Source organism: Pseudomonas sp. RIT-PI-r (assembly GCF_001297015.1).
Lineage (GTDB): Bacteria > Pseudomonadota > Gammaproteobacteria > Pseudomonadales > Pseudomonadaceae > Aquipseudomonas.
The window spans coordinates 1-47,236 of record NZ_LIGE01000026.1 but is presented as its reverse complement, the minus strand read 5'-3'; the positions used below and the strand labels follow the sequence as shown (position 1 = coordinate 47,236).

At 60.5% G+C, this 47,236-nt stretch carries 46 protein-coding genes and 1 pseudogene; 27 read left to right on the top strand and 20 right to left on the bottom strand.

The features are described from left to right. Positions 1-314 precede the first annotated feature (314 nt). The 3 genes and pseudogenes from mpl (at position 315) to AK821_RS16975 (ending at position 2,584) form a co-directional block, all read left to right on the top strand. A pseudogene (mpl, locus tag AK821_RS16985) lies at positions 315-1,663 on the top strand (UDP-N-acetylmuramate:L-alanyl-gamma-D-glutamyl-meso-diaminopimelate ligase). Then, positions 1,660-2,307: a flavin prenyltransferase UbiX gene (ubiX, locus tag AK821_RS16980; protein WP_007909567.1), complete on the top strand. Its 648-nt coding sequence runs from the start codon at positions 1,660-1,662 to the stop codon at positions 2,305-2,307. The pseudogene mpl and the gene ubiX overlap by 4 nt, the downstream one beginning before the upstream one ends. Further along, positions 2,300-2,584 carry a YceK/YidQ family lipoprotein gene (locus tag AK821_RS16975; protein ID WP_064390757.1) on the top strand — a complete coding sequence of 95 codons (285 nt, stop codon included), beginning with the start codon at positions 2,300-2,302 and terminating at the stop codon, positions 2,582-2,584. The genes ubiX and AK821_RS16975 overlap by 8 nt, the downstream gene beginning before the upstream one ends. Positions 2,585-2,711: 127 nt before the next feature. On the opposite strand, the gene AK821_RS16970 is transcribed toward AK821_RS16975, so the two are convergent. The 3 genes from AK821_RS16970 to AK821_RS16960 all read right to left on the bottom strand — a co-directional run bounded on the left by AK821_RS16970 (position 2,712) and on the right by AK821_RS16960 (position 5,666). Further along, positions 2,712-3,353 carry an oxidoreductase gene (locus AK821_RS16970; RefSeq protein WP_053124198.1) on the bottom strand — a complete coding sequence of 214 codons (642 nt, stop codon included), beginning with the start codon at positions 3,351-3,353 and terminating at the stop codon, positions 2,712-2,714. Between the two features lie 27 nt (positions 3,354-3,380). After that, positions 3,381-5,108: a C13 family peptidase gene (locus tag AK821_RS16965; RefSeq protein ID WP_064390756.1), complete on the bottom strand. Its 1,728-nt coding sequence runs from the start codon at positions 5,106-5,108 to the stop codon at positions 3,381-3,383. Between the two features lie 102 nt (positions 5,109-5,210). Next, positions 5,211-5,666 (bottom strand): MaoC family dehydratase, encoded by a 456-nt coding sequence (locus tag AK821_RS16960; RefSeq protein WP_064390755.1) that lies wholly within the window; start codon positions 5,664-5,666, stop codon positions 5,211-5,213. Positions 5,667-5,857: 191 nt separating this feature from the next. Between AK821_RS16960 and AK821_RS16955 the strand changes: the two genes are divergently transcribed. Genes AK821_RS16955 through AK821_RS16945 form a run of 3 tightly spaced genes read left to right on the top strand, consistent with a single transcriptional unit; the run spans position 5,858 to position 7,537 of the window. Beyond that, positions 5,858-6,220: a CidA/LrgA family protein gene (locus AK821_RS16955; RefSeq protein WP_064390754.1), complete on the top strand. Its 363-nt coding sequence runs from the start codon at positions 5,858-5,860 to the stop codon at positions 6,218-6,220. Then, entirely contained in the window at positions 6,220-6,936 is a 717-nt protein-coding gene (locus AK821_RS16950; protein WP_064390753.1) for an LrgB family protein, read from the top strand. Before AK821_RS16955 ends, AK821_RS16950 begins: the two co-directional genes overlap by 1 nt. 10 nt (positions 6,937-6,946) lie before the next feature. After that, positions 6,947-7,537: an LON peptidase substrate-binding domain-containing protein gene (locus AK821_RS16945; protein ID WP_064390752.1), complete on the top strand. Its 591-nt coding sequence runs from the start codon at positions 6,947-6,949 to the stop codon at positions 7,535-7,537. Between the two features lie 92 nt (positions 7,538-7,629). On the opposite strand, the gene AK821_RS16940 is transcribed toward AK821_RS16945, so the two are convergent. Both AK821_RS16940 and AK821_RS16935 read right to left on the bottom strand, forming a co-directional pair. Next, positions 7,630-8,946, bottom strand: a complete 1,317-nt coding sequence (locus tag AK821_RS16940) for a bifunctional DedA family/phosphatase PAP2 family protein (protein WP_064390751.1) — start codon at positions 8,944-8,946, stop codon at positions 7,630-7,632. Between the two features lie 117 nt (positions 8,947-9,063). After that, entirely contained in the window at positions 9,064-9,759 is a 696-nt protein-coding gene (locus AK821_RS16935) for a DNA-3-methyladenine glycosylase (RefSeq protein ID WP_064390750.1), read from the bottom strand. Positions 9,760-9,936: 177 nt separating this feature from the next. On the opposite strand from AK821_RS16935, the gene AK821_RS16930 reads away from it, so the two are divergent. From AK821_RS16930 to AK821_RS16870, 13 genes are all read left to right on the top strand, one after another. Then, the gene (locus tag AK821_RS16930) at positions 9,937-11,208 is read left to right on the top strand and encodes a glutamate-5-semialdehyde dehydrogenase (protein WP_064390749.1); all 1,272 of its coding nucleotides are present in this window, start codon (positions 9,937-9,939) and stop codon (positions 11,206-11,208) included. Beyond that, the gene (nadD, locus tag AK821_RS16925) at positions 11,177-11,899 is read left to right on the top strand and encodes a nicotinate-nucleotide adenylyltransferase (RefSeq protein ID WP_064390748.1); all 723 of its coding nucleotides are present in this window, start codon (positions 11,177-11,179) and stop codon (positions 11,897-11,899) included. Before AK821_RS16930 ends, nadD begins: the two co-directional genes overlap by 32 nt. 72 nt (positions 11,900-11,971) lie before the next feature. Further along, positions 11,972-12,466, top strand: a complete 495-nt coding sequence (gene rsfS / locus AK821_RS16920; protein ID WP_016986117.1) for a ribosome silencing factor — start codon at positions 11,972-11,974, stop codon at positions 12,464-12,466. A gap of 9 nt (positions 12,467-12,475) precedes the next feature. After that, positions 12,476-12,943, top strand: a complete 468-nt coding sequence (gene rlmH / locus AK821_RS16915) for a 23S rRNA (pseudouridine(1915)-N(3))-methyltransferase RlmH (RefSeq protein WP_003185785.1) — start codon at positions 12,476-12,478, stop codon at positions 12,941-12,943. A gap of 10 nt (positions 12,944-12,953) precedes the next feature. Continuing rightward, a complete protein-coding gene (mrdA, locus tag AK821_RS16910; protein ID WP_064390747.1) occupies positions 12,954-14,849 on the top strand; it encodes a penicillin-binding protein 2 in 1,896 nt (631 codons plus the stop codon). 31 nt (positions 14,850-14,880) lie between these two features. Beyond that, a complete protein-coding gene (gene rodA / locus AK821_RS16905) occupies positions 14,881-15,984 on the top strand; it encodes a rod shape-determining protein RodA (protein ID WP_064390758.1) in 1,104 nt (367 codons plus the stop codon). 17 nt (positions 15,985-16,001) lie between these two features. After that, the gene (gene mltB / locus AK821_RS16900; protein WP_064390746.1) at positions 16,002-17,012 is read left to right on the top strand and encodes a lytic murein transglycosylase B; all 1,011 of its coding nucleotides are present in this window, start codon (positions 16,002-16,004) and stop codon (positions 17,010-17,012) included. Beyond that, positions 17,012-18,022, top strand: coding sequence for a septal ring lytic transglycosylase RlpA family protein (locus AK821_RS16895; RefSeq protein ID WP_064390745.1), 1,011 nt, complete (start codon positions 17,012-17,014; stop codon positions 18,020-18,022). The genes mltB and AK821_RS16895 overlap by 1 nt, the downstream gene beginning before the upstream one ends. 185 nt (positions 18,023-18,207) lie before the next feature. Continuing rightward, the gene (locus AK821_RS16890) at positions 18,208-19,365 is read left to right on the top strand and encodes a D-alanyl-D-alanine carboxypeptidase family protein (protein ID WP_064390744.1); all 1,158 of its coding nucleotides are present in this window, start codon (positions 18,208-18,210) and stop codon (positions 19,363-19,365) included. 85 nt (positions 19,366-19,450) lie between these two features. Further along, entirely contained in the window at positions 19,451-19,726 is a 276-nt protein-coding gene (locus AK821_RS16885; protein ID WP_008087908.1) for a DUF493 domain-containing protein, read from the top strand. Further along, positions 19,726-20,373, top strand: a complete 648-nt coding sequence (lipB, locus tag AK821_RS16880; protein WP_064390743.1) for a lipoyl(octanoyl) transferase LipB — start codon at positions 19,726-19,728, stop codon at positions 20,371-20,373. Before AK821_RS16885 ends, lipB begins: the two co-directional genes overlap by 1 nt. Before the next feature lie 25 nt (positions 20,374-20,398). Then, positions 20,399-21,397 (top strand): lipoyl synthase, encoded by a 999-nt coding sequence (lipA, locus tag AK821_RS16875; RefSeq protein WP_161806657.1) that lies wholly within the window; start codon positions 20,399-20,401, stop codon positions 21,395-21,397. Between the two features lie 174 nt (positions 21,398-21,571). Next, the gene (locus tag AK821_RS16870) at positions 21,572-22,519 is read left to right on the top strand and encodes a S66 peptidase family protein (RefSeq protein WP_064390742.1); all 948 of its coding nucleotides are present in this window, start codon (positions 21,572-21,574) and stop codon (positions 22,517-22,519) included. 87 nt (positions 22,520-22,606) lie between these two features. On the opposite strand, the gene AK821_RS16865 is transcribed toward AK821_RS16870, so the two are convergent. The 5 genes from AK821_RS16865 to leuS form a co-directional block, all read right to left on the bottom strand. Beyond that, positions 22,607-23,929, bottom strand: a complete 1,323-nt coding sequence (locus tag AK821_RS16865; RefSeq protein ID WP_064390741.1) for a lytic murein transglycosylase — start codon at positions 23,927-23,929, stop codon at positions 22,607-22,609. Between the two features lie 60 nt (positions 23,930-23,989). Then, positions 23,990-24,154, bottom strand: coding sequence for an alternative ribosome rescue factor ArfA (arfA, locus tag AK821_RS16860; protein WP_064390740.1), 165 nt, complete (start codon positions 24,152-24,154; stop codon positions 23,990-23,992). A gap of 175 nt (positions 24,155-24,329) precedes the next feature. Next, entirely contained in the window at positions 24,330-25,367 is a 1,038-nt protein-coding gene (gene holA / locus AK821_RS16855; RefSeq protein WP_064390739.1) for a DNA polymerase III subunit delta, read from the bottom strand. Between the two features lie 39 nt (positions 25,368-25,406). Beyond that, positions 25,407-26,012, bottom strand: a complete 606-nt coding sequence (locus AK821_RS16850) for an LPS-assembly lipoprotein LptE (RefSeq protein WP_064390738.1) — start codon at positions 26,010-26,012, stop codon at positions 25,407-25,409. Between the two features lie 88 nt (positions 26,013-26,100). After that, the gene (leuS, locus tag AK821_RS16845; protein ID WP_064390737.1) at positions 26,101-28,707 is read right to left on the bottom strand and encodes a leucine--tRNA ligase; all 2,607 of its coding nucleotides are present in this window, start codon (positions 28,705-28,707) and stop codon (positions 26,101-26,103) included. Between the two features lie 255 nt (positions 28,708-28,962). Between leuS and AK821_RS16840 the strand changes: the two genes are divergently transcribed. Both AK821_RS16840 and AK821_RS16835 read left to right on the top strand, forming a co-directional pair. Next, a complete protein-coding gene (locus AK821_RS16840) occupies positions 28,963-29,286 on the top strand; it encodes a hypothetical protein (protein ID WP_064390736.1) in 324 nt (107 codons plus the stop codon). Between the two features lie 104 nt (positions 29,287-29,390). Then, the gene (locus AK821_RS16835) at positions 29,391-30,158 is read left to right on the top strand and encodes a YdcF family protein (RefSeq protein ID WP_064390735.1); all 768 of its coding nucleotides are present in this window, start codon (positions 29,391-29,393) and stop codon (positions 30,156-30,158) included. Positions 30,159-30,284: 126 nt separating this feature from the next. On the opposite strand, the gene lnt is transcribed toward AK821_RS16835, so the two are convergent. The 5 genes from lnt to miaB form a co-directional block, all read right to left on the bottom strand. Next, positions 30,285-31,808: an apolipoprotein N-acyltransferase gene (gene lnt, locus AK821_RS16830; protein ID WP_064390734.1), complete on the bottom strand. Its 1,524-nt coding sequence runs from the start codon at positions 31,806-31,808 to the stop codon at positions 30,285-30,287. Positions 31,809-31,825: 17 nt separating this feature from the next. Continuing rightward, positions 31,826-32,665 (bottom strand): HlyC/CorC family transporter, encoded by an 840-nt coding sequence (locus AK821_RS16825; protein ID WP_007909641.1) that lies wholly within the window; start codon positions 32,663-32,665, stop codon positions 31,826-31,828. Positions 32,666-32,670: 5 nt separating this feature from the next. After that, complete coding sequence (ybeY, locus tag AK821_RS16820) at positions 32,671-33,165, bottom strand: rRNA maturation RNase YbeY (RefSeq protein WP_064390733.1); 495 nt, start codon at positions 33,163-33,165, stop codon at positions 32,671-32,673. Then, on the bottom strand, positions 33,158-34,156 hold the full coding sequence (locus tag AK821_RS16815; protein WP_038361873.1) for a PhoH family protein: 999 nt from the start codon (positions 34,154-34,156) through the stop codon (positions 33,158-33,160). Before AK821_RS16815 ends, ybeY begins: the two co-directional genes overlap by 8 nt. 228 nt (positions 34,157-34,384) lie before the next feature. Further along, positions 34,385-35,713 (bottom strand): tRNA (N6-isopentenyl adenosine(37)-C2)-methylthiotransferase MiaB, encoded by a 1,329-nt coding sequence (miaB, locus tag AK821_RS16810; protein ID WP_008081077.1) that lies wholly within the window; start codon positions 35,711-35,713, stop codon positions 34,385-34,387. 133 nt (positions 35,714-35,846) lie between these two features. Here miaB and AK821_RS16805 point away from each other — a divergent pair, with 133 nt between their 5' ends. Beyond that, positions 35,847-36,176, top strand: coding sequence for a DUF1820 family protein (locus AK821_RS16805; RefSeq protein WP_003185742.1), 330 nt, complete (start codon positions 35,847-35,849; stop codon positions 36,174-36,176). A gap of 124 nt (positions 36,177-36,300) precedes the next feature. On the opposite strand, the gene AK821_RS16800 is transcribed toward AK821_RS16805, so the two are convergent. The 4 genes from AK821_RS16800 to AK821_RS16785 form a co-directional block, all read right to left on the bottom strand. Further along, positions 36,301-36,855 (bottom strand): tetratricopeptide repeat protein, encoded by a 555-nt coding sequence (locus AK821_RS16800; RefSeq protein WP_003228518.1) that lies wholly within the window; start codon positions 36,853-36,855, stop codon positions 36,301-36,303. Between the two features lie 225 nt (positions 36,856-37,080). Continuing rightward, complete coding sequence (gene hemL / locus AK821_RS16795; RefSeq protein WP_064390732.1) at positions 37,081-38,364, bottom strand: glutamate-1-semialdehyde 2,1-aminomutase; 1,284 nt, start codon at positions 38,362-38,364, stop codon at positions 37,081-37,083. Between the two features lie 17 nt (positions 38,365-38,381). Next, positions 38,382-39,005 carry a thiamine phosphate synthase gene (gene thiE, locus AK821_RS16790; RefSeq protein WP_064390731.1) on the bottom strand — a complete coding sequence of 208 codons (624 nt, stop codon included), beginning with the start codon at positions 39,003-39,005 and terminating at the stop codon, positions 38,382-38,384. 18 nt (positions 39,006-39,023) lie between these two features. Then, positions 39,024-39,821, bottom strand: a complete 798-nt coding sequence (locus AK821_RS16785; RefSeq protein ID WP_039761788.1) for a hydroxymethylpyrimidine/phosphomethylpyrimidine kinase — start codon at positions 39,819-39,821, stop codon at positions 39,024-39,026. Between AK821_RS16785 and AK821_RS16780 the strand changes: the two genes are divergently transcribed. The 5 genes from AK821_RS16780 (at position 39,820) to AK821_RS16760 (ending at position 46,649) form a co-directional block, all read left to right on the top strand. After that, positions 39,820-40,014 (top strand): hypothetical protein, encoded by a 195-nt coding sequence (locus tag AK821_RS16780; protein WP_064390730.1) that lies wholly within the window; start codon positions 39,820-39,822, stop codon positions 40,012-40,014. The two genes, AK821_RS16785 and AK821_RS16780, sit on opposite strands and share 2 nt — an antisense overlap. A gap of 154 nt (positions 40,015-40,168) precedes the next feature. Then, entirely contained in the window at positions 40,169-42,523 is a 2,355-nt protein-coding gene (locus AK821_RS16775) for a hybrid sensor histidine kinase/response regulator (RefSeq protein WP_064390729.1), read from the top strand. A gap of 97 nt (positions 42,524-42,620) precedes the next feature. Next, complete coding sequence (locus tag AK821_RS16770; RefSeq protein ID WP_064390728.1) at positions 42,621-44,270, top strand: acyl-CoA dehydrogenase family protein; 1,650 nt, start codon at positions 42,621-42,623, stop codon at positions 44,268-44,270. 170 nt (positions 44,271-44,440) lie between these two features. After that, positions 44,441-45,940, top strand: a complete 1,500-nt coding sequence (amn, locus tag AK821_RS16765; protein WP_161806656.1) for an AMP nucleosidase — start codon at positions 44,441-44,443, stop codon at positions 45,938-45,940. A 73-nt stretch (positions 45,941-46,013) separates the two neighbouring features. Continuing rightward, complete coding sequence (locus AK821_RS16760) at positions 46,014-46,649, top strand: pseudouridine synthase (RefSeq protein ID WP_064390726.1); 636 nt, start codon at positions 46,014-46,016, stop codon at positions 46,647-46,649. Here the strand turns inward: AK821_RS16760 and AK821_RS16755 are convergent. Next, complete coding sequence (locus AK821_RS16755) at positions 46,644-46,853, bottom strand: DUF2788 domain-containing protein (RefSeq protein ID WP_007909655.1); 210 nt, start codon at positions 46,851-46,853, stop codon at positions 46,644-46,646. The genes AK821_RS16760 and AK821_RS16755 overlap by 6 nt on opposite strands. Positions 46,854-47,236: the final 383 nt, after the last annotated feature.

Here is a 47,236-nt window from a genome sequence, read left to right as displayed (position 1 = left end):
GCGAACGGAGGCCGAGTGCAAAGCGCAGCGAGAGGCGGGTGGGTAGCAGCGACGCAGACCCGACGCAACGCACGACGAGATTGGGCTAGGCCCGTGGAGTTCTGACAACTACCGCGGACCTGAAAGATCGCGCCGAACTCAGGCTTGGAAAGGGACGGAGGAGGGCTCCCTCGCCCTCGGGGAGAGGGCGGGGGTGAGGGCGGTAGTCTGCAGTCGAGTCGAGATGTTACGGCCCAGCCACCCCGCCCCTCACCTAAAGAGTGCGATTTCCCCCTCCCTACGCTAACCTGCGGCCATGTTTTACGAGGTCGACTATGCACATTCATATTCTGGGTATCTGCGGGACTTTCATGGGCTCGATGGCGGTGCTGGCCAAAGAGCTGGGCCATCACGTGACCGGCTCCGACGCCAACGTCTATCCACCGATGAGCACGCAGCTTGAAGCCCAAGGCATTCAACTGACGCAAGGTTACGACCCGGCGCAGCTCGATCCGGCACCGGATCTGGTGGTGATCGGCAACGCCATGTCCCGCGGCAACCCGGCGGTGGAGTATGTGCTGAACAAAGGCCTGCCGTACGTTTCCGGCCCGCAGTGGCTGGCCGATCACGTGCTGCAAGGTCGCTGGGTGCTGGCCGTCGCCGGCACCCACGGCAAAACCACCACCAGCAGCATGCTCGCCTGGGTGCTGGAACACGCCGGCATGAGCCCGGGTTTCCTGATCGGCGGTGTACCGCAGAACTTCTCGGTGTCCGCACGTCTGGGCGGTACGCCGTTCTTCGTGATCGAGGCCGACGAATACGACAGCGCGTTTTTCGACAAGCGCTCGAAATTCGTTCACTACCGCCCACGCACTGCGATCCTCAACAACCTTGAGTTTGATCATGCTGACATCTTCCCGGATCTGCCGGCAATCGAGCGGCAATTCCATCACTTGGTGCGGACCATCCCGAGTGAAGGCCTGGTTATCCACCCGACTACCGAGCCGGCGTTGCAGCGAGTGATTGAAATGGGCTGCTGGACCCCGGTGCAGACCGCCGGTGCCGGCGGTCAGTGGCAGGACAAACTGCTCAGCGAAGACGGTCGGCCTTCGAAGGGATGTTCGAAGGCGTGTCGCTAGGCACCGTCGTATGGGAGGTGACCGGTCAGCACAACGTTGCCAACGCCTTGGCGGCTCTGGCGGCTGCGCGTCACGTGGGTGTAGTGCCATCGATGGGCATCGCAGGCTTGAGCGCATTCAAGAACGTCAAACGGCGCATGGAGAAAGTCGCTGAAGTACGCGGCATCACCATCTACGCCGACTTCGCCCCCCACCCGACCGCTATTGCCCCCACCCTCGATGGTTTGCGCAAACGCATCGGCGACGCTCCGCTGATCGCCATCATCGAACCGCGCTCCAACTCGATGAAACTCGGCGCCCACCGTGACGGTTTGCCGGACAGCGTGGTCGATGCCGACCAGGTGATCTGGTACGCCCCGGCCAACCTCGGCTGGGACCTGGCCGGCACCGCCGCGTTGTGCACCGGGCCATCGATTGTCAGCGATTCGCTGGAAGGCATCATCGAACGCGTGAAGAGTCAGGCTCAGCCCGGCACACACGTGGTGATCATGAGCAACGGCGGCTTCGGCGGCCTGCACGGCAAACTCGCCGAGGCGCTGCAATGAACACTCGTTTTGAGAGCAATGGCCCCGAACGCATCACACTGGCGATGACCGGCGCGTCCGGCGCACAGTACGGTCTGCGCCTGCTCGATTGCCTGGTGCGTGAAGATCGCGAAGTGCACTTTCTGATCTCCAAGGCTGCACAACTGGTGATGGCCACCGAGACCGATGTCACGCTGCCGCCCAAGCCGCAGATGATGCAGGCGTTCCTCACCGAATACACCGGGGCGGCCGCCGGGCAGATCCGCGTGTACGGCAAGGAAGACTGGATGTCGCCGGTGGCCTCGGGCAGCGGCGCGCCGGCAGCGATGGTGGTGGTGCCATGTTCGACGGGCACGTTGTCGGCCATTGCCACCGGCGCCTGCAACAACCTGATCGAGCGCGCCGCAGATGTCACTTTGAAGGAGCGTCGCCAGTTGATTCTGGTGCCGCGCGAGGCGCCGTATTCGAGCATTCATCTGGAGCACATGCTCAAGCTGTCGAACATGGGCGTGACCATTCTGCCGGCCTCGCCGGGTTTCTATCACCAGCCGCAGACCATCGATGACCTGATCGATTTCGTCGTGGCGCGGATTCTCAATCTGCTGGGCATTCCCCAAGACATGCTGCCGCGTTGGGGTGAGCATCATCTGAGCAGTGATGAATAAGCTGCTGGTGATCGGGCTGGCGTTATTGATGAGCGGGTGCGCCACCGCGCGCACGCTGGATGCAGCCAAACCGGGAGCGCCGGTGGTGTATTCCGGGACGCGGCTGGATTTGTATGCAATGAATGGCGGGTGTTGCGCGATGGATCGGTTTGGGGCTGAAGCGCCGAGCAATCCGGGTGTGGATCTGCCGGGGAGTGCGTTGCTCGATACGCTGTTGTTGCCGTTGTCATTGCTGACGGTGATCGGCGTTAGTTTTCAGGCAACAGGCGGATTGTAGTTAGACAGATCGTTCCCACGCTCCGCGTGGTAACGCCTCCGGTGACGCTCTGCGTCACGCTTTGGGACGCAGAGCGTCCGTGGCTGCATTCCCACGCAGAGCGTGGGAACGATCATGCGGCGGAAGATTATTTGCCGAGCTTGCGCAAATCATCCGACTCAATCACCCGAACCCCGTCCTGCTCTTCCAGCGCCAACCGCCACATCGCCCGTGCCAATTGGCAGGCCTCGATGCCACGGTATTTACCCGGAATCAGCTTCGACAGCGGCCCGGCCAGTTGCTCGGCCAGACGCGGCTCCGTGCGTTCACCCAATAACAGCGATGGCCGGCAAATGGTCAGTTGCGGCCAGTCCTGCGCACGCAAGGCCTGCTCCATTTCGCCTTTGACCCGATTGTAGAAAACCGATGATTTTGGATCCGCGCCAATCGCACTGATCACAATCAGATGCCGTGCGCCCATTTCCCGCGCGCGCTTGGCAAACGCCACGACCATGTCCAGATCCACCGCGCGAAACGCCGCTTCCGAGCCGGCCTGTTTGATCGTGGTACCGAGGCAGCAGTAGGCGATATCGACACGGCCACTGAGTTGCGGCAGAAACGCCTGCGGATCGCCGACCGGGTTTTCCAGGTGCGGATGTTCGGCCAATGGTCGACGCGAAGGGGCGAGCACGCGAGAAATCGTTGGCTCGTTGAGCAAACGGTCGAGTAGATGTTCACCGGTCAAACCGGTGGCTCCGGCAAGCAATACGTGCTGAGGCGTCAAGTACATAGTGTCTCTCCCTTGATACTGTTCAGCTTAGTTGCTCTTTATCGCTCCGTCGTTCAATGCAGCACTTTGCAAAGCTTTTCTTGCTTGCTGTTTACGCAGCAGTTGCCAGTGCGACAGCACGGTTTTCGGCGCCCAGATCTGCGGCTCCGAGGCTTCGAAATTGTCCGCCAGCTCGCGCTCGGCAACGGTGGCCTTGGCCAGTTTGAAGGCTTGCTCCAGATCATCGGTCTGGTTCAGCGCCTGGGCGAACAGCGCGTCGCCGAAGTAGGTGAAGTTGGCTTCTTCCGAACAGCCGAAGGACACCCGGTCGGCGCGCGAGGCGGTCATGATCAACGTGCGTTCGTCTTTCAGTGCCGGGATGAAACCGCCGGAGTAGCAGGATGAAATGACGATGATCTTGTCACGGTTTTTCAGCGGTGCCAGCACGGCGGCGAGTTCGTCGGCGGGCAGGTCGGCCAGTTCCATGCGCGGCTGGTCGAGGACCAGTTCATGTTCGGCGGTGCCGTGGCTGGTCAGGTAGATGAACAACAAATCTTCCGGGCCACTGCGCTCGGCGAGGGTTTGTGCGGCGCGGCGCAGGTTCTCGCGGGTGGCCATCGGCCGGTCGCCGAGGTGATCGCGGTGGTTGACCAGCCGGATCTGGCCGTAAGCGCCGAAGCGTGTGTTGAGCATGTTGGCGACGTAGTCGGATTCACGCAGGAATACGCTTTGCTTGCCGTCGCCGCCAAGGGTCAGGGTGTACAACTCGACCGCCGGGGTCGAAGCCGGGATCGCCGCGAGTGCATCGTCAAGCAAGCGGCCTTGGGCGAGCAGACCGAGTTCCAGCGTGTCGGGCAGCAACTTGCCATCGGCATCGCGTACACGCTGGCCGTTGATCCAGCTGCCGCTCATGACGCTGCCATCGGTCAGCACCAATGTGCCGCGCCCGGAATAACTGTCGTTGTCGAAACCGCCGATGTAGAAACTGCCGTCAGACAGGTTCAAACGGCCCGGGCCGCTGAAGCGCCAGTCGCTGAACGAGCCGATGTAATGGCTGCCGTCGGCGCCGATCAATTCGCCCTTGCCGGTCAGCGCGCCTTCTTTGAACTGGCCAAGCCAGACATCGCCGTCAGCGTTTTCGTAGCGACCCTTGCCGTGCAACTGGTTGTTCTTGAAGCCACCGACATAGATGTCGCCGTCGGCGCTGTTGAAGGTGCCGTTGCCCTCCAGCTGACCGTTGACGAAATGCCCGGTGAACGAGTTGCCGCTGGAATCGCCGCGTTGGCCTTCGCCGTTGGGTTTGCCGTGGGCGAACTGGCCTTGGTAGGAGCTGCCGTCGTCCATCTCCAGGCGACCGAGCCCGGAATACTGATCAGCCTTGAACTCGCCCCGGTAGGTCATGGCGTTTTCTTTCAGGGTGCCTTCGCCGTCACGCCGGCCCTGCTTGAAACCGCCGGTGTAACTGCTGGCGTTGGTGGTCAGGCTGCCCTGACCGTCGAACAGACCTTGCTGGAACTGGCCGCGATAGACCTCGCCATTGCTGCCGTGCCATTCGCCCTGACCATGCCATTGGCCCTTGTCGAACTGACCGGCGTACCAACTGCCATTGGGGTAGTCGACGCGCCCCTGACCTTGCAGCAAGCCATCGACCAGTTCACCGCGATAGCGTCCGCCGTCGGGCAGGCGCGCATCCGGTGGCAACAGCGATTCGCCGTCGCCGCAAGCGGTGAGCATCAGGGTCAGGGCAATGGGTGCAAGAGAAGCGAGTGAGCGCATAGCGGGATCCGGGCAATTAGGCGACCGAGTATGCCGCAGCTATGCGTCGCATAAATAGAGACATGACGCGAAACAGCGTGCGCTGCTTCGCATCCGGAACGATCAGACGAAGCAGAGCGACAACGGCTCGGCGATGTAGGCCGGTTTTTCCGAGCCTTCTATCTCCAGCGTTGCGGTCGCTTTGAGCAGCCACTGGCCGGGTTTTTTCTCGGTCACTTCACCCAGATCGACCTTCAGGCGAACTTTCGAATTGACCTTCACTGGCTGGATGAAACGCACACTGTCCAGACCATAGTTGACCACCATCTTCACGCCTTGCGGCAGGATCAGGATGTCTTCCATCAGTTTGGGGATCAGCGACAACGACAGGAAGCCGTGGGCAATGGTGCTGCCAAATGGCGTTTGCGCGGCTTTGACCGGGTCGACGTGAATGAACTGATAATCCCCGGTGGCTTCGGCGAACAGGTTGATACGCTCCTGGTCGATGGTGAGCCATTCGGAACGTCCGAGTTCCTTGCCGACATAATCTTTGAGCTCTGCAACGGGAACATAGGGCATTGAGACTCTCCTTGGGTTCATCGATTTTATAGTTTTTCAGGTGGGGGATTTGACCGCCCTGCGAACCACTGTAGATCATCATGGCGATTTGCTCCGGTCAACCGACCATGCTTTTGGCGAATGCCGATCCATAGCGCAGGCGTGCTTATAATGCGGGCGATGAACGGGAGAGAGACGGGGAGAGAAGTCGGATGTTGTTACGAGGCCTGACCATGCTGGTGCTGTTTCAATTGCTCGGCACGGCGCTCAATCACGTGTTGTTGCCAGTGCTGCCGGGGCCGATCATCGGTCTGCTGTTGTTGCTGATTTTCCTGATTGTTCGCGGTGAAGTCGGCGAGCCGCTGAACCTCGCGGCCGGCAGTCTGTTGCGTTATCTACCGCTGCTGCTGGTGCCTCCGGCCGTCGGCGTGATGGTATATGCCACGGCGATCGCGGCCGATTTCTGGGCGATTGTCGGCGCGTTGGTGGTGTCGCTGATCCTGTCGATGGCCTTTGCCGGCGTGCTGATGCAACGCATGGTCAAGCGTCACGCGCACCGGTCGGAGGAATCCTGATGCTCTTCGACTGGCAAGGTGCCTGGGCTTCGGTTATCCATCACCCGCTGTTCGGCATCGGCATCACCCTCGGTGCCTATCAACTGGTGCTGGCAGCGTTCGAGAAAACCCGCTGGATCTTTCTGCAACCGGTGCTGGTCTCCATGCTGTTGGTGATCGGTGTGTTGGTCGGCTGCGGCCTGACCTACGCCGAGTACCGCAAGAGCACCGAGATCCTCAGTATTCTGCTCGGCCCGGCCACCGTGGCGCTGGCGGTGCCGCTGTACCTCAACCTGCGGCGTATTCGCCAATTGTTCTGGCCGATTTTTACTACGCTGGTGATAGGCGGAGTAGTGGCGACCGGCATGGGCGTATTGCTGGGCTGGTGGTTTGGCGCTGATCACATGATTCTGATGACCATGGCGCCGAAGTCGGTAACCTCGCCGATCGCAATGCTGGTGGCCGAACAGATCGGTGGCGTCGCGGCGCTGGCAGCGGTGTTCGTGTTGATCACCGGGGTGATCGGGGCGATCTTCGGCCCGGCGCTGCTGACTCGCCTCGGCGTGAGCAGTCCCGAAGCCCGCGGCATGGCGCTGGGCATGACCGCACACGCCGTCGGCACCTCGGTGGCGTTGCAGGAGAGCGATGAATGCGGTGCCTTCGCGGCGCTGGCAATGAGTCTGATGGGCGTGGCCACGGCGGTGTTCCTGCCGTTGGCGGTGTCGATGGTGGTGTAAGGAAATGTCTATGAGTCTGCCGCTTTTCCCGCTGAACACAGTGCTGTTTCCCGGCTGCAACCTCGACTTGCAGATCTTCGAAGCGCGCTACCTGGACATGATCGGCCGCTGCATGAAGCAGGGCGGTGGCTTCGGCGTGGTGTGCATTCTTGAAGGCAGCGAAGTCGGGCTGGCGCCGGAAGGGTATGCACTGGTCGGCTGCGAGGCGCGAATCACCGATTTCCAGCAGCAGGACAACGGCCTGCTGGGAATTCGCGTGCAGGGCGGGCGGCGTTTCAATGTATTGCGCACTGAAGTGCAGCGCGATCAGTTGATCCTCGCCGACGTCGAGTGGCTCGACGAAGAGCCCGAGCAACCGCTGCAGGACGAAGACGCCGACCTGGTTGCGCTGCTCAAAGCGTTGGCGGAACACCCGATGGTTGAAGCCTTGAACATGGGCACCGAAGCGCTCGGCCAGCAGTCACTGGCCAATCAGCTTGCGTATCTGTTGCCGTTCGCCGAAGAAGACAAGATCGACCTGCTGCAGCTCGACGATCCGCAGCAGCGACTGGATGCGATCCAGGCGCTGCTCGATGAGCTGCAGGGCGAGCTGTTTGCCTGAAACATCGTAAAAGATCGCAGCCTTCGGCAGCTCCTGCATGACGAACACATGAACACATGTAGGAGCTGCCGAAGGCTGCGATCTTTTGACGTTCAATACGCGTAACGCAACATCGTGTTTGGCAAATGCCGAAACACAAACAGACTGAACAACACCACCAGCGCCGGCAAAATCAGCCACCAGACCTTGAACGGCATGGCATTGAGTGGCTGTTTACGCTGGCTCAGCCACAACCCCGCCGCACATACGCACGCCGCCAACATCGCCCCGGCGAGGATGTCCGTCGGCCAATGCGCCCCCAGATAAACCCGCGACAAGGCAATCGACAGCGCCGGAATGCAACCGACAAACAGCCAGGTCAGGCGCATGCGCGGCGGTTGCCCGCGGCCCGCCAGAACAGCCAGTACCAGAAACAGCGCAAACGAGCCGGAAGCGTGGCCGCTGGGCATGCTGTAACTGGTCAGCGGATCGCTCAGCACTTCCGGGCGAACCCGGGCGAAAAACATCTTGGTGCCGGTGTTCAGCAGCGCTGTGCAGAGCAACACGCCGCCGGCGAAAATTGCCTGGCGCCATTGCCGGCACAGCAGCAACAGACCGGTGAGCAGGGCGCTGAACATCAGCATGTTGCGGAATTCGCCGATAAGGGTGAACGTCACGGCGATTTCATCGAGCATCGGCTGGCGATGTTCCTGCACCAGCGTCATCACGCCTTGGTCGAGCGCGGTGAGGTACGGGTAGCCACTGAACAGACCGATCAGAATCAGCAGGCTCATGCTGCTGATCCAGATCGTTGCGCGGCGATGGCGGCGCAGGCTGCTGTTGACACTCAGACCGACCATGACGGCGATGCTCGCCGCGACAATTCCGGCTTGCAGCCAGAAACCTTCCGGCAGCGGCAAACGGATCGCCGCGCCCGTGGCCCAGCCTGGCAGCAGATAAGCGAGGCTCCAGCCGGCGGCGGCCAGCAAACTGACGGCGGCGAAACGCGGGAAGGGCATGTCGCACATGCCGGCAACCATCGGCAGCATCGGCCGTAATGGACCGATAAAACGCCCGACCAACAGGCTGGCGATGCCATAACGCTGGAAATAGCTTTCGGCGCCGGCCATCCATTCCGGGTGATGGCGCAAGCCTGGCAGGCGCCGGATGTTCTGGTGGAAGTGGCGGCCAAGGAAATACGAGATCAAATCGCCGAGAATCCCGCCGAGGAAGCCCAGCAGCAGGGTTTCGCTCAACGATAGTGCGCCACTGCCGGCCAGTACCGCCACGGCAAACAACAACACCGTGCCGGGCACGATCAAACCGGCAATCGCCAGGCATTCCACGCACGCGACGATAAATACCGCGGCGGCCAGCCACTGCGGGTTGGCTGCCAGCCAACCGGTTACGCTATCGAGCCATGGGCCCATACCAACAAACTCCAAACCATTGATGATCCCCCTGTAGGAGCTGCCGAAGGCTGCGATCTTTGCTTTTCAAAAGATCAAAAGATCGCAGCCTTCGGCAGCTCCTACGCGGGTGTGTGTTTACAGCAGGAAATAATCCCGGCCTTCGACCTGACCGCGCCGCAGCGGGTTCCGCGTGCACCATTGCGCATAAGTGGCATCGACGAAGCGGTACATCAGGTGTTCATCACGACCGTGGGGAATGCCCAGTCGCGTGGTTTGAATAATCTGCGAGGGCGCCGGGCCGGTGTCATCTACCAGAAGTAGTTCATGATCGAAACGCTTGGCGTCCCACACCGGCACCTTCAAGCCCAGCGCTTTGCACAGCAATGTCTGCCCTGCGCAGAGCTTTTGCGACGGCCGCGGTCGGCCCTGCGCATCCGGATTATTCACCAGCATCTGCGCCAGACTCGCCGGCCCGCTGACTTCATCGACCCACGGATAGGCCGATTTGATCAATACGGCATTGCCCGGCCCTTGCGCGCTGAAGTTCAGCGAATCGCCGCCACGGGCGTAATACATATAAATGTGGCCGCCATCCAGAAACAAAGCCTTACGCTTTTCCGTGTAGCCGAGGGACGCGTGGCTGCCTTTTTCCGCGCAGTAATACGCTTCCGTTTCGATGATCCGCGCGCTGAGCCACAGATCGCCGACGCGATGACGGATGACTTTACCGAGTAATTCTCTGGCCAGCACTTGGGCGTCCCGGTCAAAAAAAGCGTCCGGGAGCCCCAGCGGCAGGCGTTCGGCGTGGGAGCGAACAGTCAGGTTGGACATGGCAGACAAGGTTTATCCAGGCTGAAGAGGTCGTGATGATAACAATGCGCGGCTTAATTACGCCTGAACGTCGGCGATTCGCGGCTCATTTTGACCATCCGCCCGTCACCGCTGTTAGTCCCGGGACGCGACAGCTATAATCTGCCGCTTTCCTCTTTGCCAAGACCCCAGCAGACCATGACTGAGTCCGTTCTTGACTACATGACCCGATTGGGTCGCGCCGCCCGCGAAGCTTCGCGGGTCATCGGCCGTGCCAGCACCGCGCAGAAAAACCGCGCCTTGCAGGCTGCTGCCAATGCCCTCGACGCTGCGCGCGCCGAGCTTGCTGCAGCCAATGAACAGGATCTGGCTGCCGGTCGCGCCAATGGTCTGGAGCCGGCATTGCTGGAGCGTCTGGAACTGACCCCGGCGCGTATCGACGGCATGATCGTCGGCCTGCGTCAGGTGGCTGCGTTGCCGGATCCGGTCGGTGCGATCCGCGACATGAGCTTCCGTCCGTCGGGGATTCAGGTCGGCAAGATGCGCGTGCCGCTGGGCGTGATCGGGATCATCTACGAGTCCCGGCCGAACGTGACCATCGATGCCGCCAGCCTGTGCCTGAAGTCCGGCAACGCGACGATCCTGCGCGGCGGCTCCGAGGCGATTCACTCCAACCGCGCGATTGCCGCGTGCATTCAGCGTGGTCTGGCCGAGGCTGAATTGCCCGCCGCCGTGGTGCAAGTGGTCGAAACCACCGACCGTGCCGCCGTTGGCGCGATGATCACCATGCCCGAGTACGTCGATGTCATCGTGCCGCGCGGTGGCCGTGGCCTGATCGAGCGCATCAGTCGCGATGCCCGTGTGCCGGTGATCAAGCACCTGGACGGCATCTGCCACGTTTACGTCAGCGCGCACGCCGATCTGCCGAAAGCCCAGCGCATCGCCTTCAACGCCAAGACTTATCGTTATGGCATCTGCGGTGCGATGGAGACGCTGCTGGTCGATCAGACTGTTGCCAAGGATTTCCTGCCGTCGATGGCTGCCCAGTTCCGCGAAAAAGGCGTCGAGCTGCGTGGCTGCGAACGCACCCGGGCGATTATTGATGCCGTTGCGGCCAGCGAAGAAGACTGGGGCACCGAGTACCTGGCGCCGATTCTGTCGATTCGCGTGGTCGACGGTCTGGATCAGGCCATCGAACACATCAACCATTACGGCTCCCATCACACCGACTCGATCGTCAGCGAAAACCTCGCCGACACCCGCCGGTTCGTGGCGGAAGTCGACTCGGCGTCGGTGATGATCAACACCCCGACGTGCTTTGCCGATGGATTTGAATACGGATTGGGTGCCGAGATCGGCATTTCTACTGATAAGCTGCACGCCCGCGGCCCGGTGGGTCTCGAAGGATTGACCTGCGAGAAGTACATCGTGGTCGGTGATGGCCAGTTGCGCGGCCAGGCGACGGTCTGACTTGTCCGACCTCGTCCTGACAGCGCCGCAGCCCGGCAGCGAAACCCGTCCGCGACGCATTGGTGTCTTGGGCGGGACGTTCGACCCGGTGCACATCGGCCATTTGCGTGGTGGGCTGGAAGTCGCCGAAGCGTTGGCGCTCGACGAGTTGCGCCTGATGCCGAATGCGCGGCCGCCACATCGCGGTACGCCGCAGGTGTCGGCGCAGGATCGGTTGGCAATGGTCGAGTGTGCGGTGGCCGGAGTGCCTCCGCTGGTGGTGGACGCCCGCGAACTGCAGCGGGACAAACCGTCCTACACCATTGATACCCTGGAGTCGATGCGCGCTGAAATGCCCGCCGAGACCCAGGTTTTTCTGCTTTTGGGCTGGGACGCATTTTGCGGCCTGCCCACTTGGCATCGCTGGGAAGAGTTGCTCCAGCATTGCCACATCCTGGTGCTACAGCGCCCGGACGCCGACAGCGAACCGCCGGATGCCTTGCGCAACCTGCTGGCAGCGCGTTCGGTGAGCGACCCGCTGGCCCTGAAAGGGCCGAGCGGACAGATTGCATTCGTCTGGCAGACACCGCTCGCGGTTTCCGCCACCCAGATCCGTCAACTGCTGGCCAGCGGTAAGTCGGTACGTTTCCTGGTGCCCGACGCGGTCCTGGCCTACATCGATGCGCACGGTCTGTATCGTGCGTCGAACTGAGCAAGGCGTGCTTCACTGATACGAATCCACGTATCGCCAAGCCGCCGAATATATGAGCAAAACGAGTTTTATATGACTGACAAAGACCAAACCAAAGTAAAGCGCAAAGGCACATTCAAGAGCGCCCCGCTGCCAGAGCCGGTCAACACCAACGAGCCGCTGAAGGGCGACGAACTGGTCAAGCTGGCCGTAGCTGCGCTGGAAGACGTCAAGGCACAAGACATCCAGATCATCGATGTTCGCGACAAGCAGAGCATCACTGACTACATGATCATCGCCACCGGTACGTCCAACCGCCAGATCAACGCGATGCTCGACAAGGTTCGCGAAGAAGTCAAAAAGCAGGGCGCCAAGCCGCTGGGCGAAGAAGGCAAGGGCGACAGCGACTGGGTGCTGCTGGACCTGGACCTGGTGATAGTGCACATGATGACTGCCTCGGCACGTCAGTTCTACGACCTGGAGCGCCTGTGGGCCGGTGCCGAGCAAAGTCGTGCGGCGGATGCCAAGCACCACAGCCCGGAAAACACCCACGAGCATTTCACCAAGCTCAACAAAGACCAGCTGTAAGGGATTGCTGTGCGACTGCGCCTGATCGCCGTCGGTTCACGCATGCCCAAGTGGGTGGAAGAAGGCTGGCATGAATATGCCAAGCGTCTTCCGTCCGAGCTGGCGCTGGAACTGGTGGAAATACCGCTCAACACCCGTGGCAAGAATGCCGACGTGGCCCGTTTCATCCGCCAGGAAGGCGAAGCCATGCTGGCCAAGGTCGGGCCGAACGAGCGGATCGTCACGCTGGAAGTCCATGGCAAACCCTGGAGCACCGAGCAGCTTGCGGTCGAACTCGACCGCTGGCGGCTGGATTCGCGCACGGTCAATTTCATGGTCGGTGGCCCGGAAGGGCTGGCGCCGGAAGTCTGTGCCCGTGCCGATCAGCGCTGGTCCTTGTCGCCGCTGACGTTGCCGCACCCGCTGGTGCGGATCCTGATCGGCGAACAGTTGTACCGTGCCTGGACCGTGCTGTCCGGTCACCCTTACCACAAGTAATCTAGCCCTCATGTCTCAGCCGATCCGCATCAAGGACCACGAAAAGGACGCACGCCTGGTGCGTAGCCGCGTCGTGTTCGGGGCCATTGCGATCATGCTGTTGATCGGCGTGCTGATCGCGCGGCTGTATTACTTGCAGGTGATTCAGTACGAGTACCACTCGACACTGTCGGAGAACAACCGCGTCCACGTGCAGCCGATTCCACCAACGCGCGGGCTGATTTTCGACCGCAACGGCGTGGTGGTGGCAGACAACCGGCCAAGCTTCAGCCTGAGCATGACCCGCGAGCGCTCCGGCGACTGGCAGCAAGTGCTCGACGTCATCGTCGAAGTGCTGGAGCTGACGCCCGAGGACCGGGTGATCTTCGAGAAGCGCATGCGCCAGGGGCGCCGGCCGTTCGAGCCGGTACCGATCCTGTTCGAGCTGACCGAAGAGCAGATCGCCCGCATCGCGGTGAACCAGTTCCGTCTGCCCGGTGTGGAAGTGGTTGCGCAGCTGGTTCGTCACTACCCGCAGGGTGCGCACTTTGCGCACTCGGTGGGCTATATGGGGCGGATCAACGAGAAAGAGCTGAAGAGCCTCGATCCGGTCAACTACAGCGGCACCCATCACATCGGCAAAACCGGCATCGAACGTTTCTACGAGCCGGAATTGCACGGTCAGGTCGGTTACGAAGAAGTCGAGACCAACGCTCGCGGCCGCGTGTTGCGGGTACTCAAACGCACCGACCCGATTCCCGGCAAGGACATCGTCCTCAGTCTGGACATCAAATTGCAGGAAGCGGCCGAGGCAGCATTGGGCGGACGTCGCGGCGCAGTGGTGGCGCTGGATCCGAAGACCGGCGAAGTGCTGGCGATGGTCAGCCAGCCGAGTTTCGACCCGAACCTGTTCGTCACCGGGATCAGCTTCAAGGCCTATGCCGAGTTGCGTGATTCCATCGACCGGCCGCTGTTCAACCGCGTGCTGCGCGGCCTGTATCCGCCGGGCTCGACGATCAAACCGGCGGTGGCGATTGCCGGCCTCGATTCCGGGGTGGTGACGGCATCCAGCCGGGTGTTCGACCCGGGCTACTACATGCTGCCGAACTATGATCACAAATACCGTAACTGGAACCGCACCGGTGACGGCTTCGTCGACCTCGATACGGCGATCATGCGGTCCAACGACACCTATTTCTATGACCTGGCGCACAAGCTCGGCATCGATCGGCTGTCGGCGTACATGAACAAGTTCGGCATCGGCCAGAAGGTCTCGCTCGACATGTTCGAGGAATCCCCCGGCCTGATGCCGTCCCGCGAATGGAAGCGGGCGACGCGCAAGCAGGCGTGGTTCCCTGGCGAAACCCTGATCCTCGGGATCGGCCAGGGCTATATGCAATCGACCCCGCTGCAACTGGCCCAAGCCACGGCGCTGGTCGCCAACAAAGGCATCTGGAACCGCCCGCACCTGGCCAAATCCCTGGAAGGGGTGAAGCCGGTGGATGAAAACCCGATGCCGGACATTATCCTGCGCGACCCGTCGGACTGGACCAAGGTCAACCACGGCATGCAGCAGGTGATGCACGGTGCGCGCGGTACCGCGCGCAAAGCCGCCATCGGCGCGCAATACCGGATTGCCGGCAAGTCGGGTACCGCTCAGGTCGTTGCGATCAAGCAGGGCGAGAAATATGACCGCTCCAAGGTTCAGGAGCGTCACCGCGACCACGCCTTGTTCGTCGGTTTTGCCCCGGCTGATGACCCGAAAATCGTTGTATCGGTGATGGTCGAAAACGGTGAGTCCGGCTCCGGGGTTGCTGCTCCCGTCGTACGTCAGGTCATGGACGCCTGGCTGCTCGATCAGGACGGACGCTTGAAGGCCGAATACGCCAGCCCAATCAGTGCGGAGGCTACGGCCCGTGATGAATAACTTTGATCGCATGCTCTCCAGTGAGGATGTGATGCGTCGCCGCGCGACGCTGCTGCAAAGACTGCATATCGACGGACCGTTGCTGATCCTGCTGCTGATCCTCGCCGCCGGCAGCCTGTTCGTGCTGTATTCCGCCAGTGGCAAGAGCTGGGACCTGCTGGCCAAACAGGCCACTTCGTTCGGTATCGGTCTGGTCTCGATGATTATCATCGCCCAGTTCGAGCCGCGTTTCATGGCGCGTTGGGTGCCGCTCGGCTATGTGATCGGCGTGGTGCTGCTGTTGGTGGTGGACATCATGGGCCACAACGCCATGGGCGCCACACGCTGGATCAATATCCCCGGGGTGATCCGCTTCCAGCCCTCGGAATTCATGAAGATCCTGATGCCGGCGACCATTGCCTGGTATTTGTCCAAGCGTACGCTGCCGCCGCAACTCAAGCATGTCGGCATCAGCCTGATGCTGATCGGTGTGCCGTTCGCGCTGATCGTGCGTCAGCCCGATCTCGGCACTTCGCTGCTGATTCTGGCGGGCGGTGCGTTTGTCCTGTTCATGGGTGGGCTGCGCTGGCGCTGGATTCTCAGCGTGCTGGCGGCGGCGGTCCCGGTGTCGGTGGCGATGTGGTTTTTCATCATGCACGACTACCAGAAACAGCGAATCCTGACCTTCCTCGACCCGGAAAGCGATCCGCTGGGCACCGGCTGGAACATCATTCAGTCGAAAGCCGCGATCGGTTCCGGCGGCGTATTCGGCAAGGGCTGGCTGCTCGGCACCCAGTCGCACCTGGACTTCCTGCCGGAAAGCCATACCGACTTCATCATTGCGGTGCTTGGCGAAGAGTTCGGCCTGGTGGGCATTTGTGCTTTGTTGCTGATCTATTTGCTGCTGATTGGCCGGGGACTGGTGATCACCGCCCAGGCGCAAACGCTGTTCGGCAAATTGCTCGCCGGTGCCTTGACCATGACGTTTTTTGTTTACGTTTTCGTCAACATCGGTATGGTCAGTGGCCTGTTGCCGGTTGTAGGGGTGCCGTTGCCGTTCATTAGCTACGGAGGAACTTCGCTGGTGACGCTGCTGTCAGCGTTTGGGGTTTTGATGTCGATCCATACCCATCGCAAGTGGATCGCACAGGTTTGAATAAGGTGAAGAGTGCAATGCAAGTAATGCGTGGCTGGGCGACTCGATGCGCGCCAGTGGTAGGCCTGATGGGCCTCCTGGGCAGCATGCAGGAAGCGCTGGCCGGCGAATACGAAGGCTCGCCGCAGGTGGCCGAATTCGTCGGTGAAATGACCCGCGACTACGGTTTCGCCGGTGAGCAACTGATGGCGGTGTTCCGCGAGGCTCAACGCAAGCAGGCGATTCTCGATGCGATCTCAAGGCCCGCCGAACGGGTCAAGCAGTGGAAAGAATACCGGCCGATGTTCATCACCGACGCGCGCATTGCCCGCGGTGTGGATTTCTGGCGTCAGCACGAGGCAACTTTGGCCCGTGCCGAGCAGGAATACGGCGTACCGGCACAAGTCATCGTGTCGATCATCGGCGTTGAAACCTTTTTCGGACGTAATACCGGTAATTACCGGGTGATCGATGCCTTGTCGACGCTCGGTTTCGACTATCCTCCCCGTGCCGAATTTTTCCGCAAGGAGCTGCGTGAGTTCCTGCTGCTGGCGCGCGAAGAACAGGTCGACCCATTGACCCTCAAAGGCTCGTACGCCGGGGCCATGGGCCTGCCGCAGTTCATGCCGAGCAGCTTCCGCGCTTACGCGGTGGATTTCGACGGTGACGGCCACATCAACATCTGGAACAACCCGGATGATGCGATCGGCAGCGTCGCCAGCTACTTCAAGCGTCACGGCTGGGTTGCCGGTGAGCCGGTGGTCAGCCGCGCCGATGTCCGTGGCGATCAGGTCGATGAAGGCCTGACCACTGGCATCGAGCCGACGAAGACGGTCTCAGAGTTGCGGGCGCTGGGCTGGTCAAGTCATGATGCGCTGCGCGATGATATGCCGGTTACGGCATTTCGCCTCGAAGGCGATAACGGCCCGGAATACTGGATGGGCCTGAAGAATTTCTACGCGATCACGCGTTATAACCGCAGCGTGATGTACGCCATGGCCGTACATCAACTGTCTGAACAGCTGGTACAAGCACGGGGCGTCAAGTAATGCAGGCATTGCCTAACAGTAAACCCCTGAAGCTGGTGGCATTCGCTGCGTTGGCAGTGCTGGTCGCCAGTTGTTCGACCAGCCGTTCGCCGACTCAGAAAACCTCGAATACCGCCGTGCGGGCGCAGCCCGGCCTGGACATCAATCGCGCGCATAAAGACGGCGCGCCATGGTGGGACGTCGATGTGTCGCGCATCCCGGATGCCACGCCGACCCTGCACACTGGCCCGTACAAGGCCAACCCGTACACCGTGCTGGGCAAGACTTACTTCCCGTTGCAGGAATCCAAGACTTACGTCGCCTCCGGCACGGCGTCCTGGTATGGCACCAAGTTTCATGGTCAGAACACCGCCAACGGCGAGGTCTACGACCTGTACGGCATGAGTGCAGCCCACAAGACCTTGCCACTGCCAAGTTACGTTCGGGTGACCAACCTGGATAACAATCGGACAGTGATTCTGCGGGTCAATGACCGTGGGCCGTTCTACTCCGACCGCATCATCGATCTGTCCTATGCGGCGGCGAAGAAACTCGGCTACGCCGAAACCGGCACTGCACGGGTCAAGGTCGAAGGTATCGATCCGCAACAATATTGGGCCGCCAAGGGGCGTCCGGCGCCGCTGATGCTCAACGAACCGCAAGTGGCGCAGAATAGCGCCCCGGTGATTACGGCCTCGGCCGGCACCGTCGAGCAGTGGACGCCACCGCCGCAGCAACATGCCTCTGACACCGTTCCGGTGCCGATGAGCGCAAAAAAAAACGCTTCTGCACCAGCGTCTGGCCAGTATCTGCAGGTGGGCGCGTTCGCCAACCCGGACGCTGCAGAGCTGTTGAGGTCGAAGCTCAGCGGGATGGTGAGCGCTCCGGTGTTCATCAGCTCGATCGTGCGCAATCAGCAGACGCTGCACCGGGTGCGCCTGGGGCCGATCGGTTCGCCGGGTGAAATTGCCCAGGTACAGAACAGCGTGCGCCTGGCCAACCTTGGTTCGCCAAGTGTGGTCACCGAGTAACACGTAGAACTTGATTGACGATTCGCCAGCGATTGGGGGGTGAATCAGGTTGTTGGCTCGTCGAAGAACAAAAGCCCGGCAAGGGTGACTGGAGTGAGCAACTGAACACGCGATGGCTCGTTAGAAAGTCATCTGATTAAATTTTGTCCGCAAGGGCAGTTTCCATTAGCGATTTCGAGAGACGGATGAACATCACCACCTTTGCCAAACGCCTGTGTCTGCTAGTCCCGCTGCTCCTCTCGCCAGCCGCCTTCGCGGCCGAGATGATGCCGTCGCCACCGCAACTGGCCGCCAAAGCCTACGTACTCATGGATGCCGCGAGCGGCAACGTGCTGGTAGAGAACAATGGCGACCAGCGTCTGCCACCGGCCAGCCTGACCAAGCTGATGACCGCGTACATCGCGACCCTGGAAATCCGTCGTGGCCAGATCGGTGAAAACGATCCGGTGACCGTCAGCGAAAACGCCTGGCGCACTGGCGGTTCGCGGATGTTCATCAAGGTTGGCTCGCAGGTCACCGTCAGCGACCTGCTGCACGGCATCATCATCCAGTCCGGCAACGACGCCAGCGTCGCGCTGTCCGAGCACATCGCCGGCAGCGAAGATGCGTTCGCCGACCTGATGAACAAGACTGTGACTGATCTGGGCATGACCAATACCCACTTCATGAACCCGACCGGTCTGCCAAACCCTGAGCACTACTCGTCGGCTCACGACATGGCGATCCTGGCCCGTGCGATCATCCATGAAGACCCGGCTCACTACGCGATCTACTCGCAGAAAGAGTTCTTCTGGAACGGCATCAAGCAGCCTAACCGCAACCTGCTGCTGTGGCGCGACAAGACGGTCGACGGTCTGAAAACCGGTCATACCGACGAAGCCGGCTACTGCATGGTGTCCTCGGCTGTACGTGATGGCCAGCGCCTGATCGCCGTGGTGTTCGGCACCAACAGCGAAGTGGCCCGCGCCGCTGAAACCCAGAAGCTTTTGACTTACGGCTTCCGCTTCTTCGAAACCCAGACCTTCTACCAGAAGGGCACCGAACTGGCTCAGGCCCCGGTGTGGAAAGGCACCACCAATCAAGTCAAGGCCGGCCTGGCTGAAGACCTGACCATGACCCTGCCAAAAGGCCAGCTGAAGAAGCTTGCTGCGAGCATGACCATGAACCCGCAACTGGTTGCGCCAATCGCCAAGGGCGACGTGATCGGTAAAGTCGAAGTCAAACTGGAAGACAAGGTCGTGCACAGCGCTGACCTGATCGCTCTGGATGGCGTCGAGGAGGGTGGTATCTTCCGCCGCATGTGGGATAGCATCCGTCTATTCTTCTACGGCTTGTTCAACTGATTTGTGTTGACCTGCATGGCCCCGCCCCGATCCGGTGCGGGGCCATGCGCGTTATCACGGCTTGCGCTCAAGAGGCCGTTACGCCATGACCGATACCGAAGTAAAGGCGCCAAAGATCGAATTTCCCCAGGTTGATTATCCGGTTAAGGTGATCAGCGACACGGGGGTTGGCCACAAAGACAAGATCATCGAAATCGTGAAGAAATTCGCGAAGATCAACGATGAGCGTGTCGACGAGCGTTCGAGCAGCAACGGCAAATACACCACGATTCAGTTGCACATCGTCGCGACCGATCAGGATCAGCTGTACAACATCAACAGCGAACTGCGGGCGACCGGCTTCGTGCACATGGTGTTGTGATGCCGGGCACGCTGGGCTTTCGTGAGCTCGGCCAGATGGCTTACGAGCCGGTCTGGCATGCCATGCAACGCTTTACCAACGAACGCGGCAGCGATGCCGCCGACGAAATCTGGCTCGTCGAACACCCACCGGTGTTCACTCAGGGCCAGGCCGGCAAGGCCGAACACCTGTTACTGCCGGGAGATATCCCGGTGGTGCAGGTCGATCGCGGCGGGCAGGTGACTTATCATGGGCCCGGCCAGTTGGTGGCTTACCTGTTGCTGGATGTACGCAAGCTGGGTTTCGGCGTGCGTGATCTGGTCAGTCGCATGGAGGCTTGCCTGATTGAACTGCTGGCCAGCTACGGCGTAACCGCTGCGGCCAAGCCAGATGCTCCCGGCGTCTATGTCGATGGAGCGAAAATCGCTTCTCTGGGTTTGCGGATTCGCCACGGTTGTTCCTTTCATGGCCTGGCCCTGAACGTGGATATGAACCTGGAACCGTTTCGACGGATTAATCCCTGCGGCTATGCCGGGCTGGCGATGACCCAGCTGAGCGACCACGCAGGATCGATTGAATTTGCCGAGGTAAGTGCCCGGCTGCGTGCGCAGCTCGTCAAACACCTCGACTATGCTGAGCAGACGACCCTGACGGGCGGAATCGACTGATATGACTACTGATGCAGTGCAAACCATGATCCCGACGCTCGACGTGACCGAGCGCCCGGCCCCGCGTCCCAAGGTAGAAGCCGGCGTCAAGCTGCGCGGCGCCGAGAAGGTTGCACGCATCCCGGTAAAGATCATTCCGACCACCGAACTGCCGAAGAAGCCTGACTGGATTCGTGTACGCATCCCGGTTTCGCCGGAAGTCGACCGGATCAAGAGCCTGCTGCGTAAGCACAAGCTGCACAGCGTCTGCGAAGAAGCCTCCTGCCCGAACCTGGGTGAGTGCTTCTCCGGCGGCACCGCGACGTTCATGATCATGGGTGACATCTGCACCCGTCGCTGCCCGTTCTGCGACGTTGGCCACGGTCGTCCGAAGCCACTGGACGTCAATGAGCCGGAAAGCCTGGCCATCGCCATCGCCGACCTCAAGCTCAAGTACGTGGTGATCACCTCGGTTGACCGCGACGACCTGCGCGACGGTGGTGCCCAGCACTTTGCCGACTGCATCCGCGAAATCCGCAAACTGTCGCCGAACGTGCAGCTCGAGACCCTGGTCCCGGACTACCGTGGCCGCATGGACGTCGCGCTGGAAATCACTGCCGCCGAGCCACCGGATGTGTTCAACCACAACCTGGAAACCGTGCCGCGCCTGTACAAGGCAGCGCGTCCGGGTTCGGATTACCAGTGGTCGCTGACTCTGCTGCAACGCTTCAAGCAGATGATGCCGCACATTCCGACCAAATCCGGCCTGATGCTGGGTCTGGGCGAGACCGACGAAGAAGTCATCGAAGTCATGAAGCGCATGCGCGAACACGACATCGACATGCTGACCCTCGGTCAGTATCTGCAACCGTCGCGTAGCCACTTGCCGGTGCAGCGTTTCGTCCATCCGGACACCTTCGCCTGGTTCGCCGAGGAAGGTTACAAGATGGGCTTCAAGAACGTCGCTTCGGGCCCGCTGGTGCGTTCTTCGTACCACGCCGACGAGCAAGCCAAGCTGGTGAAGGCTGAGTTGATGGGGTCCTGATCCGCTGCTGAACGTAAAAAATGCCCGCGAGACGTTAGTCTTCGCGGGTATTTTTTTGCCTGTCCTACGCCAGGCGCATACTTTTCCTGCAATGCGCGGGGCAGCAGAGCCTCTTCTGTTTCCTCCCGTTCCTGACTACTGTGTGCGCATGAGTTCACACAGGGAGATCCATGGATGACCGTTCGACCCACCCACACACTGTTTCCCCATAAACCGGTGCCCGCGTTGCCGTCGGAAGGGCTGATCGGCGTGATCGCGCCAGCCGGGCCCGGTGCGCTGGACACCGACAAGGCTGTGCAATGGATGCGCGCCCGGGGTTATGGGTTGAAAGTGTTTCCTGGCGTCTACGAGAAGGATGGCTATCTGGCAGGCAGCGATGACGTGCGGCTCAACGATCTGCACGCCGCGTTCGCCGACCCTGAAGTTGACGCGATCATCTGCTTGCGCGGTGGCTACGGTACGCCACGACTGCTGGACCGGATCGACTACGATCTGCTGAGTCGTAACGCCAAGCCATTTGTCGGCTACAGCGACATCACCGCACTGCACCTGGCCATCAGTCGCTATGCCGGCTTCGTGACCTTTCACGGACCGCTGCTCAATGCCGACCTGCTGGGCGACAAGGAGCCGCCGACCGTCACTTCGTTCTTCGCCATGCTGCGCGGCCAGTTGAGGGCGGGGAGTGTGCTGAGTCATCCGGTGGCTTATCCATTGACCACGGTTGCGCCCGGTATCGCTCACGGACGCTTGCTCGGCGGCAATCTGGCGATGATTGCATCAACGTTGGGCACGCCTTACGAGATTGATGTCGAAGGGGTGATTCTGCTCATCGAAGACATCAACGAGCCGTTGTATCGCATCGACCGGTTGCTGACCCAGATGCGTCTGGCCGGCAAGTTGGCCAAATTGCGCGGAGTGTTGGTTGGGGATGTGGCAGGAGTGGATGTCGCGGCATTGAACCGCTTGCTCAAGCAGACATTTGAACCGTTGCGGATTCCGGTCCTGTCGGGGTGGCGCAGCGGCCATTGCGATCCGAACCTGACGCTGCCGATGGGCGCGCTGGTGCGGCTGGATGCCGGGAAGCAGGAGTTGCTGCTGGAGCAGGATGTGGTGACCCGATAATGCAAAAGATCGCAGCCTGCGGCGGCTCCTGCATTGGAATGCGATCCATGTAGGAGCTGCCGCAGGCTGCGATCTTTTGATCTGGCTTTATTGGCTCCGCAGGCTTTCCAGCAACTTGTGCGTCGGATAGCCATCCGCCGGCCAGCCAAGCGCCTGCTGCGCACTGCGAATCGCCTTGCGGGTATTGGCGCCGATAATCCCGTCAGCCGTGCCGGCATCGTAATTGCGCGCACTCAGTAGGGTCTGCAACTCCATCCGCTCGGTACGGCTCAATGGCAGGTCATCTTTCGGCCACGTGCCGTTGATCAAGCCTGCGCCGTCGAAACGCTCGGACAACAGGCTTACTGCCAACGCATACGACGACGAGTTGTTGTACTTGAGGATCGCACGGAAGTTGTCGAGGATGAGGAACGCCGGGCCACGGTAGCCCGCCGGAAGCAAGAGGGCGGCGGACAGCTGTTCAGTGCCCGCAGGCGCCTGCCCGCCGTTCGGCAGAATCACGCCCAACTGACGCCATTCAGCGACACTCTTGCGAATCGCGCCGTCAGCCAGCGTGTAATTGAAACTGCTCGGCAGTTGCACTTCAAAACCCCACGGCTGGCCACGCTGCCAGCCGGAGCTTTGCAAGTAATGCGCAGTGGAAGCCAGCGCATCCGCCGGGCTGCCCCAGATGTCACGGCGACCGTCACCGTCGAAATCCACGGCGTGGGTGTTGTAAGTGGTCGGAATGAACTGGGTCTGGCCCATCGCGCCGGCCCAGGAGCCAAGCATCTTCTCTGGCGTGATATCGCCCTGTTGCAGAATTTGCAGGGCGGCGATCAATTGCGCATGGGCAAAGCCCGGGCGACGGCCTTCGTAGGCGAGGGTGGCCAGTGAGTTGATCACCGATTTGCTGCCCTGGAACTGGCCGAAATTACTCTCCATGCCCCATACCGAAACGAGCGCCTGACGGTCGACGCCATAACGCTGCTCGATGCTTTGCAGAATATCGGCGTACTGGCTGATCAATGCCTGACCTTTGCGCACGCGCAGTGGCGACAGCGCGCCGTCGAGGTATTCCCACACCGGGCGGGAAAACTCCGGCTGGCTGCGGTCGGCGCGAATCACGCTGGCATCGAAGCTGACATTGGCAAAGGCGCGATCAAACAGATCAGGACGAATCCCGGCGGCCAGCGCGTCCTTGCGGAAACCTGCCTGCCATTCGGCAAAGGTCTGAGTGGGCTGAAGATCGAGAGGGTCGGCGGACGGCACTACCGGCGGGATGATCGCTGGGGCCGTGGCGACAGGCGCGGCTTGAAGGGGTTGCGCATCGGCGGCGGTGGGTTTTTCCGCGCAGGCGACAAGCAGAATGAAGCTGGAGGCAGCGATCATCTGGCGAACAGGCCAGCGACGGGAAAGACTTAGGGGCATGCACAGTTCCAGGAAAACGAATCAGGTGCAGACCTTAACATGACCGGGGGGTACTGCGCTTTAAGCGGCCAGAAAGTAAGAAGCCTCCCAGCTGTCAGACTGGAAGGCTTCGCGGCGGTAGCTGCCTTTGCCCTTGGCTGGTCGTTCCTGACGACTGCGGAACAAAGGCTGGGCGACAATGGATTTGGCCTTGTTGGGGCCATGTTTCGATGGCTTTTTGCTCATGAGGGTTCTCTCGAGTGAGTGGGGTTTGCGCGGCAAATAATCTGCCGATGTTGGGCGTCTGTCTATAGGGCAAATGTGGATGGTGTTTGTCGGAAAACAAGATCAAAAGATCGCAGCGTGCCGCAGCTCCTACAGGGATCGGTGCAGGAGCTGCGGCACGCTGCGATCTTTGATTCTATTCAGCAGGCAGTGAAAGTCGCTGACCGGCCATCAACAACGCCAAGCGACTCAGGCTCATCCACGGTGAACCCGCCGCCTGGCCTTTGATCTGCGCATCGATACGCTGGGCTTCGAGCAGCAACTGCGCCCAGCGTTGCGCCGAGTAGCGTTGCAGGGCTTTGCTCATCAGCGGTTTGCGCTTGTCCCAGACTGGCGGCCTGGCCTGACTGAAGCACTTGTCCAGCGGCGTGCCCTGGCTGTACTGCAACGAGATGTTGGCCAGCAGACGCAACTCCCGCGCCAGTGCCCAGAGAATCACCGGTGGCTCGACACCTTCACCGCGCAAGCCTTCCAGCATGCGCAATGCGTGAGCCGGTTCGCCGTTGAGCACCGCATCGGTCAAGCCAAACACATCGAAGCGCGCACTGTCCGCTACGGCGGCCTGCACCGTTTCAACGGTGATCTGGCCTCTTTCGGCCATCAACTTGAGCTTTTCGATTTCCTGCGCGGCCGCGAGCAAATTGCCCTCGACGCGTGCAGCAATCAATTCGACCGCATCCTGGCTGGCCGACAAACCGGCCTGCGACAGACGTTGCCGAATCCAGCTTGGCAGTTGATTGGCATCCACCGGCCAGATCTGGATGAACTGGGTCTGCTGGCCTTCAACCAGCGCCTTGCCCCACTTGGTTTTCTGCGCGCTGCCATCGAGCTTGGGCAAACTGATCAGCAGCACCGTGTCTTCAGCGGGGCGTGAGCAATATTCGATGAAGGCCGCGGCCCCCTTGTCACCGGGCTTGCCTGAAGGCAGGCGCAGTTCCAGCAGACGTTTTTCCGCGAACAATGACATGCTCGCGCCGGCCTGCAACAACGTGCCCCAATCAAAATTGGCGTCAGCGGCAAAGACCTGACGTTCGTCGAAACCTTGCTGGCGAGCAGCATTGCGGATGGCGTCGGCAGCTTCCTGACACAACAGCGGGTCATCGCCACTGATGATATAGACCGGCGCGAGGGCGCCTTGCAGGTGTGTACCGAGTTGGGCGGGTGCGAGCTTCATAAGAAAGGTCGATCGGGGCGCCGGAGCGCCCCGAACGTCTTACTGCTGCGGTACTTCGAGGGGCGACTGACGCGGGGTTTCCGCTTCAGCCTTTTGTGCCGCTTGTAGCGCATCGGCTTCAGCTTTGGCGCGGTCGTTGGCGGCTTGCTGCAGTTGCTCCAGTTGCGCTGGAGTCAGCTGTTGCAGGCGCAGCATCATGCGCTGAACCAGCTCGCGACGGGTTTCACGACGGGCGTCGTTGGCTTCCTGATCGGAACCGACAAGGTTGTTACCGTCGTGGATGAACACCTTCTGCACTTCAAGCTTGCTGCTCAGCAGGTTCAGGTTGTTTTCGCCAATGATGTCGTAGCTCAGGACGGTGTTGACCTGGTATTCGCCAGTACGGCCGGCACCGGCGTAGCTGAGAATTCGCTGGTTTTCCTGTTCGTCAGCCAGGTACAGCTTGTACGGCGCACCGTTGTATACCTTGACGCCGCTGGACTCGAGCATCTGGCGCAGATCGGTGACGGTCTCGCCGTAGGCGTTGCGGGCGCTCAGGTCGAGCTCCTTGATCGTCAGTTCGGTGGTGCCTGTGCCACGCAGCTGGAAACCGCAGGCGCTCAGCAGAACAGCGAGGCCCATCACCAGCAGATTGCGTTTGATCATTGTGTTGCTCCCCTTGAAACCATGTGGGCCGACCTTGCGGCCCGAAAGGTTTTACAGTGCGTCAGGCGGACCTGACGCCCAATCCAATTTAGCTGGCGACGATGTTGACCAGTTTGCCCGGAACCACGATCACTTTGCGAATGGTCAGTCCGTCTACGAAACGCAGTACGTTTTCGTTGGTGCGCGCGGCGGCTTCGACTTCTTCGCGGGTTGCGCTGGCTGGCATTTCGATCTGGCCGCGCAACTTGCCGTTGACCTGGATAACCAGGGTCAGGCTGTCCTGTACCAATGCACTTTCGTCCACTGCCGGCCAACCCGCGTCGATCACCGGATCGGCGTGGCCCAGCTGACTCCACAATTCGTGGCTGATGTGCGGGGTAATTGGCGCCAGCAACAGTGTTACTGCTTCCAGGCCTTCCTGAAGCAGCGCACGATCCTGTTCGGTGCCTTGCGCGGCTTTTTCCAGCACGTTCATCAGCGTCATCACCTGGGCGATGGCGGTGTTGAATTTGTGGTTCTGGCCGACGTCGTGGCTGGCCTGTTTGATGGCCAGGTGGATCGAACGGCGCACGGCTTTCTGCTCGTCGCTCAGGCCGGCGACATCCAGTTTGCCCGGCAGGCCCAGGGTTACGTGGGCTTGCGCCAGACGCCAGACACGCTTGAGGAAACGGTGCGAACCTTCAACGCCGGAGTCGGACCATTCTGCGCTCATGTCAGGCGGCGAGGCGAACATCATGAACAGACGGCAGGTGTCGGCGCCGAACTGATCGATCATCGACTGTGGGTCAACGCCGTTGTTCTTCGACTTGGCCATTTTCTCGGTGCCGCCGATTTCCACCGGCAGGCCGTCGGACTTCAGCTTGGCGCTGATGACCTTGGCTTTGCTGTCACGCTCGAGTTCTACGTCTGCCGGGTTGAACCAGGTGTAAGCACCATTGGCTTCGCGACGATAGTAAGTCTCGGCGATCACCATGCCTTGGGTTAGCAGGTTCTTGAACGGCTCGTTGGAGCTGACCAGACCTTCGTCACGCATCAGCTTGTGGAAGAAACGCGCATAGAGCAGGTGCAGAATCGCGTGTTCGATGCCACCGATGTACTGATCCACCGGCAGCCAGTGGTCAGCGGCGGATTTTTCCACCAGACCGCCTTCAAAGTGCGGCGAGGCGTAGCGTGCGTAGTACCAAGACGACTCGACGAAGGTGTCCATGGTGTCGGTTTCACGCTTGGCAGGCTGGCCGCATTTCGGGCAGCTGCATTCGTAAAACTCTGGCATGCGCGCCAGCGGCGAACCGGCACCGTCCGGCACCACGTCTTCCGGCAGGACGACAGGCAGTTGATCTTCCGGCACCGGCACGTCACCGCACGCATCGCAGTGGATGATCGGGATCGGGCAGCCCCAGTAGCGCTGGCGGCTGATGCCCCAGTCGCGCAGGCGGAACTGGGTGCGCGAGGCGCCGAGTTCTTTCTTGATCAGCGCGACTTCCATGGCGTCGAACGCGCCAGCGAAGTCGAGACCGTCGAAGTCGCCGGAGTTGATCAGCGTGCCGTGCTCGCCATAGGCGTCTTGCCATGGCTCAGGATTGGTCTCGCCGGAGTTGGTACGCACCACCGATTTGACCGGCAGGTTGTACTTGTGGGCGAATTCGAAGTCGCGCTCGTCGTGCGCAGGCACGGCCATCACCGCGCCGTCGCCGTAGTGCATCAACACATAGTTGGCGACCCAGACCGGCAGTTTTTCACCGGTCAACGGATGCTCGACGAACAGGCCGGTCGGCAGGCCTTTCTTCTCCTGCGTGGCGACGTCGGCTTCAGCGACGCTGCCGCCCTTGCATTCAGCGATGAACGCTTGCAGCTCAGGGTTGTTTTTCGCGGCCAGGGTGGCCAGTGGATGCTCGGCAGCCACGGCGACATAGGTCGCGCCCATCAGGGTGTCCGGACGGGTGGTGAAGACTTTGAGGGTGCCGGCTTCGCCGATCGAGTCGACGTTATATGGGAACTGCACTTCCATGCCGCGGGATTTGCCGATCCAGTTGCGCTGCATGGTCTTGACCTGTTCAGGCCAGCCAGTCAGTTCGTCGAGGCTCTCCAGCAGCTCATCCGCGTAGGCGGTGATCTTGAAGTAGTACATCGGGATTTCGCGCTTTTCGATCAGCGCGCCGGAACGCCAGCCGCGACCGTCGATCACTTGCTCGTTGGCCAGAACGGTCTGGTCGACCGGGTCCCAGTTCACGGTGCCGTTTTTACGATAGATCACACCTTTTTCGAACAGGCGAGTGAACAGCCATTGTTCCCAGCGGTAGTAATCCGGCTTGCAGGTGGTCACTTCGCGCGACCAGTCGACCGCAAGGCCCAGACTGCGCAGTTGCGACTTCATATAGGCGATGTTTTCGTAGGTCCACTTGGCGGGCGCTACGTTGTTCTTCATCGCGGCGTTTTCCGCCGGCATGCCGAAGGCGTCCCACCCCATCGGTTGCAGAACGTTCTTGCCTTGCATGCGCTGATAGCGGGAGATCACGTCGCCGATGGTGTAGTTGCGCACGTGCCCCATGTGTAGCTTGCCGCTGGGGTAAGGGAACATCGACAGGCAGTAGAAGGTTTCCTTGCCTGGCTGTTCACTGACTTCAAAGGACTTTTGCTCGTCCCAGAAGGACTGGGCGGCGGCTTCAATTTCACGGGGCTGATATTGTTCGTGCATGGCTACTTTTGTACTGGATAGGGGTGGCCTAATCCTCTTCAACGCAGGTTCCGGGGTTGGCCCGGACGAGCTGGAAGTGGAATTACAGGAAGCGCCGTAGCATACATGACCGCGCTTGGCCTAGGGAAACCCTGATTACAGCTACATACGCCGCAATACATGTGCCGGGGGCCGTTGGTCGCGGCGTACAGCCGGTTTGTGCAGCGAAGCTAAGCTCTAACTGGGGAGTGAGTCTTATCTTCAATGAGGTGAGGGATGGTGGAGCAACGGAAAAAAAACGTAACGAAACCCGAGTTGTACGAAAGATTGATCGATCGTCTGGGTATGGCCCTGGACGCCGTAAAAACCGCTGACCGGCTGCGCGATGAGCGCCCCCTGGAACTGGAATTGCGTGGCTTGAGCCCCGCCGAGTTCAAACTGGTCAAGGCCTATCTGGATCGCAGTGAACGTGAAACGCATGGATGCCTGTCACAAGCAGTGAAGCAGCTCGATGCAGCACATTCGGCCAAGGTCATCTGGCTCAAGGACAAGGCGCCCGGCAGAGACACCGTCAAAGTACGGGCTGTGCAGGCCAAGTAAGCGCATGGCAGGTCAAGAAACGGATCTTTTTCAACGGGATCCCACCTACTGGTTGTAACGCGTTATTAACACTCTTAGGCTTCGGGCATCTCTGGAGATGCCCGATGCCCTTTCGTTATTTCATCAAACAACTTCTATTGCCGCCCGGCATTTTTTTGCTGCTGTTGCTGGCTGCGTGGTGGCTGCGCCGCTCACGGCCGCGCCTGGCCGGTGTGTTTTTTGCTATGGGTTTGGGCGGGTTCTGGCTGATGAGCCTGCCAGTCGTCGTGCAGTGGAGCGCCAAGGCGCTGGAGCGTGAACCGCCATTGGCCCGTGAGGAGTGGGCAACGCTGGCGCAGCGTGCCGATGCCATTGTGGTGTTGGGCTCCGGGCGCGAGCGTGGTGATCTGGCGTGGGGCGAGGATCAGCCGACCGGCGTGGGGCTTGAGCGTCAGCGTTATGCAGCGCGGCTGGCCAAGGCGTCGGGCCTGCCGATTCTGACCACGGGTGGCTTGCATTACGGTACGCCACCGACCGAGGCGAAGTTGATGGCGGATTCATTGCGCGACGATTTTGGCGTGATGGTGCGTTGGCAGGAAGGCGAGAGTCGTACGACGTGGGAAAACGCGAAATTCACGGCTGATATTTTGTTGCCGCAAGGGATCAAGCGCGTAGTCGTGGTAACGCAGGCCTGGCACATGCCGCGCTCGGTATGGAGTTTTCAGCAGGCAGGATTTGAAGTGGTGCCGGCGCCGGTGGGCTTTTTGGGCACTGATAACGCGAGACCGTTTGGTGGCTGGTTGCCGGAATTCAAATCGATCTGGCAGAGCGGGCAGTTGCTGAATGAGGCGGTGGGGCAGGGGGGGGATTCGCTGTTTTATAAGGCTGACTGATTGATCGTTCCCACGCTCTGCGTGGGAATGCATCCCGTGGCGCTCTGCGCCACATCCGAAGCGGAACGCGGAGCGTCCCCGGCGGCGTTCCCACGCGGAGCGTGGGAACGATCATGTCGGAGGGCTTTAAAGGGTTTTCGACATCCGGCTCGCCATCAGTGCCCAGCCAAACAACAGCAGGCACACGATCATCAGCGGCCACGAGCGGTATTGCAGATACGGCGTCAAGTTGTGCATCGGCACTACTTCGCCGTACAGCACGCCCTGCTCGAACTGCGGAATCTGCTCGGTGATCTGCCCGAACGGGTTGATCAAGCCAGTCACACCGTTGTTGGTCGCGCGAATCATCCAGCGGCCCGCCTCCAGCGCCCGCATCTGCGCCATCTGCAAATGCTGCAGCGGGCCGATCGAGGTGCCGAACCAGGTGTCGTTGCTGATCGTCAGCAGCAAATCACTGCGCGCTGACAGACCGGCGGCGAAGTCCGGGTACACCACTTCGTAGCAGATGAACGGCGCAATCTGGTAACCCTTGGCCTGCAACAGCGCCTGATCGGCGGGGCCACGGGCGAAGTCGGACATCGGCAAGTCGAAGAACGCGATCAAGCCACGGAGAATGTCCTGCAGCGGCACGTATTCGCCGAACGGCACCAGTTTCTGCTTCAGGTAAGTGCCGTCACCTTCGCCGACCACGGTAATCCCGTTGAAGAAACGTCTTTCGTGGCGGACCATTTCGCGAATCGGCACGCCGGTGATCAGCGCCGATTTACGCTCAGCGGCGAAGTTGCCCATCATGCTCAGGTAGCCCTCGGCGGACTCCTTGAGCACGGGCACGGCGGTTTCCGGCCAGATCAGCAGGTCCACCGGTTTCGAACGGAAGCTCAAATCGCGGTACAAGGCCAGCTGCGCGTTGAGCTCGGCCGGATCCCATTTCATGCTCTGTGCGACGTTGCCCTGAATCGCGGCAACGCTCAGCGGCGCGCCGGACGGGCTGGTCCAGGCGTGGCCCTTGAGCGCAATGCCCGCTGCCCAAGGCCCGATCAGCAGCACCAGACCGGCAACGACAAAGGCTTTGCGACCTGTTTGCAGCAAGCGCGGCGCTTTGTAGATCAACGCAGCCGTCAGTGCCAGCACGAACGACACCAGCCACATGCCGCCGACTGGCGCGAGCCCCGACAGCGGACCGTCGAGCTGGCTGTAACCGGAGTACAGCCAAGGGAAACCAGTAAGGAACCAGCCGCGAAACATTTCCTGACCGACCCACAGCGCAGCAAACGCGAGGGCGTCGGCCAGCGGCGCTTCATTACGGCGCAGCCAGCGCGCCCACAACCAGGCGGGCAGGGCGAAGAACCAGGCAATCGCTGCTGTGAACAACAGCATCAGGAACCCGGCCAGCAGCACCGAAGCGCCGCCGAAATGGTGAATGCTGTAGTAGATCCAGCTGGTGCCGGCGCCGAACAGCCCGAAGCCGAAACACCAGCCACGGCCCAGCGCCTGACGCGGACTTAGCTCGCGCAGGCCGGCATAGAACAGGCCGACCGCCAGCAAAGCCAACGGCCAGATGTTGAAAGGCGCCAGAGCGAAGGTGGTGATTGCACCGGCCGCCACGGCCAGCAGGTTACCGGGCCAGCCGGGGCGGGTTGTCCAGCGCATTTCAATCCTTAGATGTGTTACCGGGCGATTGGTGTCAGTCGCAGCAAATGAATCCGACGGCTGTCGGCATTCAGGATGCGGAAACGATAAGCACCGATTTCAGTGATTTCGTTGCGTTTTGGCAAGTGCCCGAACGCGCTCATCACCAGACCGCCGACGGTGTCGAACTCGTCGTCGGAGAACTCGCTGTCGAAGAACTCGTTGAAGTTCTCGATCGGCGTCAGTGCCTTGATCAGGAAGTCGCCACTCGGCAATGGCTTGATGTAGCTGTCTTCTTCGACATCGTGCTCGTCTTCGATGTCGCCGACGATCTGTTCCAGCACGTCTTCGATGGTCACCAGACCCGCCACGCCGCCGTATTCGTCGATGACGATGGCCATGTGGTTATGGTTGGCGCGAAATTCACGCAGCAACACGTTCAGACGCTTGGACTCCGGCACGAAGGTGGCCGGGCGCAGCAGATCCTTGATGTTGAAGCTGTCGCCGTTTTCCTTGAGGATCAGCGGCAACAGATCCTTGGCCAGCAGCACGCCCATCACGTCGTCATGGCTTTCGCCGATGACCGGATAGCGCGAGTGGGCCGAGTCGACCACGGCCGGAAGGAATTCACGCGGTGTCTGGGTCGCCTTGATGCTGATCATCTGCGAGCGCGGCACCATGATGTCGCGTACTTGCAGGTCAGCCACCTGAATGGCGCCTTCGACGATGGCCAGCGCTTCGCTGTCCAGCAGTTTGTTCTGATGTGCATCACGCAGCAGCTCGAGAAGCTCCTGACGGTTCTTCGGCTCGTGGGCAAAAGCCTGGGTCAGTTTACCCAGCCATGACTTCTGCCCGTTGCTCGATCGATCTTCGCTCATAGCGATTACTCTGAATCCTTTGTTGTAACGATAGGGGATGTTTCGGGTTCGTCGTCCGCGTACGGATCGGGATAGCCCAATTCGGCAAGCAACTCGCGTTCCAGTGCTTCCATTTCTTCGGCTTCTTCATCATCTATATGGTCGTAACCGAGCAGATGCAAGCAGCCGTGAATGACCAGATGTGCCCAATGGGCCTTTAGTTCCTTGCCTTGCTCGGCAGCTTCGCGCTCAACCACGGCCACGCAGATCACCAGATCGCCAAGCAATGGGATGTCGAGAAACTCGTCAGGCACTTCCGCCGGGAACGACAGGACGTTGGTCGCGTAATCCTTGTGGCGCCAGGTGTGGTTGAGTTCGCGACCTTCTTCCTCGTCGACCAGACGAATGGTCATTTCCGAGTCAGCGGTGCGCTGGCGCAGGGCCAGTTCGCACCACAGGCGGAAGTCGGCTTCACTCGGCGCGTTCGCTTCAGTCGCGATTTGCAGGTCTAGCTCAAGCATTTCGCGAGGTGTCCTTGGGTGCTTCGTCACGGTTTTCGAAGCGCTCGTAGGCTTCGACGATCCGCTGGACCAAAGGATGGCGCACGACGTCTTTGGGCTGGAAGTGCGTGAAGCTGATACCCGGTACGTCTTTGAGCACTTCGATCACATGGTGCAGACCCGACTTGGTGCCTTTCGGCAGGTCGACTTGGGTAATGTCACCGGTGATGACGGCGGTAGAACCGAAGCCGATCCGGGTCAGGAACATTTTCATTTGTTCGACGGTGGTGTTCTGGCTTTCGTCGAGAATGATGAAGCTGTTGTTCAGCGTGCGACCGCGCATGTAGGCCAGCGGCGCGACTTCGATCACCTGACGTTCAATCAGCTTGGCCACGTATTCAAAACCGAGCATCTCGTAGAGCGCGTCGTAGAGCGGGCGCAGGTACGGGTCGATCTTCTGCGACAGGTCGCCGGGCAGGAAGCCGAGTTTTTCACCCGCTTCAACCGCCGGACGCACCAGCAGGATGCGACGGATCTGTTCACGCTCCAGTGCATCGACAGCGCAAGCAACGGCCAGATAGGTCTTGCCGGTACCGGCTGGACCGATGCCGAAGTTGATGTCGTTGCCGAGGATTTCCTTCACATAGCGCAACTGATTCAAGCCGCGCGGGCGAATCATGCCTTTCTTGGTGCGCAGGGCGACGGAGGCTTCGGCGGGGGCGTGATTGTCCAGCTCGACCACGGCCGATTCCTGCAGGAACAGGTGCACCGTATCTGGCGACAGCTCTGAACCCTTGGTTTCCCGGTACAGGCGACGAATCAGATTTTCCGCAGACGTGGTGTGCTTGGGATCGCCGATCAGCTCGAACTGGTTTCCGCGGTTGCGGATCTCGATGGTCAGGCGCTGTTCGATCAAGCGCAAATGCTCGTCGAATTGCCCGCACAGATTGGCGAAGCGGCGAGCCTCAAAGGGCTCGAGGATAAAACGATGTGGTTCTATGGGTGCGTTCAAGGTCGTATTTAGCCGCCCTGGGGCAATTGAGATGAAATCAAGGATAACGCCAGAGGCCTGGGTGCGAAAGCTCTTAAATGGATGAGTACATTCTGAAGAACAATGCTGTCCACTGTGGGAGCTGGCTTGCCAGCGATAGCGGTGCAGCAGGCGACATATTTGTCGGGGCTGATGGCCTCATCGCTGGCAAGCCAGCTCCCACAGGTTTTTCTGTGCTGCTGATATCTGTTATTGGATCAGCGAGCCGCGCAGCGAGTGCGGCTGCGCCGCGTCGATGTGCACGTCGGCGAACTGGCCGATCAGGGTCGGATTGTCGCAGCGGAAGTTGACGATACGATTATTCTCGGTGCGTCCTTGCAGCTCGCCCGGGTCTTTCTTCGAATAATCGGTCACCAGAATGCGCTGGATCGAGCCGACCATTTGTCGGCTGATCTCGAAACCTTGCTGATTCAAACGATGTTGCAGTGCGTTCAGGCGCTCCTTCTTCAACTCTTCCGGTGTGTCGTCGGCCAGATCGGCAGCCGGGGTGCCCGGTCGCTGGCTGTAAACGAACGAGTAGGAAAAGTCGAAACCGACGTCGGCAATCAGCTTCATGGTCTGTTCGAAATCTTTCTCGGTTTCGCCGGGGAAACCGACGATAAAGTCCGAGCTGATGCAGATTCCCGGCACAGCGGCGCGCAGTTTGCGCAGCTTGGATTTGTACTCAAGCGCGGTGTGATTGCGCTTCATCGCCGCGAGAATCCGGTCGGAACCCGATTGCACCGGCAAGTGCAGGTGTTTCACCAGTTCCGGCACATCGGCGTGGGCCTGAATCAGACTGTCGGAGAATTCCAGCGGGTGCGAAGTGGTGTAACGAATGCGGTCGATGCCATCGATGGCGGCAACTACGCGAATCAGCTCGGCGAGATCGGCCAAACGACCATCGTGGGTCGTACCGCGATAGCCGTTGACGTTCTGACCCAGCAAAGTCACTTCACGCACGCCGTTCTCGGCGAGGTGGATGACTTCGGCGATCACGTCATCGAACGGCCGGCTGACTTCTTCGCCACGGGTGTAAGGCACCACGCAGAACGTACAGTATTTGCTGCAACCTTCCATTACCGACACGTACGCGCTCGGGCCATCGATGCGCGGCTCGGGCAAGTGGTCGAATTTTTCGATTTCCGGGAACGACACGTCGACCTGCGGCAGCTTGGTGATGCGTGCAGCGTCGATCATTTCCGGCAGGCGGTGCAGCGTCTGCGGGCCGAACACGACATCGACGTATGGGGCGCGATCACGAATCGCTGCGCCTTCCTGACTGGCCACGCAACCGCCAACGGCGATCACCATCTCCGGGTTGGCCAGTTTCAGTTCGCGCCAGCGGCCGAGCTGCGAATACACGCGATCCTGGGCGCGCTCGCGGATCGAGCAGGTGTTGAGCAGAATCACGTCGGCGTCTTCCGCGCGGGCGGTGACTTCCAGGGCCTGATGTTCACCCAGCAGATCGACCATGCGCGAGCTGTCGTACTCGTTCATCTGGCAACCGTGGGTTTCGATGTAAAGCTTCTTGGCCATGGATTAGGGTCATCACGTGATTCAAAGAACCCGGCATTATAGGGAACAAGCCCTCAGGTTCCTACCGCTGTGCGCCCGGAGGCTATGCTATAGTTTGCGCCCTCATTTTTACCCCCGATGTTCCCCCCCCGCCATGACCAAACGCGAAGCTCCAATCTATAAGGTGATTTTCCTCAACCAGGGCCAGGTGTTCGAAATGTACGCCAAGCAGATCTATCAAAGTGATCTGTGGGGCTTTCTGGAAGTGGAAGAGTTCGTCTTTGGCGAGCGTACGCAAGTGGTCGTCGACCCGAGCGAAGAAAAGCTCAAGGCGCAGTTCGAAGGCGTGGTGCGCAGCTTTGTGCCGATGCACTCGATTGTGCGCATCGACGAGGTGGAGCGTCTGGGTACCCCGAAAATCAGCGAAGCCCGCGGCGCGGTCGGCAATGTGATGCCGTTTCCGATGCCGATGCCTGAGAAGTAACAGCAGATTCTGGATGCTGATCGTTCCCACGCTCTGCGTGGGAACGCCGCCCTCGACGCTCTGCGTCGGTGACGCGGAGCGTCACGGGATGAATTCCCACGCAGAGCGTGGGAACTATCGCTGATCAGGGAAGAGGCGAGAACGGCGTACGCCCATCGGCGCTCTGCAGTTCCATCAGGTATTTACGGAAAATCTGCCCGAGTACCTGGGTGGCGGTCTCAAGATCTTCGCGGGACATCTTTTCGGAAACTTCGTCGGCGGTGTCCAGCGCATCTTCAGCGCCGTTGACCGCGGCCATCTTCAGCACGATATACGCCTGAATGTTGTTGGCCTGCACGCCTTCACCGTGGAAGAACATGGTGCCGAGCTTGAATTGCGCCTGAGCGTGGCCTTGCAACGAGGCTTTTTCGAAATAGCTCAGGGCTTGATTGAGGTCGCGCGGCGCATTCTTGCCGTCGTAGTAGAACTCACCCAACTCGTATTGCGCTTGCGCATCCCCTTCGTCCGCCGCTTTCTGGCACGCGGCCAAGGCCTGCGTGACGTCTTGCGGCTGAGTATTGAGGGTGCAACGACCCATCGCCGGGATCAACAACGAGTTGCCGCCTGCTTGTGCATGCGCGAGCAGGGGCTGAAGGAGCAACAGGCAGCCCAAGGCAAGGGTGCGGCCGGTGCGGTTCATGGGAATCGACTTACCTCTGAAGGGCACGCGGACCCATCGAGGGATCCAATAAGCGCGCATTATGAAATAAGCAGGGCCAACCTTACAAAGTCTTTACTCGTTTTTCTGCTGCGCGGGGAATATATCGCCCACTTTAGGGAAGATTTTTAGCAGGAGCATCGGAAAAACAGCGTGGGTGTAGGTGAATGCTGACGCTGGCCATAGCCAACGTCAGCGGTACGGCGATTACTTCAGTGCAGCGAAGGCGCGTTCGGCAGCGTCCAGGGTCAGTTTCAACTCGGCCTCACCATGGGCGATCGAGGTGAAACCGGCTTCGAAGGCGCTCGGTGCCAGGTACACGCCACCTTCCAGCATCAGGTGGAAGAAGCGACCGAACAGTGCCGCGTCGCTGGCCATCACGTCTTCAAAGGTGACGATGTCGTCGGCGCCGCTGAAGTACAGACCGAACATGCCGCCAGCCTGGGTGGTCACGAACGGAATGCCAGCAGCATCGGCGCGTTGTTGCAGACCATCGAGCAGCCGCGTGGTGTAGTCAGTCAGCTCGGCGTGGAAACCCGGACGGCTGATCAGACGCAGCGTGGTCAAACCAGCGGCCATCGCCAGCGGGTTACCCGACAGCGTACCGGCTTGATATACCGGGCCCAGCGGCGCAATGCGCTCCATGATTTCGCGCTTGCCGCCGAAGCAGCCGACCGGCATGCCGCCGCCGATGATCTTGCCGAAGGTGGTCAGGTCAGGATTGACCCCGTAGTACGCCTGAGCACCGCCGAGGGCAACGCGGAAACCGGTCATCACTTCGTCGAAAATCAGCACCACGCCATGCTTGTCGCACAGCGAACGCAGGCCTTCGAGGAAACCCGGCGCCGGTGGTACGCAGTTCATGTTGCCGGCCACCGGCTCGACGATGATGCATGCCACTTCCTCGCCTACTTCGGCGAGCATTTTTTCAACGGCGTCGATGTCGTTGAACGGCAGCGTCAGTGTGTGTTTGGCGAATGCCGCTGGCACGCCGGCCGAGCTCGGCACGCCTTGGGTCAGGGCGCCGGAGCCGGCCTTGACCAGCAGGCTGTCGGAGTGGCCGTGGTAGCAGCCTTCGAATTTGATGATGCTGTCACGACCGGTGTAACCACGGGCCAGACGGATCGCACTCATGGTCGCTTCGGTGCCGGAGCTGACCATGCGCACCATGTCCATCGACGGCACCAACGAGCAGACCAGATCGGCCATTTCGGTTTCCATCGCAGTCGGCGCGCCGTACGACAAGCCGTGTTGCAGTTGATTGCGCACCGCGTCGAGCACGTCCGGGTGGCTGTGGCCGAGGATCATCGGGCCCCACGAACCAACGTAATCAACATAACGCTTGTCGTCTTCATCGGTGACGTAAGCACCTTCAGCGTGCTTGAAGAACAACGGTGTGCCGCCAACGCTCTTGAATGCCCGGACTGGCGAGTTTACGCCACCGGGAATGTGTTTCTGAGCATTGGCAAACAGGGTTTCGGAACGAGACATGATCGGGCTCTCAATCTTCAGGATTTGAACAATTCGTTGAACGCGCGGGCGCGACGGGTCACTTCGGCGGCGCTTTCGGCACCAAACAGACCGTGAACCACGGCAAGCAGGTCGACGCCATGGGCCACCAGCGGGGCGGCGTTGTCGAGGGTGATGCCGCCAATCGCGCAGATTGGCAGGTGCAACGTGCGCTTGGCTTTGTCCAGCAGGTCGAGGCTGCAGGTCGGCGCGCCTGGCTTGGTGTTGGAGTTGAAGAAGCGGCCGAAGGCGACGTAGCTCGCGCCTTCTTTGGCGGCTTGTTCGGCCAGCGCGATTTGCGCGTGGCAGGTCGAACCGATGATCGCTTTCGAACCGAGCAGGGCGCGGGTCGGCGACAGCGGGCCATCGGTCTGGCCCAGATGCACGCCGACATTGAGGCGCGCCGCCAGTTCGGCGTCATCGTTGATGATCAGTTGCGTTTTGTAGCGCTCGCACAGATCGCGCAGCGCTTCGGCCTCGCGCAAGCGGCGGGCCTCGTCGCTGCTTTTGTCGCGGTACTGCAGAAGGGTGACGCCGCCTTCCAGCGCCGCCTCTACATAAGACAGAAACTTGCCGGCCAGCAGCTCGCTGTCGGTAATGGCATACAGGCCACGTAGTTTCATCGGGCAGACCTCACGACGTTACGAGCAGAAATCCAGCGGCAGGCGACGCGGGACGAACTGGCCTTTGCCCAGTTGTTCGGCATCGCGCAGGGTGCGCCAGGTGTAATCGAGTGCACTGCGCACGGCGCTGGCGAGGTGTTCGCCTTGCGCCAGTCGCCCGGCCAATGCGCTGGCCAATGTGCAACCGGAACCGTGATAGCTACCCGGCAGACGCTGGCAGATAAAGGTTTCACGCAGACCGTCGCGGCTGTACACGCGGTTGTGGATTTCAGTTTCGTCGCCATGGCCGCCGGTGATCAGCAGGTTTTTGACGAACGGCAGGAGTTTTTCCGCGCACTCGTCCGCGGTGCCCTCAGGCAGTTCGGCGAGGATGCGCGCTTCAGGAAGGTTAGGGGTGGCAATGATCGACAGCGGCAGCAGACGCTCGCGCATCGCATAGCCGACCTCGTCCTTGCCCAGGCGTCCGCCGCCGCCGGCGCGCAGTACCGGGTCACAGACCACCGGCAAGTGCGGGTGCGCCGAGAGCAGTTCGACAACAGTGTCGACCATCTCCAGCGAGCCGAGCATGCCCAGTTTGACCGCTGCGACTTCGGAGTCGTTGAGCACGGCATTGGCCTGGGCCAATACCCACTCACGGTCGAGGACGCGGAAGTCAGTGACGTTGACGGTGTCTTGCACGGTCAGGGCGGTGACGGCCGGAGCCGCATGGCAACCCTGCGCGAGCAGGGCTTCGATATCTGCCTGCAAGCCGGCGCCACCACTTGGGTCGTGGCCGGAGAGACAGAGGACAACGGGGCGGGAGTTGTAGATATTCATGGTGCGCGAGCTTACCACCAAAGCTGATTTTCGGGTGTGGCTGGCGGAGCAAGATCAAAAGATCGCAGCCTGCGGCAGCTCCTACAGGAAACTCCAGATCAATGTAGGAGCTGCCGCAGGCTGCGATCTTTTGATCTACCTGACCAACCCAACAGCTCTAGTCCGCTACTTTGCTCTGGAACGCCCGTTCTAGAGCCTTTGTAGGAAAAATTTCAATGGTGCTCAATGGCCATCAACGGCTATGCTAGTCTGGATCCAAACCAATAACAGGTAATACCGGTTTTACGTCTACTCAAAGGGAATGGGGGGCTTCCTGACACAACCGGACGAGCCACGCTGGGGCTTCAATGCGCTATTTGCTGATGTTGCTGTTCTGCTTGCCCCTCATGGCGAGCGCCGTCGAATTCGACGAATTTACCCAAAGCCTGCCTCTGGGCCGGTCGCTGCAAGTGTTCGAAGACCCGAGCGGTCAGGCGAGCATTGCCGATGTTCGCGCGCAGGCTGCCGCCGGCAATTTCAAACTTCACGATAAAGCCACGCTGAATGCCGGTTACTCACGCTCGGCGTTCTGGCTGAAGATCGACCTGCATTATCGTCCGAGCAATCCCGCTGCCCAGCGCACCTGGTTGCTGGAATTGGCTTATCCGCCGCTTGATCACCTCGATTTGTACCTCGCCGACGCCAATGGCGATTACCGCCTCGCCCGGCAAACTGGCGATGCGCTGCCGTTCGCCAGTCGTGAGATCCGCCAGAACAATTACCTGTTCGACCTGGCCTTTGAACCGGATCAACAGCAAACCGTTTACCTGCGACTTGCCAGCGAAGGCTCGATCCAGGCACCGGTAACGTTGTGGTCAAGCACCGCCTACCTCGAGGACCAGCCGGTGCGGCTGTATGTGCTGGGCATCATTTATGGCGTATTGCTGGGGATGGTGGTCTACAACCTGTTCATCTACCTCAGCGTGCGCGACACCAGCTACCTCTATTACATCTTCTACATCGCCTCGTTCGGCCTCTATCAACTGTCGGTGAACGGTGCAGCGGTCGAATACTTCTGGCCGAATAACCCTTGGTGGGCCAACGCCGCGACGCCGTTTTTCATCGGTTGCGCCGGCCTGTTCGGTAGTCAGTTCGCCCGCAGTTTCCTGCAGACCAAAAACCACAGCCGCTGGCTTGATCGCTTGCTGATTGCACTGATCGCGTTCGGCGCGCTGGTGGTTGGTTTGTCGCTGATGACCAGTTACGCGTTGTCGCTGCGTCTGGCGACGATACTGGCGCTGACCTTTACGGTGGTGATTTTCGCCGCCGGGATTCTGGCCTGGTGGCGCGGCTTGCGTGTGGCACGGTACTTCATCATTGCCTGGTCGGCGTTTCTGCTCGGCGGCATTGTCAACACGCTGATGGTGCTGGGCTTGCTGCCGAACGTGTTCCTGACCATGTACGCCAGTCAGATCGGCTCGGCCATTGAAGTGGCGCTGCTGTCGCTGGCACTGGCCGACCGCATCAACGCGATGCGCGAGCAGCAGGCGCAAACGCTTTACGACGCCGGGCAGAAACTCGAAGTGCTCAACCAGCAACTGGCCCACAGCAACAAGCTCAAGGATGAATTCCTCGCGACCCTGACGCATGAACTGCGCACGCCGATGAACGGTGTGATCGGTTCGCTGGAACTGATGCAGACCGTCGATCTGGATCCGGAGCTTGAGCAATATCAGCAAACCGCCGCCGGTTCCGCGCGGGACATGATGCGCATGGTCAACGGCATCCTCACCCTCACCGAATTGCAGGCCGGCAAGCTCAAGGCCGCGCCGGGCAGTTTCAGCCTGCGTGCGGTGGTCGAGGCGTTGCGCGTGCAGTTCGATGGCAATGCGTCGAGCAAGTCACTGGACTTCAAAGTCGAGGTGCTGCCGACGCTGCCGGATCGCCTGCACGGCGACAGCGCCAAACTGGCGCAATGCCTGGAATGCCTGTTGGACAACGCGATCAAGTTCACCCGTGTCGGCGGGCTGGCGCTGCGAGTAACCGGCAAACCGTCGACGGGCAATCGTCTGGCGCTGTCGTTTGCGGTGATCGACACCGGCATCGGTTTTACCGATCTGGGCGAAGCGACGATGTATCAGCGTTTTTTCCAGCTCGACGGTTCGATGACTCGTGAATACGGCGGCCTCGGCGTTGGTCTGGCGATTTGCCGACAGTTGGTCGAGCTGCTCGATGGCAAACTCACCCATCGTTCCGAACCAGGCAGCGGCAGCCGCTTTCAGCTGGATGTCGAGTTCGAACTGCCGGTGGTTGAATCTGCGCCGATTTCTGCGTCTTCGCGTGATTGCGTGCGTGCACCGCAGGACTGCACGGTGTTGCTGGTGGACGACAACAGCGTCAACCAATTGGTGATGCGTGGCATGTTGCTCAAGCTTGGCTTTCGCGTGCGTACCGCCGACAACGGCGCGACTGCGCTCGATTGTCTGCAGCGTGAAACGGTCGATGCGGTGCTGATCGATTGCCAGTTGCCGAGCCATGAGAGCGCTTCGTTGTGCTGCCAGATTCACGCATTGCCGGGCTGCGCCAATCTGCCGGTGTTCATGCTGGCGTTGAACGCTGATCGTGAGCTTTGCGCAACGGGGGCTGCAATCGACTACCTGAGCAAACCGGTGAAATTCGAAGATTTGCAATCCGCGCTGGAACGCCGGGTTCTGTGCTGTTAATAGGGTAAAAGCGCCGCAAATTCGGCTGGTATGACACTTTGACCGCTTGCGGTGCGGTGCTTAACTGAGTTCCTTGGTTGCCCAAAGGAGCCCCGTCATGAACCTGCATCAGTTCGCCGAAACCCATGAAGTCACCAACCAGCCGCCGTCGCTGGACGGCATCAACCTGTACCGCATCGACCTGCCATTGCAGGAATGGTCGCGCCGGTTTGGTGCCGGTTGGGCCGAATCGCGGATCGATGCTTACGGCGCGCTCGCCGGCGGGCCGCTGATGGAAGCGGGGTTCCTCGCCAACCAGAACAAACCGGTATTTGCCAGCCACGACCGCTACGGCCATCGCATCGATCTGGTGGAGTTTCATCCCGCCTATCACGAACTGATGCGTACGGCGATCGAGCATGGCCTGACTTCGCTGCCATGGGCGCATCCACAGGATGGGGCCCACGTCGCTCGCGCCTCGATGACTTATCTGCACAGCCAGGCCGAGGCCGGCAGCGGTTGCCCGTTGACCATGACCTTCGCCAGTGTGCCGGCCTTGCGTTTGCAGCCGAACATCGCTGAGCAATGGCTGCCGAAAGTCCTCGCCAGCGAATACGACCCGCGCAACGTCGGCATGGCGCACAAGGCCGGCGTGACCATCGGCATGGCCATGACCGAGAAACAGGGCGGCACCGACGTGCGCGCCAACACCACCAAGGCTTATCCGGTCGGCGCCAGCGGCCCGGGGCAGGCTTATGAACTGGTCGGGCACAAGTGGTTCTGTTCGGCGCCAATGTGCGATGCGTTCCTCACGCTGGCGCAGACCGACAAGGGTTTGAGCTGCTTCCTGCTGCCGCGCCATCGTCCGGACGACACGCGCAATCAGTTCTATATCCAGCGCCTGAAAAACAAACTCGGCAACCAGTCCAACGCCTCCAGCGAAGTGGAGTTCCGTGGCGCACTGGCGTGGATGGTCGGAGAAGAAGGGCGCGGCGTGCCGACCATTATCGAAATGGTGGCGATGACTCGCTTCGATTGCATGGTCGGATCCAGCGCGTTGATGCGTCAGGCGCTGACCCAGGCCAGCCACCACTGCGCGCACCGCAAGGTCGGCGGCAAACTGCTCAGTGAACAGCCATTGATGCAGAACGTGCTGGCCGATCTGGCCCTGGAAAGCGAAGCCGCGCTGGCCCTGAGTTTGCGCATGGGCAAGGCGCTGGATCATTTGGATGATCACCACGAAGCGCAATTTGCCCGGCTGGTGACAGCGGTGGGCAAATACTGGATCTGCAAACGCGCGCCGGGGATGATCAACGAAGCGGCGGAATGCATGGGCGGTGCCGGGTATGTCGAGGACAGCATCCTGCCGCGTCTGTACCGCGAGGCGCCAGTGAACTCGACGTGGGAAGGCTCGGGGAATGTGCAATGCCTGGATGTGCTGCGCGCGTTGTCGAAAGAACCGGGGGTGCTGGATGTGTTGTTCAGCGAGTTGGGCGACGGGCATGGCGATAAGCGGCTGGCTGCGCATATTCAGCAATTGCAGGTGCAGTTCAAGGACACCAGCGACATTCAGTACCGGGCGCGGCAACTGACCGAAGACATCGCGCTCGGTTTGCAGGCCAAGCTCCTGTTGGAGGCCGGCAACTCGGTGGTCAGCGACGCGTTCATTGCCAGCCGCTTGAGCGGTGGCGGCCGAGTCTACGGCGCCTTGCCACGCGGCCTGGACGTCGAAGCCATCGTCACCCGCTCAACCCCACAGATTCTCTGACCCACCACATATCCCCTGTAGGAGCTGCCGAAGGCTGCGATCTTTTGATCTTATAAACAGCAAGATCAAAAGATCGCAGCCTTCGGCAGCTCCTACAGGTATTGGGGTGGCCCATATATTGTGCGGTTGCCAACATGCCACTGTTCCCGTGACGCGACGATGCAGGCAAGATGAAGCTCTGCAAGTCAGAACACAGGAAGCTGATCGTGACCGAAGCGTTTATTGTCGTTCAAACCGCCGAACAAGCCGTGGATCGTCTGGCCGAGTTGCATGAGCGGGCCACCACTGCGCTGAACTCGGCGCTCAAGCGTTACCTCAAGGATCGCGTCGAGCCCGACGCTGCGCAGCGTGCTCTGTTTCGTTATCCCGAACTGCGTCTGACCTATCACTGCCAGGGCGAAGTCCCGCAGACCACCCGCGCTTACGCCAAGGTGCAATTGCCGGGTACCTACAGCGTCACCGTCACCCACCCGGCGGCCTTCCGCAAATACCTGCTCGAACAACTGACGCCATTGATGCACGACTTCACGGTGACCGTGGAAGTCGGTGTCAGCCAGCAGAACATTCCGTATCCGTACGTGGTCGAGCAGGGCGATGAACTGGCCGGCTCCGGCGTCACCGCTGCCGTGCTGGCGCGGGTGTTTCCGAGCACCGACCTGTCCGCCGCCACCGATGGCATCGCCGACGGTCTCTACGACTGGGAAAATACCGATCCGCTGCCGCTGGCCTTGTTCGACGCCGCACGTGTGGATTTCTCGCTGCGTCGTCTGGTGCACTACACCGGCAGCGACTGGCGCCATGTGCAGCCGTGGATTCTGCTGACCAACTATCACCGCTACGTCGACCAGTTCATCGTCCATGGTCTGGAGCAGTTGCGCAGTGACCCGCGTTTCGTGCGCATGGTGTTGCCGGGCAACGTGATCATCGAGAAGGGCATGGATCACGGCGAAGCGTCGGCGATTGCTGCCGGTGTGGTCTGGCACCGTTATCAGATGCCGGCTTATCACCTGATCGCCAGCGATGGCCACGGCGTGACCTTGGTCAACATTGGCGTCGGCCCGTCCAACGCCAAGAACATCACCGACCACCTCGCGGTGCTGCGTCCGCATTGCTGGCTGATGATTGGCCACTGCGGCGGTTTGCGTCAGTCGCAGACCATCGGCGACTACGTGCTGGCCCACGCTTATATGCGTCGCGACGGCATTCTCGACCGCGTGGTGCCACCGAACATTCCGATCCCGGCCCTGGCCGAAGTGCAAATGGCGCTGCAGCAAGCAGCGGCGAACGTCACTGGCGAGAAGGGCGATGACCTGAAAAAACGCCTGCGCACCGGCACCGTGCTGACTTACGACGACCGTAACTGGGAACTGCGTTGGGCGCAGGAACGGCCGCTGATCAACCTGTCTCGTGCGGTCGCGGTGGACATGGAAAGCGGCACGATTGCCGCGCAGGGTTATCGCTTGCGGGTGCCGTACGGCACGTTGTTGTGCGTCTCGGATAAACCGCTGCACAGTGAAATCAAGCTGCCGGGTTCGGCCAACGCTTTTTATGAGCGTGCGGTCAGCCAGCACTTGAAGATCGGCATCGAAGCGGTGGATCTGCTGCGTACCGAACTCAACTCGCTGCACTCGCGTAAACTGCGCAGCTTCGACGAACCGCCGTTCCGTTAACGGTTAGTCGTGGCCATTTGGCGGTCGGGGCACTAGCATTGTCAGCCCTGATCGCTAAATATTTTTTCTCCCTATGTCCCGTCCCCCGCGTCCACCTTCCCGCCGTCCCGGCGCGAAGCCTCAGTCTTCCTCGCCGCGTCGTGTTGCCAAGGCACCGCCGGCCGAGCCGAAGCTGATTCTGTTCAACAAACCGTTCGATGTGCTGACGCAATTCAGCGACGGCGAAGGGCGAGCGACGCTCAAGGATTACATCGACGTGCCTGGGATTTACCCGGCCGGACGCCTTGATCGTGACAGCGAAGGGTTGCTGCTGTTGACCAACGACGGGCAGTTGCAGGCGCGCATTGCTGATCCGAAGCACAAGCTGGCAAAGACTTATTGGGTACAGGTCGAAGGGGTGCCGACGGCCGAGCAGTTGCAACGTCTGCGTGACGGCGTCGAGTTGAACGACGGCATGACCTTGCCGGCCGAAGCGCGACAACTGGATGAGCCACAGTTGTGGCCGCGCAATCCGCCGGTACGCTTTCGCGCGACCATACCGACGTCATGGCTGGAGTTGGTGATTCGCGAAGGGCGCAACCGTCAGGTGCGGCGCATGACGGCGGCAGTCGGGCTGCCGACGTTGCGGCTGGTGCGGGTCAGGATTGGAGACTGGACGATCGAAGGCCTCGATCAGGGCCAGTGGAAAGAAGTGCCGGCGCGCTTATAGAGCGCCGGATTCGATCAGGCCGATCACCACACTCTTGATGATGAACGCGGCCACGCCCAGGCCCAGCACGAAGAACAGAATGAACGAGCCAAAGCGCCCGGCCTTGGACTTCTTCGCCAGATCCCAGACGATGAAACCCATGAAAATGATCAGGATGCTGACCAGACCGGTCATCATCCATTCTTCTAATAATGCTGGATCCATTGGGTTTCTCCGGCGCGCGCGGGGCTAAAAGGGCGCGGCGAGTATACGCCAAGGTGTGTGGGGTGGCATTGATCTGGGTCTGATCCGAAGCCTTTGCCCTCACCCTAGCCCTCTCCCAGAGGGAGAGGGGACTGACCGGGGGATGCTTGAGAACTACACCGACTTGGTCCAGAAGTTGTGAATCCATAATCGACTCAATCTTTCAGGTCGATGTATGACGCCAGACACCTCGGTCGGCCCCCTCTCCCTTTGGGAGTGTATGTACCGGAGACATGGTGGACACATGTTCGGAGACATGGTGGACGGTTTTAGATCTTCTTACCTGCCGTGACGATCTGCAAGTTCAAGTCGATTCGGGCGATACGATGTCTACTCCAGTAGAC

What these genes read in the sequence shown, in the direction of transcription:
- ubiX (WP_007909567.1), top strand. Translation starts at nt 1,660, where the DNA reads ATGAACACTCGTTTTGAGAGCAATGGCCCCGAACGCATCACACTGGCG.
- AK821_RS16975 (WP_064390757.1), top strand. Translation starts at nt 2,300, where the DNA reads ATGAATAAGCTGCTGGTGATCGGGCTGGCGTTATTGATGAGCGGGTGC.
- AK821_RS16970 (WP_053124198.1), bottom strand. Translation starts at nt 3,353, where the DNA reads ATGTACTTGACGCCTCAGCACGTATTGCTTGCCGGAGCCACCGGTTTG.
- AK821_RS16965 (WP_064390756.1), bottom strand. Translation starts at nt 5,108, where the DNA reads ATGCGCTCACTCGCTTCTCTTGCACCCATTGCCCTGACCCTGATGCTC.
- AK821_RS16960 (WP_064390755.1), bottom strand. Translation starts at nt 5,666, where the DNA reads ATGCCCTATGTTCCCGTTGCAGAGCTCAAAGATTATGTCGGCAAGGAA.
- AK821_RS16955 (WP_064390754.1), top strand. Translation starts at nt 5,858, where the DNA reads ATGTTGTTACGAGGCCTGACCATGCTGGTGCTGTTTCAATTGCTCGGC.
- AK821_RS16950 (WP_064390753.1), top strand. Translation starts at nt 6,220, where the DNA reads ATGCTCTTCGACTGGCAAGGTGCCTGGGCTTCGGTTATCCATCACCCG.
- AK821_RS16945 (WP_064390752.1), top strand. Translation starts at nt 6,947, where the DNA reads ATGAGTCTGCCGCTTTTCCCGCTGAACACAGTGCTGTTTCCCGGCTGC.
- AK821_RS16940 (WP_064390751.1), bottom strand. Translation starts at nt 8,946, where the DNA reads ATGGGCCCATGGCTCGATAGCGTAACCGGTTGGCTGGCAGCCAACCCG.
- AK821_RS16935 (WP_064390750.1), bottom strand. Translation starts at nt 9,759, where the DNA reads ATGTCCAACCTGACTGTTCGCTCCCACGCCGAACGCCTGCCGCTGGGG.
- AK821_RS16930 (WP_064390749.1), top strand. Translation starts at nt 9,937, where the DNA reads ATGACTGAGTCCGTTCTTGACTACATGACCCGATTGGGTCGCGCCGCC.
- nadD (WP_064390748.1), top strand. Translation starts at nt 11,177, where the DNA reads ATGGCCAGTTGCGCGGCCAGGCGACGGTCTGACTTGTCCGACCTCGTC.
- rsfS (WP_016986117.1), top strand. Translation starts at nt 11,972, where the DNA reads ATGACTGACAAAGACCAAACCAAAGTAAAGCGCAAAGGCACATTCAAG.
- mrdA (WP_064390747.1), top strand. Translation starts at nt 12,954, where the DNA reads ATGTCTCAGCCGATCCGCATCAAGGACCACGAAAAGGACGCACGCCTG.
- rodA (WP_064390758.1), top strand. Translation starts at nt 14,881, where the DNA reads ATGCGTCGCCGCGCGACGCTGCTGCAAAGACTGCATATCGACGGACCG.
- mltB (WP_064390746.1), top strand. Translation starts at nt 16,002, where the DNA reads ATGCAAGTAATGCGTGGCTGGGCGACTCGATGCGCGCCAGTGGTAGGC.
- AK821_RS16895 (WP_064390745.1), top strand. Translation starts at nt 17,012, where the DNA reads ATGCAGGCATTGCCTAACAGTAAACCCCTGAAGCTGGTGGCATTCGCT.
- AK821_RS16890 (WP_064390744.1), top strand. Translation starts at nt 18,208, where the DNA reads ATGAACATCACCACCTTTGCCAAACGCCTGTGTCTGCTAGTCCCGCTG.
- AK821_RS16885 (WP_008087908.1), top strand. Translation starts at nt 19,451, where the DNA reads ATGACCGATACCGAAGTAAAGGCGCCAAAGATCGAATTTCCCCAGGTT.
- lipB (WP_064390743.1), top strand. Translation starts at nt 19,726, where the DNA reads ATGCCGGGCACGCTGGGCTTTCGTGAGCTCGGCCAGATGGCTTACGAG.
- lipA (WP_161806657.1), top strand. Translation starts at nt 20,399, where the DNA reads ATGATCCCGACGCTCGACGTGACCGAGCGCCCGGCCCCGCGTCCCAAG.
- AK821_RS16870 (WP_064390742.1), top strand. Translation starts at nt 21,572, where the DNA reads ATGACCGTTCGACCCACCCACACACTGTTTCCCCATAAACCGGTGCCC.
- AK821_RS16865 (WP_064390741.1), bottom strand. Translation starts at nt 23,929, where the DNA reads ATGCCCCTAAGTCTTTCCCGTCGCTGGCCTGTTCGCCAGATGATCGCT.
- arfA (WP_064390740.1), bottom strand. Translation starts at nt 24,154, where the DNA reads ATGAGCAAAAAGCCATCGAAACATGGCCCCAACAAGGCCAAATCCATT.
- holA (WP_064390739.1), bottom strand. Translation starts at nt 25,367, where the DNA reads ATGAAGCTCGCACCCGCCCAACTCGGTACACACCTGCAAGGCGCCCTC.
- AK821_RS16850 (WP_064390738.1), bottom strand. Translation starts at nt 26,012, where the DNA reads ATGATCAAACGCAATCTGCTGGTGATGGGCCTCGCTGTTCTGCTGAGC.
- leuS (WP_064390737.1), bottom strand. Translation starts at nt 28,707, where the DNA reads ATGCACGAACAATATCAGCCCCGTGAAATTGAAGCCGCCGCCCAGTCC.
- AK821_RS16840 (WP_064390736.1), top strand. Translation starts at nt 28,963, where the DNA reads ATGGTGGAGCAACGGAAAAAAAACGTAACGAAACCCGAGTTGTACGAA.
- AK821_RS16835 (WP_064390735.1), top strand. Translation starts at nt 29,391, where the DNA reads ATGCCCTTTCGTTATTTCATCAAACAACTTCTATTGCCGCCCGGCATT.
- lnt (WP_064390734.1), bottom strand. Translation starts at nt 31,808, where the DNA reads ATGCGCTGGACAACCCGCCCCGGCTGGCCCGGTAACCTGCTGGCCGTG.
- AK821_RS16825 (WP_007909641.1), bottom strand. Translation starts at nt 32,665, where the DNA reads ATGAGCGAAGATCGATCGAGCAACGGGCAGAAGTCATGGCTGGGTAAA.
- ybeY (WP_064390733.1), bottom strand. Translation starts at nt 33,165, where the DNA reads ATGCTTGAGCTAGACCTGCAAATCGCGACTGAAGCGAACGCGCCGAGT.
- miaB (WP_008081077.1), bottom strand. Translation starts at nt 35,713, where the DNA reads ATGGCCAAGAAGCTTTACATCGAAACCCACGGTTGCCAGATGAACGAG.
- AK821_RS16805 (WP_003185742.1), top strand. Translation starts at nt 35,847, where the DNA reads ATGACCAAACGCGAAGCTCCAATCTATAAGGTGATTTTCCTCAACCAG.
- AK821_RS16800 (WP_003228518.1), bottom strand. Translation starts at nt 36,855, where the DNA reads ATGAACCGCACCGGCCGCACCCTTGCCTTGGGCTGCCTGTTGCTCCTT.
- hemL (WP_064390732.1), bottom strand. Translation starts at nt 38,364, where the DNA reads ATGTCTCGTTCCGAAACCCTGTTTGCCAATGCTCAGAAACACATTCCC.
- thiE (WP_064390731.1), bottom strand. Translation starts at nt 39,005, where the DNA reads ATGAAACTACGTGGCCTGTATGCCATTACCGACAGCGAGCTGCTGGCC.
- AK821_RS16780 (WP_064390730.1), top strand. Translation starts at nt 39,820, where the DNA reads ATGGTGCGCGAGCTTACCACCAAAGCTGATTTTCGGGTGTGGCTGGCG.
- AK821_RS16785 (WP_039761788.1), bottom strand. Translation starts at nt 39,821, where the DNA reads ATGAATATCTACAACTCCCGCCCCGTTGTCCTCTGTCTCTCCGGCCAC.
- AK821_RS16775 (WP_064390729.1), top strand. Translation starts at nt 40,169, where the DNA reads ATGCGCTATTTGCTGATGTTGCTGTTCTGCTTGCCCCTCATGGCGAGC.
- AK821_RS16770 (WP_064390728.1), top strand. Translation starts at nt 42,621, where the DNA reads ATGAACCTGCATCAGTTCGCCGAAACCCATGAAGTCACCAACCAGCCG.
- amn (WP_161806656.1), top strand. Translation starts at nt 44,441, where the DNA reads ATGAAGCTCTGCAAGTCAGAACACAGGAAGCTGATCGTGACCGAAGCG.
- AK821_RS16760 (WP_064390726.1), top strand. Translation starts at nt 46,014, where the DNA reads ATGTCCCGTCCCCCGCGTCCACCTTCCCGCCGTCCCGGCGCGAAGCCT.
- AK821_RS16755 (WP_007909655.1), bottom strand. Translation starts at nt 46,853, where the DNA reads ATGGATCCAGCATTATTAGAAGAATGGATGATGACCGGTCTGGTCAGC.